This window comes from uncultured Veillonella sp. (assembly GCF_934230905.1).
Lineage (GTDB): Bacteria > Bacillota > Negativicutes > Veillonellales > Veillonellaceae > Veillonella.
Window position 1 is genome coordinate 1 of the sequence record NZ_CAKQFJ010000008.1, and the last position, 57,671, is coordinate 57,671.

Below are 57,671 nucleotides of genomic sequence, written 5' to 3' on the forward strand. Positions count from 1 at the left end.
AAAACATTAGATGAAATGTCATCGTTGAGAGATACATTAGAGGATTTACAATAAAATGTTAAAAGCTGAGGTGAGATCTCACCTCAGCTTTTTTGAATTCTTAAGGAAAATAGTGTATACTACAAATAAATAGATTGCATAAAATCAATAATAAAGAATATATTCTATTTTGTTTAAAATGGAGAATATTTTTGAGTAAAGCTTTATAAATACTATATATTGCAAAGGAATTCAATGATGATACGCTTTAAAATAGCCGCTGTAGTGGCATCTATTATGGTAACAACTTCTGTTATTGCCTACGCAGGTGATTTGACTGCCGTACGAGTAGCAAATTATGATGGTACGAGTCGAATTGTTTTGGATATGACTGAACTGCCATTATCTTGGACTAAATCATATAATGCGAGCCAAAATGCCTTAACGTTAAACTTGGCCAATACAACTAATAAAATTGCAAATACGACTGAATATACAACGAATAAAATCGGTACATTACAAGGTATATCTTTTCAACCTACGAATAATGGATTACAGGTTCAATTATTAGCAAAACAAGCTGTTAATTATCATGCTTTCACCTTATCGAATCCCAATCGAGTCGTTGTTGATTTATTTTCTGATTATAGGCAAAAGACAACTAAAAATGTTAGTTCATCGATTCAGACAGCCCATATAAAAACTGTTGTTAATGAAGGAATGATTAATGCTTTTACGATGATTATTAATGGTGATAAACCTATGGTGCTAGCTAATGTAGTTGGAGGGAAACCGTTAGCATCTATTTCTCAGTCACACATTGCTGCTATTGGTTTATCCATACCTGGAAAGAGCTTTAATAAACCATATTCTGTTAGTGCTTCTGGAGAAGTAGATTTAAATCGAATTCAATCTGTTGGCATACTACGTTACACACCGAGTCGAGGATATTTTATAGAAGAAAAACGGCCGTTATTACAGGCTAAGACTGATAAGTCTACCTTGATTATTACCGCTGTAAATGGACCTCGTAGAAGTAATGCTCTTACATTATATACAGCTAGCTATGGTGAAAGTACAAAAACTAATGAGTATGGATATGAAGTAACGGTAAGTAATGGTAAGGTCTCTAAGGTTGGAAAGGGGAATTCAGCATTAGGGGCGAATCAATTTGTGCTATCAGCTCATGGTGAGGCTATACCATCATTAAAGTCTTTAAAAATTGGAACTCCTATTTTATTACAGCCGCGACCAGAATTGGCGAAGGTGAATACAGAGGGTGGTGCTATGATTGAAGGTGGAACGCTTGTTTTACATAATGGTAGTTATGTAGGACCAGAAAATTCTACTAATCATAGCCGAAGTTTTATAGGTACAACAAAAGATGAAAAACTTATTGTTGCTACCGTAGATAAACATAATGCTGCTTCTGTTGGCGTTACTCTTGAAGAAGGTGCTGATTTGTTGACATCATTAGGTGCTATTAATGGTTTTGAATTATCTAATCAGGGCAGTGTTGATGTAGAAGTTGATGGTCATTATGTTCATAAAGGTAATGAAATGCCGACTGCTTATGAAAACATACTAATCATTAAATGATGAATTGTATGCAATTTTGTTTGAAAAAAATCTAGATATTTAGTATAATAATCTCATGTATTCTATTGTAAAAGGAGGGATCGTTATGAAAAAGACTTTTTTAGCCTTAGCTGCTTTAACGGCATCGGGTATTACTTCTGTAATGGCGGCCCCTGTATCATACCAAAGTGTATTAACAGGTAAAGTTGCTTCTACTGTTGCTGTAGGCTCTTCTGTTACAGAAGGACAAACATTGGTAACTGTAGAAACATTGGCAGGCCCTATGGCGGCAGCTAAATCCACGGTGAATGGCACTGTGACTGCAGTTAATGTTACAGTAGGTTCAGATATTTCTCGTGATCAAGTCGTTGTCACTGTAGAAAGCAAATAAAGGAGATTAGAATGAAGTTTTCTCATTCTTGGCGTCGGTATAGAAAAACGATACTGGCGCTTTTCTTCTGTAGTGCTCTATCATCAGCTCAGGCAGTTGATTTTATGCCTGTTCAAGATGTACAGACTGGTATGGAAGGTATAGCAAAAACAGTAATAGTAGGGGACACCATATCGAATTTTAATGTCAAGGTTTTAGGTGTTATGAAAGATAAAGGCCCATCTGGACATTTAATTTTAGCAAAATTCTCTGGTCCTGTTATGGAACAGACCGGTGGTATTGCACATGGTATGAGTGGTAGTCCTGTATATATAAATGGGAAACTTGTCGGTGCTGTAGCGTATGGTTGGGGCTTTGCGGATGGCACTATTGGTATGATTACACCGATTGAAGATATGGTGAAATTATGGAATATACCATATGAAAAGAATTTGACTAATACTTGGTCAGATAAACAATTAATACCAATGAAGACTCCTTTGATGGCTTATGGATTTGATAGTACATCTATGGAGTATTTTAAATCAAAATTACCACAATACAATTACGAGACTTATGATACTGCTAGCTCTAGTAGTGATGATATTGCTAAACCATTAGAGGCTGGTGGTTCAGTAGCAGCTTTACTTGTTGATGGTGATTTGAAACTGGGTGCCATAGGGACCGTTACTTATGTTGATGGTAAACAAATGGTAGCTTTTGGGCATCCATTTTTAAAACATGGTACTGCTAACTATTTCATGCATAATGCAAACATTTTTACCGTTGTTAAAAGTTATGAGTCTGCTTTTAAATTAGGTTCTATGGGACGTGAAATAGGTACTGTTACAGAAGATCGCGGTGCAGGTATTGCGGGTGTTTCAGGAACTATTTCTGGTGGAATTCCTGTACGATTTCATCTAAAAGACCTTGATATGGGGCGTGATAAACAGTCTAATGTAAAGGTGATTGAAGATAAAGATATGACACCTACGTTAGCAGCTACAGCTTTATATAATATGTTAAATAAAACGTTGGATCGTAGTGGGGCTGGTACTGCTAAAATTACGTATACCATTACGCCAAGAAACGGGGCGCAAAAACCTTTAACGCGGACCAATATGTTCTACAGCTCTGAGTCTATTAGTGAGAAAACAGTTGATGAATTTTATAATGTTATAGATGTATTGATGAATAATCGGTTTATCAACTATGAAATTACAGATATAAATGTAGAAACAGAGGTAACACAAGACAAGAAAACAGCGAAACTAGTGGATGCATCTGCATCATCAACTATAGTTTCTCCTGGAGATACTATAGTAGTTGATGTTACATTGGAACCCTATCGTGGAGAAAAAATTAATAAAGAGGTTTTCTTTACAGTACCAAAAGATCAACCGTTGGGAAAATACACGTTAGAAGTTCGTGGTGGTGGTGAAATACCATTGCCTTATGTATTGGAAAAACAAAAATATAATTTAACTGATGAGGTGTTACGTCGTTTAAAAGTCTATAAAGATTTTAATGATTTGTTTGATGAATTGCAAAAGACTGATACAAATAATCAAATCGTAGTAGAAATTTTAGAAGATGGTATTAGTCTTGTGAATGAAGAAGCGTCGACGAGCTCTGTGAAAAAGGCAAAACTTCAGGGGGTTGAAGATAAACCTACTCCAGGGGACGTTAAGAAGAAAAAAGGTAGTGAAGACCTTAGCGATGGCAAGGACGATGAAAAGAAAAATGAAAAAACTGCTATCGATACTGAGTATATCGTACAGGGAGATGGTCAATTTACCATTCAGGTCGTGAGTGCGAAAGAACGTGATAAGGCGTTAGCTAAACGAGCAAAAGAGCAAGTTAAGATGGAACATAAATTAGAATTAGAAGATCAAGGTCATAAGAAAGATTCCAAGTCCACTAATCGTAAGAAGGATACATCTGTTAATAAACCGTCTAAGAATAATCCATCCAATGATAAACCAGTAAGCGACACTCCATCTGATGATAAACACTAGAATAATTAAAATATCTTAATCTGTAAATCACTAATAAACATACAGTAAGGAGGGGTGTTGTGAATTGGCTAGAGTTGATCGGCCGTAATGTTATAGTAGGATTATCCAATGTGGGCGCTGCTATATTATTAGTATGGCAGACTATAAAACAATTAAAGATGCTCAACACATGGCATGTAATACAACAGATGGCTCATTTGGGGGTGGATTCGCTACCTATCATCAGCCTTACTTTATTATTTGCAGGTGGAGTAATGACACTACAAATAACCGATGTATTGATTACTTATGGTGCACAGGGAACGGTAGGTGGACTCATGGCAGTAGCGATGGGTCGCGAATTGGGACCAATTCTTGTTGGGGTTGTATTAGCAGGCCGAGTAGGGGCTGCTATTACTGCTGAGATTGGTACGATGAAGGTTACAGAGCAAATCGATGCGTTACGTGTTATGGCTGTAAATCCTATTGGTTATCTTGTAGTCCCTCGTGTAGTAGCCTGTATGATTATGGTACCAATACTCGCTTTTTATGGCGTTGTCATTGGTATTGCAGGTGGATATTTTGTAGCTACTATAATTAAAGGGTTAGCACCAGAGACTTATTTAGATTCGATTCAAATGTTTTCGACTATTTCTGATTTTACATTGGGACTAATAAAATCCAGTGTTTTTGGTGCTGTTATCGCATTGGTGGGTGCCTATAAAGGCATGCATACAAAGATGGGCGCAGAGGCAGTTGGTTTTTCTACAACTAGTTCTGTTGTAACTAGCATTATATTGGTATTTGTGTTGAATTATTTTTTATCGACTCTACTCTTTTAACCGATTATCTCGAAAGAGGGCTTTATGATTGAATTACGTGATGTAGTTGTAGCCTATGACACACGTGTGATTTTAGATTCTGTTAATCTAACCATTGCGGATGGAGAAACACTTGTTATTTTAGGTGGTAGTGGTAGTGGTAAAAGTACTTTATTACGTCTACTGATAGGTTTACAACGTCCAACATCAGGTCAAATTATTGTAGATAATGTAGACATTACTACATTATCTGAAGAAGAATTTAATAAGGTTCGTCAAAAGATGGGTATGGTATTTCAGTATTCTGCATTGTTTGACTCTATGTCAGTTGGTGAGAATGTTGCCTTTGGACTGAGAGAACACACTCATTTGAGTAATGATGAGATTATGCATATCGTTAGTGAACGACTTGGTTGGGTTGGATTAAGCGGTTATGAATCATATATGCCTAATGAGTTATCTGGTGGTATGAAGAAACGCGTGAGTCTTGCTCGCGCCATTGCATTAGATCCAACGCTTATCTTGTATGATGAACCTTCGTCAGGTTTAGATCCTATTACATCGGGCACAATTAGCATGCTTATTCGAGGTATGCAAAAGCGATTGGGGTGCACCTCTATCGTAGTTACTCATGATATGCAATCAGCTTTTTATGTGGCTGATCGGATAGCATTATTAGATAAGGGGAAATTCATAGAAGTATCAAAGACAGAGGATTTTAGAAATTCAACAAATCCTAAGGTGCAAGGATTTATTCATGGTGAGGCGGAGACCATCGATATCGTAACAAGGAGAGACAGATAATGAAGTGGACTACGGAGGCTAAAGTAGGGGCTTTCACAATTGTAGGTGTTGTGTTGTTTGTATTGGGCATTATATTTGTGGGGCGCATAGATGTATTTGCAAAGCCTCAAATGACGATTACTGGTGATTTTGCTCAAGTTAATGGGCTGAAAAATGGAAACCAAGTTAAATTTTCTGGTGTCGCTATTGGATCGGTTTCCAATATTGAAATTACACCATCAGGTGTTGTAGTAAAAATGAAAATTGATGAGAAAACACAAATACCTAGTGACTCAACATTTTCGCTAGGATCTGATGGTTTCTTGGGGGATAAGTATATTCAGATATCACCTGGAAAATCTACGATATATCTACATGATGGAGACTCCGTAAAAGGTGAAGGTATTGATGCCATGGATAAAGCGATGCAAAGTGCTCAAAAGTTAATGGCTGGTACAGATCAAATGTTACAATCTATTAACAATATTATTGGGGATCCTAAAACACAAGATGCATTAAAACATTCTTTACAGTCTACAGCTGTAATGGCTGATAATGCCGTGGTAGTTACTCAAAATATGGCAGATGTAACGGCTCAACTTAATCAAGCAGCGCAGCAATTTAATGCTGACGGTAATGCTGGTAGTGATATGAGAGCTATCTTGACAAATATTAAACAAACAACGGAACGTGTTGATCATATGGCACGCTCCATGGAGGGGACTGTAACGGACCCAAAAGCACAAGAAAATATTAAAGCAACTTTGCATAATACAGAGCAAATTTCTGCTCGTGTCAATAAAATATTGGGTGGAAAACCTTATGCATCAGAATCAACTAATGACTCTTTGGAGGCAAATGGTTCTGGAAAAAAGTTGCCTATTAAAGTAGAACCGTCTGTGGATTTGCTTTATAATACAAATGAAAATGAAATACGCATCAATGGTCGAGCTCGTGTTTATACAAACAATGGTATGGGTGAGATTGGGCTTTCCAACATTGGTGATGGTAATAATTTTGATTTAAATGGCGGTAAATTTATCGCTCCTAAATGGTTAGTACGTGGTGGTATTTTTGAAAGTAATCTTGGATTTGGTATCGACTATAATCCAAGGGGTGCTTTTGGCATTTCTGCAGCTTTGTATGATTTGAATCATCCTAAATATCGACTTCGTTCTGATATACGCTTACATAATGATACATATGGTGTTGTGCAAATGACACGTCCATTTGGTTCTTCAAATGGAGGCACCTACTTTGGTATTAAACAAGTCTTTTAAAACACATATCGTGTGGAGGTATACGTATGAATAAGAAGGCCTTTTCTTTAGCTATGATATTATCGATGGCTACAACAGGCGCATTCGCAAGTGACGTTGTTTCTACATCTGTCAATAATGGTGATAAACTCACTAAATTTCAAAAAGAAGCAATTCAATTAACGCAACAACAATTAGCACAAAAAGCAGCTCAAGATGCACAAAAGTATGAAGTATCACTTAATTTAAATGAAGATAGTACTGTATCTCTTGCATTGGCTAATAACCGTACTGCCAAACAATCGTTATGGGATTATGAAGCAGCAAAAGCGACTGTCAGTGCTACAGCTGCTGGAAAAAATCCGAATATATCCTATACATGGCAAGGCACTCGTAATCACGGGGCTAATGCTATGACAGGTAGAATGGTTACTAGTAAAACTGGTCAACATAGCTTTACTATTAAGGCCCCTGTATTTAGTCCTGAATTAGATGCTAATATTGATAAATCTCGTTTTGCACGGGAAGGCAGTGGTGCAGCTTATGAAGAAGCACTCCAACAAGCTAAATACGATGCTATTAATGAATATTATTCTTTGATTATGTATCGCAATAAGACAGCTGTAGCTAAACAAGCTGTTAAGGATTATCAAGGTCATGTGGATAATGTTAAAGCACAGTATAATGTGGGCTTAGTCGCTAATTCAGATGTATTGGGGGCAGATACAAGTTTGTCAGATGCTCAAACAAATCTTGTAAAAGCAATGAATGCTGCTGATTTAGCACAAGCTAAGTTGAATCAAGTTATTGCATACCCTGTACAAACAGCTATTACCACAGCAGAGGAAAATTTACAATATAAACCATATGATGTATCTTTAGAACAAGTAAAAGCTTATGCTATGCTTCATCGTGCTGCTCTTGTAAAATCTGCTATGGCTGTGAAACAAGCTGAAGAAGGATTGAAGGCTGAAAAATCAGGTTATTTACCTACTGTAGGTATTGAAGCTGGTCGTGGTTATGCTGATCCTGATGGTTACTTTGGTATTAGTAGTAAATCTTGGCATATTGGTGCCTCTGCTAGCTGGAGCTTGTGGGATGGTGGTCAAACTCAAAATAAAATTAAGGTTGCTCAAGATACATTAGAAAAGGCTAAAGAAGCTAATCTTGCCGCTGTAGATATGGTAAATCTTGAGGTTCAACAAGCATATCTAAACTTGCGTGCTGCAGAACAAACAATTCAAAGTACACAAACTGCTGTTAATGAAGGACAAGAAAATTTCCGTATCGCATTACTTCGTTATCGAGCTGGTGTAGGTACGAACTTAGATGTTCTTGATGCAGAATTAAAGTTAACTCAAGCTCGTAATAATTATGTAGATGCTTTATATAGTTATAATGTAAGTATTTCAGCACTTGAACAAGCTGCAGGTGTACCTTTAGACACACCTGTAGGACAAGGTGCGAGCATTATTGCTAATAGCGGTGCTGTAGAACAACTAGCGGCATTGGCTACAGCTACGCCTACTAAAAAATAATTATAGAATAGTGAATATATTATATGTATAATAAGATGACGATTGCTATGGCAATCGTCATTTTTGTATCTTATGTAAGCAATAAAAATTGTTTTGATTTCATAAAATTTATGCATCATATACTATTGAAATATTATAGAGTATGGTAATATTGATGTATAAATAATCGTAATTTTTTAGGTATGGGGTTTCCTATGACACGGAAAAAATGGTGCCTTATTGGTGCAGCAATCTTGGGATTTGGATTGACTGGTATAGTCAGTTCTATTAATCCTATTGCAGAGCGATATGTAGCACCTTTAGTACAGGAACAATTACATAATACGGTAAGAGGCACGATTCAGTACGACTCCATGCATATTACTTGGAATGGGGATGTAGTACTGCAAAATGTAATACTACGAGATGAGAATAAACATTTGGTAGCCGCGGTTCCAACTTTGAATGTATCAATGAAATGGTCTTCTATTCCATCTGTTCTGATGGGGCATTCTAGTGGTGCTGCTGTTATCTCCACTATCACTTTAGAAAAACCGGATGTTCATGTGTGGCAACTTGCGGATGGTTCTTGGAATGTAAATTCTTTGTTAGAACCATCTTCACAGGGAGATAAGAAATCATTTGATGGAGATATTGTAGTTAACGATGCTACAGGCGTTGTTCGATTTAAAGATGGTAATGTACATAAGTTAACAAATTTGGACGGTGATGTGGCATTAAATCTTGATGGCATGTCAAAAGGTGCTTTAAATGGTATGTTAGATAATCATTCTATTGCACTTAATGGTTCTATAGATATGAATAAGATGGATAATTTTGCTCTTTTTGTACAAGCAGAATCTATCGATGTGTCTGGAATTATGAATCTTGCTCCTACTAATAAAAATGTATCTATAACATCTGGTGCTTTACATGATGTAAAAGTGCAAATTACAGGTCGTGATGGAGCGTATTCCATGTCTGGTAATTTAGCCTTTGATGATCTAGGTGGAACCTATAAAAATGGAACTACTACGTATCAAATTGATCATGGAAATGGGAAAATATTTTTTCAAAATAACCATATCTTAATCAGCCATAGTGGATGGCATATAAATGACCAAGCTGTTAAGATTAATGGTTTAGTAACACTTGGTGATGAAGTGGAATTAAATCTCGATGCCGTTGCTGATTCTGTAGCTTTAGAGGCTTTCACTAAAAATCAAATGGCTGGCACTGTAGGTGGTCGCGTTCATATTAGTGGTACTAGTATAAATCCGTATATATCAGGTACTGTAAAGAGCAATGCGATTTCTTACGATCAGTATCAAATCGATAGTGGAGAAGCTAATTTTAGTTATTCAGATGGTGTCGTTGATATCCATGAAGCTGCCTTGTACATTGGTAATGGTAGCGTAAAAGCAAAGGGGCAATATGGTATTGATACTGGTGAGTTTTCCCTTGATGGTACTATTCATAATGCTGAAATGGCTAATTTCACTCAAAATTTATCTACACCAGTAGCTGGTATTGTAAATGGTGAATTTGCTGTAGAAGGCAAGAATAGTGATATTACTTCTCTTAAGGGAAATTTGCTAGGTACAAATATATCTGTTCGTGGCGTTTCTATTGATTCTGCTCAAGTTAGTTTTACAAATTCGGGTGCTTTAACTAATGTAGCTGTGATAGGTTCAATAGGAAATGGTAAATTAAGTGGTTACGGTACAATTAATCATAATCAATTGAATTTATCTTTATCAGCTGACAATATAGATGCCTCTAATTTCTCAAGTTTTATTGGTGATAACGTTTCTGGTAATGTTACGGGGTATGCAACTGTCACAGGTAGTTTTGATAGTCCATCTGTATTAGGTAGCATTGCTAGTCCTGAAATTATCTATGGTGGAGCACGTTTTAATTCTATTAATGCTAGTTTTACAATTAAAGATCATATATTAGAGTTAATAAATACATCTATAGGTGATGGAGATGGAACTATTACTGTAAATGGTACACTTGATTTAGATTCTAAAGCTCTTAATATGAAAACTCGTGCAAAGGCTGCTCGTATAGAAAATTTAATTAGACCATTTTCTGATATTCCGCTTACTGGTTGGTTTGAATCTGAAAATGAAATTCGCGGTAATTTAGATAATCCATATATTAAAGGCTATGCTCATTTATATGATGGTTCTTATAATGGAAAATTAATTAGTGATGCCATGGCTGAGTATACCTTGGAAAATAAAGTTCTTACGCTACCTAGCTTTACGATTAAAGGGTATGGTGCGGTAATTAAAGGTTCTGGTACTGTTGCAGAATCTGCTTTAAATATTGATCTGGAAGGTAAAGATATTGATATTGGTAGATTGTTAGTCAATACAAATTATGATGTGAAAGGTTATGTACAGGCGAAGGGGCATATTGGAGGTTCTTTGTATAACCCTAGCTTTAACGGGTCAGTAACATCTAATTTTTTAACAATTAATGGGGAAGGTATTACCAATATATCTGGTACTTTGTATGCTGATAAAACGGTTGTTAATTTAGAAAAGTTTGAATTTGACGAAGAACAGGGCGGTCATTATATGACCCGAGCTGGTATGTCTTTAGTTGGTGATAAGCGCCTATTTGGTACATTGCAGGTTACTAATGGACGTGTAAGTAATCTTCTATCCTTGCTTGGCAAGCCTGTAGATAAATTGGATGGTTCTTTAAGTGGTGCTGTTGATTTAGGTGGTACCTATGATAATCCGAGTATTAGTGTAGTTGGCTCTATAAAAGATGTATCCATTGACAACAATGTGGTAGGGGATGCAAAGATTGATGCTAGCTTAGAAAATCGTAAATTTAAAATCCGTACTTTAAAATTGCCTGTTGATGATGGCCTTATTGCAGCTGGTGGTACTGTTGATTTAGATGGCGACGCAGACTTACAAATTGCCGTTCGAGACGTTGACGTAGAACCATTTTTACCTCTTATTGGTAATAATATTAATGCAACCGGTTCCGTTACTGGTGTTATCAATATAACTGGTGCTACAAAAAATCCTAAGGTCGAATTATCTGCTAGTCTTGCAAATGGTTCTTATAATGGAATTGATATTGATAAAGGATTCGTATTAGCGACTATGGAAAATCATGTAATCAATGTTCAACGTATTCAAGGTGTTAAAGGTGATTATAAGTTAAGTGCTTATGGTAAAATTCCATTAGAAGCATTGTATACGACGGGGTATGTTGACTCTCATGACTCTAAAGCAATGGATGTAACTATCGATTTTAATGAAGCCGATATGGCTGTTATTCCGCTTATTACACCATCTGTGAAAGAGGCTACTGGTGCTTTAAAAGGTGTTGTTCACGTGATGGGGACTGTTGATCAGCCAGAAGCTTATGGGACAGTGTCTGTACGCAATGGGACTATAAAGATAAAGAATATAGGCAATGAGATAAAAGATGTTGATGGAGATTTAATTTTCTCTGGACAACAAGTCGATCTTCAATCTCGTATATCTGCTGGTAAAGGCACTGCTGGTTTGGCTGCTAAAGTTAATTGGTCAGGACATACAATGACTAACTATCGAATGGCTATTCAATTAGATGGCCTTGATGTAGCTAATGAATATATATCTGGTCCATTGCAAGGTGAGTTATATATAGCTGAAAAAAATGGTATCCCAACGCTTATTGGTGATTTGAATCTAGAGAATATGAAGTTTAAGATTCCACTTTCTCTAGAGACAAGTGAAAGTGCACGTAATCTTGGTATTGATGTTAATGTACATGCTGGTAAAAACGTACGCCTTTACGATCGGTCCTTATATAATATGCAAATTAGAGGAGATGTCCATTTTGGTGGATCTGTATTTGAGCCTACTTCTAGTGGGCAGTTTAATGTAGTCAGTGGTACTTTCAAATATTTAAGTCACACGTTTGATATTACAAAGGGCACTGCGACTTTTGCATCTGGATCGTATTTACCTATGCTTCAACTTGATGCGGAAACTAATGTAGGTACCTATAATATTTATCTTGGTGTAAAAGGTACTGTGGATCATATGGACTTAACACTTAAGTCTGAGCCAGTGCTATCACGTAATCAAATTATTTCTATGTTAACATTTGGTCGTGGTGAACCATCGAATAGTAGTACAATTACAAATGAGGATGCCAATGCTTTGGCCGTAGCAAGTGCACAAATGTTTGCTTTTGGTTATGTACAAGATGCGGTGCAAAATGCGTTGGGATTAGATCGTGTTAATATTACTACGGGGGCTATTGATCCTAATGAGCCTACAAGTAAGGAAACGGCAGGAAATTATAATATTGAAATTGGTAAGTATGTGTTACCAAGAACAATGATTACCTATACACAAGGCCTTAATAATAAGCAAAATAAATATGGTATTGAGTATTCGTTGAGACGAAATGTTAAGTTTAATGCTTGGCATACATCCCAAGGTAGTACGTACATTGGTGGTCGTTGGACACGAGAATTCTAATCATGATGACTATAATGAAGAAACCGAAGAAGGGCCTTCATTATAGTCATTTTAATTTCATAAAATTGAATTATAGTAGTACTAATTCCTAGTATTATATGATATAATAATAAAGATTTAATACTCTTTAAAGAGGGATAATTTTAGGAGGATTTTATGTTAACAAGCAAAGCCTATAAACGTATGCTAGCAGCATCCGTGTTGACTGCCGTTATGGGTACTGGCAGTGTTTTTGCTGCAGATGTACAAACAGGCTATACACCAGATATGAATGCAACTGCTGCTACAGATGCTGCAAATACTGATGATACGACAACAAAAGCTACTGTATACAATGCTAGTAAAGAAAAAGGTGCTAAAACGCAAGATGATACTGATGCGGCTATTTTAGCAGCACGTGGTGATACAACATTATCCAGCGATGGTACGGTAGTACAAGGCTCCGATGGAACTGTGACTGTAAATAATGGAGCATTAAAAACTGATGATAAACAAGTTAAAATGGTTTCCAAAACTACAGCAGGTACAGACTTGGATAAGGTCGCAGAAAATGGTCAAGCTCAAGCTGTAACTTCCATTGAAGCTCAATATGTTACCTCTGTTACTGCCGCGTCTGTGAATCCTTTTGTAGGTAAAACAATTACTGGTTTGTCTATTTCCGGTGTTTCTGCTGAACAAGCTAATCAATTAATGTCGGTATTGTCTGAAAAAGTTGGAGATGCTGTTTCTGTTGATGGCGTATTTAAAGATGTACAAAATATAGGGAATAGTGGCTATTTTACAGAAATCAATCCAATCTTTACATCTGTTCCAGAAGGGGTAAAAATTGATTTTGCTGTTGTAACTAATCCAGTAGTACGTGGTGTTGTATTTGAAGGTAATTCTGTATATACATCCGATGTATTAACTAAATATATGGCAATCCCTGAAGGTCAAATCATGAACTCCGTATATGTAGGACAAAAGGTACAAGGTATCAATGCTGCATATGCTCGTGATGGTTATATGTTAGCTCATGTAGATGGTATTGTTGTCGACGATAATGGTATGCTTCATATTCATATCGTAGAAGGTATTGTTGAGGATATTATACCTGCTGGTAATAAGAAAACTCGTAATAAAGTTATCACTCGTGAGTTTGTACAAAAAGTTGGCAAACCATTCAACAAATTTTTAGTACGTCGTTCTGTAGAACGGGTATATAACTTAGGCTTCTTTGATGATGTCAATGTACGTATGTTGCCAGGTGAAAAAGATCCTAACAATGTAATCATTGAAATTGATGTATTGGAACATAAAACAGGAACGATTACATTAGGTGCTGGCTATTCTAAATCTGATGGCTTGATGGGTATTGTTGAATTTGGTGAAGATAACCTTCGTGGTACAGGTGATAAATTCAAAGTTCACTGGGAAATCGGTGGTAAGAAAAAATATAAAAACTACCAAATTTCTTATTTGAAACCTTGGATTGACCACAGAGGTACTTCTCTTGGATTCTCCTTCTTCAACCGTGAAGATGAATATACTGACTATGATAGCGATGGTAGCGAAGTAGCACAATATAACAAAAAATCCAAAGGCTTTAACATCTCCTTTGGTCGTCAAACAGGCGAATATACACGCGACTACTTAACACTTGAATCTCGTTCCGATAAATACAAATGGGATTCTGATGATAGTTCCGGATTCCGCTATGACAAAGGTGCTGGTCAATCTCCTGCAGGAACATCTGGTAATGGTTGGGATAATAAAACATATGATTTTGCCGGCATGGATTATGTAGGTAAAAACTTTGGTCGCATCAATTCCATTACATGGCAAAAGGTATATGATTCCCGCGATAACATTTATGAACCAACTCGTGGTCGTCGTATTTCCTATACTGCACAATGGGCTGGTCATGGCTTAGGCGGTGACTTTGATTTCTATAAATTCACAGCTGAAATGCGTGCATACAAAAAAATTGGCGCTAAAAATGTATTAGCATTCCGTGCACGTGGTGGCTTCATCCAAGGTGATGCACCTTATAGCCAATTATTCACATTAGGTGGTGCAGATACTTTACGTGGTTATGAAGATGATCAATTCCGTGGTAAAAATATGTACAATGCGACATTGGAATTCCGTTTCCCTATCGTGAAAAAGGTAAGTGGTGTATTGTTTACTGATATTGGTGATGCTTGGGATGCCCCTAACGTACCTTGGTATAAGAATACTAAGAGCTTTAATTATGGCGTTGGTGCTGGTATTCGTATTACAACTCCAATTGGGCCGGTTAAACTCGACTATGGTATTGGTAAAGACAAGAAGAAATTCCACTTTAGTTTTGGTACACAATTCTAATATTGAGCTTTATTATGGTGAAAGCACCTTCTTGAGAGGGGGCTTTCACCAATATCTCTATTATGGCACTCATAGTGCGTAGATTAACAGAAATGAGGAATGTTAATTATGATGAGAATGATGAATAACAAGAAGAATGTGAAGATATTCTCTATTGTTATTGCGGCAATTTTTATTATTGGTATTGGTGCATTAGCATATACACAGATGGCTACACCTGGTACGAGTGCTGCTAGTAATGTAGGCGTTATTGATATGAGTCGTTTGGATAATCCTGAAAACCCTGTATATGTAAAAGCCGCTAAGGAGTTTACTGATTATCGTAGCCAAGTAGCTGCAGATATGCAAGCAAAAGTTGATGCCGCTCAAGATGATGCGACTAAAGCAAAAATAAAACAAGAAGCACAAGCTAATGTAGAAAAGAAAATGGAAGACATGAATAAACAAATGGCTGATCAAACAATGGAAGCGGCTAAAGCTGTTGGTAACGCTAAAGGTTTATCTGTAGTTCTTCCTAAAGACGCAGTTCTTTATGGTGGTGTAGATATTACCGACCAAGTACTTAAAAAACTTGCATCAGATGCAAAATAAGAACGATACGATGGGAATCGGATAAGGGTGAGCAGTATGAAGCTAAATAAGCGGTATATAGGATTATTTCTGTTTTTAGCAGCTGCACTGATTGCTATGTACGTAGGTTATGGATTTGTTACTAATCGCCAATCTTCAGAGGGACCTTCTATTGGGGTAGTACAGATAGATGATGTACTAGAATTTAATCCGTCTTACGAAGATTATAAGTCAGCAAAAACAGAGTTAGAACAATTAAAAGCCCAATATGCTTTAGAACAAGAGGCATTAAACTCTAAGTCTGAATTGCAAGATGAACAACTTAAATCATTGGCTTTAGATACAACTTTGTCGGATGCATTGAATGTTGAACTACAAACGCGTATTGCTACAAAGCAAAATCAGCTTAATGCACAACTAGATGCTAAAAGATCTGAATTGGTAAAAAAGTACATGGATGAACTCAAAGTTTCTAACAAAGGATATGATTTGGAAATTGTAAATTTACAATTACAATTATATGCATTTGATAGTCGTGTTTATATTGATGAGGCGCAAAAGGAAGCTGCTCAAACTCAAAAAGCTGAAATAGAAAGTAGGCTTCAAAGTTTATTAGCTAAACGTAAACCTTCTAATTTTGACTTGGATTCTATACGTGCTAAAGTAGATGCAGAATTAAAACCTATCCGTGATGCAGGGGAACAAGAGCTTAAACATTATGCTGAATCTGTACAAGCTGAACTTGCAAAAAAACGTGATACAATGATGCAAAATCAAGCAAAAGCTATTGTATCAACAAATAATTTGCCAGTTCCTCAAGAGTGGAATGATAGTTGGGCAAAGAAAATATCAGATAAAGAAGCAGAGGTAAGTGCACTTCATGAAGCGATTTTAGAGGATGTGCGAATGCGCGTTGCTGTTATTGCACAGGAACGTCATCTAGACCTTGTTTTAATTGATCATGGTGGAAATATAAAAGGGCTTGATATTACAGATGCCGTTAAAGCATCATATCGAGTTCAGTAAGGAGTTTATGATGAATAAGAAAATGAAATCTTTAGTATTAGGTGCAACGATGATTATGGCATTGCCAATTATTGGTGGTTGTGGTAGTAATACGATTGGTTATGTAGATGCTCAAAAGATTATGACACAAACTTCAAAATCTATTGAAATTAATAAAGAAATTAATGCAAAAGATAAAGAACTTCAAGAAAAAGTTAATGCTGCAGATGAAGCAACTAAAGCTCAAGTGATTAGCGATGCAAAACAAGATTTTAATGCTTTTACAACTGCTAAGAATCAAGAGTTAAAACAATATATTGATCAACAAGTTAATGAATTAGCTAAAGAGAAAAAGTTAGATGTAGTATTGCTTAAAGGTGCTGTTGTTGGTGGTGGCGTAGATGTTACAGATGATTTAATCAACAAAATGGGTAAAGCATCTGATGAAGATATTAAGGCTGCAGAAAATGAAGCAAAACAACAAGAAGCGCAACAAGCCCAACAAGGTGAAGCTCAACAAGGTGATGCACAACAAGCGCAACCTACGGATGCAGGAACCGCACAATAGTTTAGTTAACACTTGGAGGGGACTTAATAGTGGAAAAGACTGTACTGGAGCTATCACAATTAATCGGTGGTAAGGTGATTGGTGATGAATCCTTGGTTATTACAGAAACACGTGGATTTGAACAAGCGGCACCACAATCGATTACATTTGCTATTGGTGAATATGTAGAACATATTAGTTTATGTAAAGCAGGAGCCATTATTTTAGAACATGAAGTGTCTAATGCACCAATGACGCAAATTATTGTAGAAAATGCAAAGGCTGCCTTTGCACAAGTATTGCAACTATTTCATCCGCCTGTTGTTGTACCTCGTGAAATTCATTCTACTGCCATCATTGGTGAAAATGTCACAATTGGTAATAATGTTGCTATTGGAGCATATTGTGTTATTAATGATAATGCAGTAATTGGCGATAATGTTACAATTCGCCCTTATGTTTACGTTGGTCATAATACTCGTATTGGTAATGATTGTGATATCTATGCAGGTGCTATTATTCATGAAAACTGTATACTAGGAAATCGAGTTGTATTACGTGCTAAAGCAGTCATTGGTGGAGAAGGTTTTGGCTTTGCTACGGAAAATGGCGTACACACGCATATTCCTCAAGTGGGTAATGTTATTCTAGAGGATGATGTGGAAATTGGATCTTGCACAACGATTGATAATGCTACCATGGGTTCTACATTAGTTCGAAAAGGAACAAAAATTGATAATCTTGTTCACTTGGGACATAATGTTGAAATTGGTGAAAATTGCTTCCTTATTGCACAAGTTGGTATTGCCGGTAGTACAAAATGCGGCAATAATGTAATTTTTGCAGGACAAACTGGATGTACAGGTCACATTACAATAGGGGATAATGCAAAATTTGCAGGCAAAACTGGCATTACTGGTAACGTACCGGAAAATGCTGTGATGGCAGGATACCCAATGCGTCCTCATAAAGAATGGTTAAAATTATCTGCTTATGAACATCGCTTGCCTGAAATGGTTAAAACAGTGAAACAATTACAGAAGGAAATTGATTCTTTAAAAGCGCAGCTTAAGGAGAGCTAATACGTTTATGTATAGGTTTATGAAGTTGTTTAGTGCATGTATTTGTATGTTGCCGCATAGTTGGCAGTATGCGATAGGTACATTGCTTGGTGAAATCGCATGGATAGCAGTTCCTCCTAAGAGAAAACGACTGGCTATTGGTCAGATTTTATTTTGCAAAATTACTGATGACCCTGTTGAAGCGAAGCGAATTGCTAAGGCTAGTACTACTCGATTTGGCCGTATGATTATCGATGTCTTGCGGTACCCTGAAATTAAAGATGGTGATTATCGAGATATGGTTACCATTACAAATCGAGAGATACTGGATGAAGCTTTAGCTGATGGTAAGGGTGCTATATTAGCAGCCGTTCATAGTGGAAACTGGGAATTGCTTGGCGGTGTGCTTGCTTCAGAAGGCTATCCTCTAATTTCTGTAGCGATGAAGCAAAATGGAGATGCCGATCGGTTTATTAATGAGTATCGTGAGCTAATGCATCAACATGTTATGTATAAAACAAGTGTACGTGATATGGTTAAAGCTTTAAAAAATGGTGCCTTCTTAGGCTTGATTATGGACCAAGACCCTGGTGAAGATGGTGTGTTAGTTCCATTCTTTGGCTATGAAACACTTACGGCTGATGGCCCTGCTGTTTTAGGTCGTATGCAAGAGGTGCCTATTATTTTTGTGACTATACATTATAGTCCTTATAGTGGGAAATATGAAATTGAAGTACACCCACCATTATATGTAGAAAAAACGAATGATAAGAAACGAGATGTAGCTGTAACTACGATTATGCTTAACGAGTGGATTGAAGATTATATTCGTCGCTATCCAGAAGATTGGTTCTGGTTACATAATCGATGGAAATGGACTCGTCGTTATTATAGTGGAAAAATAGATACACCTCCAGATGTATTTCATTAAAATCACATAAATTTATAATCGGTGTTGCAGCTATTTATATAGTTTTGCAATACCGATTTTCTTTATAGAAAGCTGTAAATAGCCTTATATTCTTGTAACAGCTATATAAATAAGGTATAATACAGTATGGTGTATAGTAGACATGGAATTAGATTATGAAAGGACATTCTTATGAGTAAGCCCCAACAAACAATTAAGCAGGCTGTTTCATATAAAGGAATTGGCCTTCATAGCGGAGAACCTGTGACCATGGTTTTTAAGCCGGCACCTGAAAATACAGGAATTATATTTGTGCGCTCAGATCTAGAAGGTAGACCTTCTGTTAAGGCACACATTGATAATGTGACGAACACCATGCGTGCTACTACTTTAGAACAAGGTGAGGCAAAGGTTTTCACTGTTGAGCATGTATTAGCTGCGTTCAGTGCTATGAATATTGATAACTGTTTTATTGAAATGGATTCTCCTGAACCACCTGTTGGTGATGGGAGTAGTGCAGTGTTTGTCGATTTAATACTTCAAGCTGAGATTGTGGAGCAACAAGCAGAGCGGCAAGTATATAAAGTTAAACACAGTCATACGATTTATGATGGCGATAGATTTATACTTATTGTACCTTATGATGGCTATCGTGTTACATTTACATCTATTAATCCGCATCCGTTGCTTGGAACGCAACAATGTGATTTTGATGTAACACCAGAATACTTTGAAGAATACATTGCTTCGGCTAGAACTATTGGTTTTGTGAAAGAAATAGAACAATTGAAATCGATGGGACTAGCAAAGGGGGGGAGTACAGATAATGCACTTGTATATGATGATACAACATGTTTATCTATTCCTCGATTTGATGATGAGTTAGTTCGTCATAAAGCTCTTGATGTAATAGGAGATATGTATTTGCTAGGTCCTATTGAAGGACATATAATTGCACTTAAATCGAGCCATGAACTTAACTCTCGATTGGCTCATAGTATAATGGATGAAATAAGGGAGACACATCAATGATTCTTAATCACGAAGATATTTTAGAAATTTTACCACATCGCTATCCAATGTTATTGGTAGATCGCATTATTGAATTAGAGCCGATGAAACGTGCTGTAGGCATTAAAAATGCTACATTTAATGAATTGTTTTTCCAAGGCCATTTCCCTGGAAATCCTGTTATGCCAGGTGTACTCTTAACAGAAGCAATTGCTCAAGTTGGTGGAATTGCATTGCTATATCCTGAAGAAAATCGTGGATTAACACCAATGTTTACAGGTATTGATAAAGTACGTTTTCGTCATCCTGTTAAACCTGGTGATGTTGTACGCATGGAAGTTGATATTGTAAAAATTAAAGGCCGTATGGGCAAAGTGGAAGGTCGCGCTTATGTAGGTGATAAGCTTTGTGCTAGCGGTGAATACATGTTTGCCCTTGTATAATAGAATTAAGGAGTGATTGTAGTGATAGTTGTAGGCATGGAAAATGCGGAATCCAACATCCATAACACGGCCATAGTGCATCCGAATGCTAAACTGGGTAAAGATGTTGTCATTGGACCTGGTGCCGTCATTGGGGAAAATGTAGAAATAGGGGAGGGCACTCAGATTGGTGCCAATGTTATTATTGGTGGTTGGACAACCATTGGTAAGCGTTGTGAAATCTATCCTGGTGCATCTGTTGGTTTGGAACCGCAGGATTTAAAATTTAAAGGTGAAAAAAGTTATTGCTATATTGGTGACGAAACTGTTATTCGTGAATGCGTTACCATTAGTCGTGCAACTGGAGAAGGTGAAGAAACGCGAATAGGTAATAACTGTTTATTACAAGCTTGTACTCATGTCGCTCATAACTGTATTGTTGGAAATAATGTAATTATGAGTAACTGTGCTGGCTTAGCTGGTCATGCTATTGTTGAGGATCGAGTTGTTATAGGTGGACTTGCTGGAGTTCATCAATTTGTAAAAATTGGTCGAAATGCGATGGTTGGCGGTATGGCTAAAGTGGTTCAAGATATTCCACCATATGTTATTGCTGATGGTCAACCGGCCCGTGTTATTGGATTGAATTCGGTAGGGCTGTCTCGAGCTGGTATTTCGGAAGAGGTTCGTCGTAGCTTAAAACAAGCTTTCCGTATTATTTATCGTTCTGGTTTTAGTTTATCTAGAGCTATTGAAGAAATGGAAATGCAATTAGATTCTTCCGTTGAAATCGAAAACTTATTACGATTTTTGCGTAATGCTGATCGAGGTATTATGCGTACGCGTCGTGATTAATAAGAAACTCTACATTATGTTTATATAATGTAGAGTTTTTTTTGTAATTTTAAACTCTTTTTAGAGCTTTTTAACGATAGGGAAAATATAGATAAAGACTGGATTTTTTATGGTTAGAAAAGCATTGAAATAATAGTAAAAATAGGTGAATTATAGTACAATATAATGTATATGAGTATGTCTTGAAAGGTGTACTCACAATACATAATTTAGAAAAATTATTGTGGACCGTTTTCGGCTTCACATAGGAGGTATAGTCGTGGCAAAGGTAGGTTTAATTGCAGGTATTGGCGTTTTACCTGTTGAGTTCATGCGTGCTGCTCATATGTTGGGGCATCAAGTGGTAGTCATCGGTGTTGTGCCTGATACAGATCCAATATTAGAGAAAGAGGCAGATGCTTTTTATTCTATTGGCGTAGCCAAATTAGGTAAAATCTTTAAAACCTTAAAAAAAGAAGGTGTTACGGAATTAACAATGCTTGGTAAGGTGACTAAAGAGCTATTGTATAAAGGGTTATCTTTTCCAGATTTAAAAACACTAGGTGTACTTAAACGTTTAAAGAACCGTAAAGATGATACAATTATGCTCGCTATTGTTAATGAAATTGAAAATGAGGGATTTTCTGTTTTAGATCAAACTGTATATTTAAAGCCTTTTATGCCTAAGGTAGGGGTATTGACAAAACAACAACCTACAGACGAACAGTGGCAAGATATATGCTTTGGTTTTGAATTGGCTAAACAAATGGGCAAGCTTGATATTGGTCAAACTGTAGTAGTAAAGCATAAAGCAGCAATGGCGATTGAAGCTATTGAAGGAACTGATAAATGCATATTGCGCGGTGGTGAACTGGGTAGAGGTGAGGCTGTAGTTGTTAAGACTGAAAAACCAAATCAAGATGTTCGCTTTGATGTGCCTGCTGTAGGTATTAAGACATTAATGTCCATGATTGATAGTGGTTGTGATGTTTTGGCTGTAGAGGCTGAAAAGACAATATTTGTACAACAAGAAGATGTACTAGAAATGGCTAATCGCCATAATATTATTATTTGTGCTGTAGATCAAGCATTTGTAGATGCTAGAAAGGAACTATGATGAAAATTATGTTTTCTGCTGGCGAAGCGTCTGGAGATACACATGGCGCTAGCGTGGCCAAAGCGCTTTTACAAATAGATTCCAATATAGAAATGTTCGGTATGGGTGGCACCTTGATGGAACAAGCTGGCGTTCGTATCGTATATGATATCAAAAATCTCGGCGTTATTGGCATCGTAGAAATCATAAAATCATTGCCAAAGTTCTTTAAATTACGATCTTATTTAAAAGAGATTATGGTGAAAGAAAAACCAGATGTATTGGTATGCATTGATTATCCTGGTTTTAATATGAAATTAGCTGAGGTAGCGCATCAGTTGGGAATCCCTGTATTATATTACATTGCCCCTACCATCTGGGCCTGGCATAGTAGTCGTGGTAAGACCATTAAGAAGTTTGTTACAAAGGTTGCTTCTATTTTTCCGTTTGAAGCGGAAGCCTATCGCAAATTTAACTGTGATGTAGAATTTGTAGGTCATCCATTAGTGGATATTGTTCATCCATCGATGACAAAGGATGAAGCGATGGAGTATTTTGGAGCTCGACGAGATGCAAAGCGTATTTTATTGATGCCAGGTAGCCGAAAGCAAGAAGTGTTATCACTTTTGGATGTAATGCTTGAAAGTGGAGAACGTTTATTACAATCTCACGAAGATATACAGTTCTTTTTACCGCGAGCTCATACGATTGACCGCAGTGAATTAGAAAGTTTTATAAAGGAACGTAAGATTCCTGTAACAATTACAGAGGACCACACCTATGATTTGATGCAAATCTGTGATGTATGTTTAGCAGCATCGGGAACTGCTACATTAGAAACGGCAATAATGGAGTTACCGACTGTATTACTGTATAAGGTTTCACCTATTACGTATGGAATAGGTAAAATGGTAGTCAATCTTACTCATGTTGGATTACCTAATATTGTGGCCAATAAGGAGGTTATTCCCGAGTTGCTTCAAGATGATGTTTCTGTAGATGCTATAGTGAATACTGTATTACCGCTATTAGATGATTTACAAGTTAATCAACGTATGCGCGCTGAATTGCGTGACGTTAAAGACAAACTAGGTGAGCCTGGCGCTGTTAATCGTGTGGCTCAATTGATTTATGACCTAGGTAAGGAGAATTTTAATGAATAGTTACTCACGCTTGTTATATTTTGTGAGACCCTATTATAAACGGATGATTTTTGCTGTATTTTGCATGATTGTAGCAGCTGCAGCATATCTAGTAGTGCCATGGCTTATCAAAAATGTCGTAGACCAAGTCTTACAAGATAAAAATATGTTTATGCTCAATCTCATCGTTGGGGCCATCATTTTGATCTTTTTAATTCGTGGATTTGCAACATATGGGCAAACATATAATATGTCTTATATTGGACAACGAGTTATTATTGATGTACGAGAAGCAATTTTTAAGCATTTACAACGATTATCTTTGTCATATTTTGACCGTCGTAAAACGGGCGTTATTATGAGTAATCTTACTAATGATGTGGCTGCTTTACAATCTGCTGTAGTTGATAATCTAATCTCCTTTATTACTGAGTCTGTTACTTTAATTGGTTCCTTAGTATCGATGCTATTAATCGACTGGAAATTAACACTTGTTACGTTTATTACGGTACCTATGGTACTGATTATCATTAATGTATTTGGCAAAAAATTACGATTAGCGGGTCATGATGTACAAGGTCGTATTGCAGATATTACAGCTCTTTTACAAGAAGTAATTTCTGCTATTCGCGTAGTAAAATCATTCGCTCGTGAAGGATTTGAGATTAAGCGCTTTGAGGTAGAGAATCAAAATAACTTTAAGGCAGTGATTAAAGCTACTAAATTGACGAGTTTGTTAAGCCCTATGGTTGAGTTTTCTGCAGCCATTGCAGTAGCCGTTATCCTCTGGTATGGTGGTTACTCTGTAGTTACCGGGACGATTACAGCGGGCTCGTTAATTGCATTCTTGATTTATGCGATTAACTTATCAAATCCTGTTAAGCGTTTGAGTCAAGTATATGGTAATATTCAAAAAGCGTTGGCTGCAGCTGATCGAGTATTTGAGATTTTAGATACTAAAGCAGATGTTGTGGAAAAAGAATCTGCTATAGAATTACCGGCTATTAAAGGTGATGTGAATTTCAATCATGTTAGTTTCTCTTATGATAGTGAAAAAATGGCTTTATGTGATTTTAACTTATCGGTTAAAGCTGGTGAAAGTGTAGCATTGGTAGGTCCATCTGGTGCTGGTAAGACTACATTGGCTAATTTATTACCTCGGTTTTATGATGTTACGAGTGGATCTATCACTATTGATGGCACAGACATTAAAGATGTAACTTTTAAGTCCTTACGAAATCAGATTGGTTTAGTGCCTCAGGAAACTGTTCTATTTAATGCTTCCATAAAAGAAAATATTCTATATGGTCGTTTAGATGCTAGTGATGAAGAAATTTACGAAGCTGCTAAAGCTGCTAATGTACTGGAATTTGTTGATAAGATGCCTGATGGTCTTAATACTATTGTAGGTGAACGGGGTAGTTCTCTATCAGGTGGACAACGTCAACGCGTTGCTATTGCACGAGCTATTTTAAAAAATCCTAAAATTTTAATTCTTGATGAAGCTACATCTGCTCTTGATACAGAAAGTGAAAAGCTTGTACAAGAAGCATTAGATCGTTTAATGGAAGGCCGTACAGCATTTGTAATTGCTCATCGGTTGAGCACTGTACAAAATGCACATCAAATTGTCGTCTTAAATCAAGGTAAATTGGTTGAGAAGGGAACTCACCAAGAACTACTAGCATTGGAAAATGGTTTGTACAATCATCTTTATTCCGTTCAATTCTCTAAAAAAGGATAAACATGTATTGGATATATAATGTATTGCTCATATTTTATTGGATTGGCCTTATACCGGTTATCCTGTATCGTCTTGCTTTTGAAGATGGTTTTTATGAGCGTATAAAACAAAGTGCAGGATATATGCCTGCTACGTTATTAAAAAAAATAGAAGGTCGTCGAGCTATATGGATTCATGCTGCATCTGTAGGGGAGATTGTTGCAACGAGTCCTCTTGTCAAAGAGATTAAACGAGAGTTTCCAGAAGCGGTTGTTGTTGTTTCTGTTGTTACTGCAACAGGTCATGCGATGGCGCATCGTATCATTCCGGAAGCAGAAGGTATTATTTTCTTCCCATTAGATTTACCATATCTTACTCGAAAGATTTTGCAGGTTATAAAACCAATTTCGATTTTACTTGTAGAGACTGAAATTTGGCCTAATTTTTTGCGCATAGCAGAATCTGAAAAAATTCCTGTTATGATGGTAAATGGTCGGATTTCAGATCGTAGTATGAAGCGCTATCGTTATATTAGTGCTTTCACGCGAGAAATGCTGAGCTCTATTGAGCGATTCTGCATGCAATCTAGTTTCGATGCAGAATATATTGCACGTCTTGGCGCAGATTCTAATGATATAACTGTTACGGGAAATATGAAGTATGATCAAACGTATGCCACTGTATCTGATGAAGAGAAACAAGAATTGTTAGATGAATTTGGCTTTGGATATAATCATCCTATTATTGTTGCAGGCAGTACGCATAAAGGTGAGGAAGAAGCTGTTTTTGAGTCATTTAAACAAGTCTTATTAAAGTATCCTAATGCAAGATTACTTATTGCTCCTCGAGAAATATATAGAGGTCATGATGTACAAGCATTAGCAAAGCGTTACGGGTTAGAAGCAATTTGCCGTAGTGATATGACTGAACCAGTTCATAAAGAGATTCCTGTTGTAGTTCTTGATACTATTGGTGAACTTGGTCGTTTATATAGTTTAGGAGATATTATTTTTGTTGGTGGCTCTCTTGTAAAAACTGGTGGCCATAATATTCTTGAGCCTGCTGCTCATGGTAAACCGATTATTGTGGGGCCTTATATGTTTAATTTTAAAGAGATTTTTAGTCTTTTATATTCAAGAAATGCTTGCGAGCAAATTAAAAATCAAAAAGGATTAAGCGAGATGATTTTACATCTATGTAAACATCCTGAATTAGCAGATAAAATGGGACAAAATTGTTTAGATATTATCAGTGAAAATCGCGGTGCAACAAGACGTAATACACAAGAATTACGACAATTATTTGAATCGCATCATATTGTTCCTTAGGAAACGTTATATTGTCGATATGGAGGGCGATACCTACTATGAATGGTGAAGATATTTTTAAGCACATTGTCAGTGGTGAAGATCAGTCTATTCTTGGTGATGCTGTACGATCTGGGTTATCGCTACTGAGTAAGGGCTATAAAAAAGTAGTTACAATGCGTAATTCAAAGTTTGATACTAACAAAGGCGTTGTGAGGGTATCAGTTCCTGTCATTAGTGTAGGGAATATAGCGGCCGGTGGAACGGGAAAAACTCCAATGGTTAGATTTATATGCGATATTTTAGGGCAAAAAGGGTTTCATCCAACCGTACTGAGTCGTGGATATAGAGCTAAAGATAATAGTCATAATACAATAATCTCTCAAAATGGATCTATTTTGGTCGAACCCGAGGAGAGTGGCGATGAGGCTTGGTTGCTAGCTAAGGTGTTGCCAAAGTCTAGTGTAATTATTGGTCGTAATCGTATAGAATCTGCACATATAGCTATTGATGAGTTACGTGCTGATTATCTTGTTATGGATGATGGATTTCAACATCGAGCGTTATATCGTGATAAAGATATAGTATTAATTGATGCTTCTAACCCTTTTGGGTATGAATATGTATTGCCTAGGGGATTATTGCGTGAGCCTATTGAAGGTCTTGAGAGAGCACATATAATTGTGCTTACAAAAGTGGATCAAGTTGATCCAGGAGTTGTCGCTGCACTTAGAAAACGGCTAGCACGTATGCTGCCACAAAAACCTGTATATGAAACCATTCATAAACCTCGTGCGGTGTACACTCTTGAGGAATGGGCAGATGGTGCTGAAGGAAATGCTGTAGGACTTGATAGTGATTTGCCTATGATGGCTGTCAGTGGTATTGGCAATCCGCAATCATTTACAAAAACGTTAGAAGGTTGTGGTTACAATATAGTACATACAATGGGATTTGGTGATCATCATGATTTTTCTGATGATGATGTAGTAGAAATTTGGAAACAAGCTTTTGCTCATCAAGCTAAAGCGATTATAATTACTGAAAAAGATGCTGTTAAATTGAGTCAGTTGCATACAATAGAAGACTTGAGAATACCGATTCTAGTGCTATCCATAGGTATTGAATTTATTTCTGGGAAACAGGAATTCATAGAAAATTTAGAGATTTAGTGTATAATAATAAGATACGCAAATAAAAGAAATGGGGTTTTATTGTGAATATTGGTTGTGTGATTCCAGCTCGATTTGGTTCTACGAGATTGCCTGGAAAACCATTGGCGGACATCGCTGGTAAGCCTATGATTCAACGCGTATACGAACGTGTAACACATGCAAAAAAACCACAAATATGTATTGTGGCTACTGATGATCAACGAGTGTATGAGGCAGTACAGTCTTTTGGTGGTACTGTTGTTATGACTAATGCTAATCATCCGACTGGAACGGATCGTTTGGCCGAAGTAGCACAACAGTATACTAATTTAGAGGTTATCATCAATGTACAAGGTGATGAACCCATGATTGATGCTAATTTAATTGACCAATTAGCTGAACTTTTTGAAGATGACAATCATCTACAAATGGCTACTGTAGCAACACCTTTATTAGAAGAAGAATACGATGATTCTTCTGCAGTAAAGGTCATTCTTAATAAACGAAATGATGCGATGTATTTTTCTCGCTCTTTAATTCCGTATCCTCGTCATGATTTTGTAAATGCTCCTTTAAAGCATATTGGAATTTATGCATATCGTCGTCAATTTCTCTTAGACTATGCAAAAATGGTACCTACTGCAGCAGAGCAAACTGAATCATTGGAACAATTGAGAGCTTTGGAAAATGGGTTTTCTATTCGTGTCATTACTACAAATAAACGATTTATTGGTGTTGATACACCAGAAGACTTAGCTCGAGTAAATGCAATATTCGAGCAAGAGGAGAAATAAATGAAAACAGTGAATGTTGGTAATATGACAATTGGTGGTGGCAAGGGCCTGTTTGTATTAGCTGGCCCGTGTGTCATTGAAGACTATGATCGCACATTAGCTATTGGTAAAGAAGCAAAAGCAATATGTGAGCGTCTTGGTGTGCCCTATGTATTTAAAGCATCTTTTGATAAAGCTAATCGCTCTAGTTTTAATTCATTTCGTGGCCCTGGTCTTGAAGAAGGGTTGAAGATGTTAGCATCTATAAAAAAAGAATTAAATGTACCTGTAGTCAGTGATATTCATTCTATTGAACAAATAGAACCTGCAGCTGAAGTTTTAGATATTCTTCAAATACCTGCATTTTTGTGTCGCCAAACAGATCTAGTTTATGGAGCCGCAAAAACAGGGAAATGTGTGAATGTAAAAAAAGGTCAATTCATGGCACCTAAAGATATGGAAAACGTTCTTAATAAAATGAAGGAATCTGGCAATGAAAACCTTATGCTCACAGAACGAGGCTTTAGTTTTGGTTACAATAATCTTGTTGTTGATATGAGATCGTTTCCTATTATGAGGTCTTTTGATTATCCAGTTATTTTTGATGCTACGCATAGTGTTCAATTACCGGGTGGGGCTGGTACAAAATCTAGTGGCAATCGTGAGTTTGTACCAAATTTGGCACGTGCTGCTGTTGCTAGTGGTGTAGATGGCTTATTCTTTGAAGTACATGATAATCCTGAAGAAGCACTTTCGGACGGTCCAAATATGGTATATTTAAGTCAATTCGAAGATTTATTAAGAGATTTGGTAGCTATTGATAAAATCGTAAAACGATAAGGGGCGATAGTATTGGATATTTTAGAACAGGCAGCTCAAGTGCTTCATGAAGAAGCACAAGCAATAGAACAGTTAATAACGACATTAGATCAAAATTTTGTAAATGCTGTTAACATGATTCTTGCATGTAAAGGACGTGTGGTATGTACTGGCATGGGGAAGTCTGGTCATATTGGCCGTAAGATTGCTGCTACATTAGCAAGTACGGGGACACCGGCATTGTTTATGCACCCAGGGGAAGGGGTACATGGTGACCTAGGTATGATTACTGAAGATGATGTGGTACTTGCCTTTTCTAATAGTGGGGAAACTGGAGAAATTATTAGTATTTTGCCTTCCTTGCGACGTATTGGTGCTAAATTAATATGTGTCGTAGGCAAGCCTGAGTCTACATTAGCTAAAAACTCTGATGTCGTATTGTTGGCACAAGTTGCACGAGAAGCATGTCCTCTCGGTTTGGCACCAACTACAAGTACGACTGTTGCATTGGCGTTAGGTGATGCATTAGCCGTATGTTTGTTAGAACGCCATCACTTTACACCAGAAAATTTTGCTGTATTTCATCCAGGTGGATCGCTTGGTAGACGTTTATTGTTAACTGTTGAAAATATTATGCATGGTGGTGATGATAATCCGATTGTATACAAAGGAGCCACTGTTCGTGATGCACTTTTTGTAATGACAGAAAAAGGATTAGGAGCTACTAGTGTTATTGATGAAGAAGGTCACTTGATTGGTCTTGTAACAGATGGTGATGTCCGTAGAGGTCTTGATTCTGGTAGTAATTTTTTAGAGTGGCCCGTTGAAGATATGATGACTAGCATGCCAAGAACTATTACAAAAGATAAATTGGCTGCTGAGGCATTACATGTGATGGAAAAAAATCAACCACGCCCTATTACTGTTTTACCTGTAGTAGATGAAGAAGGCCATGCAATGGGTATTGTTCATATTACAGATTTGCTTCGTCGAGGCATCGTATAATGAATATTAAGTGGATTATTCTTGATGTAGATGGCGTATTAACCGATGGAAAATTAATCTATACTTCAGCTGGTGAAGAAATTAAAGAGTTTTCTGCTAGAGATGGGTTAGGGTTAGCCGCAGCTCATAAAGCTGGGATTTCACTTGGCATTATAACAGCTCGTACATCACCTATGGTAGAGCGGCGTGCTAAAGAGTTGAAATTCGATGCCTTATTGATGGGACATGCTAATAAAACAGAGGCTTTGCATTCTTTATGTAAACGTCATAGTATTACGTTAGAACATATTGCTTATATGGGCGATGATTTAAATGATTTAGGGGCTTTATCTCTTGTGGGGTTACCTATGGCTCCTCATAATGCCGTACCTGAGGTTAAAAATTTAGCTCAATTTGTGTCAAAGCATGATGGCGGTTCTGGTGCAGTACGCGATGCTGTTGAATATATTTTAAAAACTCAAAATATGTGGAATTCAATTGTAAAAGACTATGCTGTGGAGGCTCATAACCATGGTCAATAAAGGAGGTGAGCAAAATGAATAATGAATGGCAATACCATGTAGTTAAAGGTATTAGTTGGCTTGTATGTCGACTGCCGTATAAGCTCATTTTGCTCATAGGTGCTAGCCTAGGACCGCTGTATGGGGTCATTGCAAAAAAGCAAAAGCTGAGAGGTATTAAAAATATAAAAATTGGGATGAATATGAATGACAAACAGGCAGAGGAATTGATTGAAAAACTTTTTAAAAATCTCGGCCGTAGCGTCATGGAAATATTGTATATGCCTAATTTGACAAAGGAATTCATCAATAAGCATATTGAAATGCGTGGCATTGAGCATTTGGATAATGCTATTAAAGAAGATAAAGGTGTCATAGTTCTTACTGGTCATATAGGAAATTGGGAATGGATGGGGGCTGCTTTGGCTTCTCATGGCTATCCATCTACAACAATCGTCAAAAAGCAACCTAATGCACAGTTTACACGCTTCATGAATGAGTATCGTGAGATGGTTGGTCTCGATGTATTTGCTAGTGGTGGTAATGAAATAGTTTCTGCTGCTAAAGCTTTAAAGAAGAAAAAATTATTGGGATTCTTAGCCGACCAAGATGGTTATATTCATGGATTACCTGTGCCGTTTTTAGGCCAGCCATCTTCTGCTGTTGTGGGACCTGCTACATTTGCAAAGAAATTTGGCGCTCCTGTAGTTCCAATTTTTGCATCTAGAAAGCCTGAAGGGGGACATATTGTTCATATATTGCCACCATTACATTATAAACATAGTGGTGATGATGATGTAGATATGTATATGCTTACAGAAGAGTGTGTTCGCGTAACAGAAGATTTTATTCGTGAGCATCCAGATGAGTGGATTTGGTTTCAACATCGTTGGATGACAAAGATGAGCGAAATCGTTGATTATGATGTAAAACTAGAGATTCGGGAGAGAGCACATGAAAAACAATAAAAAATTAATCGCTATTGTCGTGGCTGTCGTCATTGCTCTAGTTGGATTAATCGCATTTATACTACATGATTCTGGAGACTCATCTTCTAAAGGTTCTGGATCTGGTCAGTTGGTTAATTTCCAAGGTGCTGAGCTTCAAGAAGAGAAGGATGGTAAATTAGTATGGGCCTTATCAGCAGAGAAAATAGAGTATGATCCACGTTCAAAATCAATTGTACTGACTAACTTAAAAGGTCTTTTCTATCAAGATGATGTGACTACTACGATTATGGCACCACATGCCGTATTATCCGGTGATCATAGTTCACTTGATATTGATGGTGGTGTTACCGCTACCAATACAGAGGGGGCTAACTTTAAAACGGATGCGTTGCATTTTGATAATAAGACTAAGATATTTACATCAAAAACAGCTTTTACCTATGATTCAAAAGATATTACGCTAGTTGGTGACAAGTTAGAAGGTAATATGTCTTTGAAGCAAATTAAAGCAATTGGTCATGCTAAATTGACGAAAAAGTAAAGTTGAGGAATTGCAATGAATAAGAAAAAATATATGGGATTAGCTGTAATCTCAGCAATGATGATGTTATCTGTTACAGCTTGGGCTGCTAATGAAGGTCCATTGACAATTAGTGCAGATACACTATCTTATGATGGTAATACAGGCCGTGCAGAAGCCTCTGGCAATGTTGTTATTACACAACAAGATAAGACCATGACTGGTGCAAATGGTTGGTATAATACTAAAACTCGTGAAGCTGCCTTAGAGGGTGGTGTTTCCATGATTGGTAATAATATGGCTATGTCTGCGCAATCTGTACATAGTGTAAATGACAATCAGTTTAGCGCTGAAGGTGATGTTCATTTACAACGTGATGATCGTCAAATCTTTGGTGATTCTGTTGAGTATAATTCTGATACAGAATATGGTAAAGTATCGGGAAATGCAAAATTAATTGCTCAAGGTACTACATTGACTGGCAATCAAGTAGAGGGCTGGTTGAAAGAAATTCGTGCTGTAGCACAAGGTGATGTAACATTTAATAATCCAGAAAAAAATGTGTCTGGTTCGGCAGATCGTGCAACTTATACACAAACACCAAATCAAAATGATGGAATTGTATTGCTTACTGGATCAGCCCATGCTGTTCAGAATGGTAATGTATTGAATGCTCCTGAGTTAAAATTGTACTTAAAGGATAACTCTGCGGAAACATTAGGCGGACGCAGTACATTAATTATCACACCAAACTAATAAGGATTTATGTATGTATATAGAAACTAAGAACCTAGTCAAAACATTTAATGGTAGGAATGTAGTAGATGGTGTTAGTCTTCACGTTGAAAAAGGGCAAGTCGTTGGTTTATTGGGACCTAATGGGGCCGGTAAGACTACATCATTCTATATGATTGTAGGCATTGAAAAACCGACGACAGGGATTATCACAGTTGATGGTAAGGATATCACAATGCTTCCAATGTATAAGCGGGCTGCTGAGGGGATTGGATATTTACCGCAAGAGGCATCGATTTTTAGATCTATGACTGTTGAGGAAAATATTCGGGCCATGTTGGAAACAACAAATAAAAGCAGTGATGAAATAGATCAGATTGTGAACTCTTTGATTGAGGAGTTTAATATTGGCCATGTTCGGGAACGCAAAGGAATGCAATTATCAGGTGGTGAACGTCGTCGTGTTGAAATTGCACGTTGTTTAGCATTAGAACCTAATTTTATTTTGCTTGATGAACCGTTTGCTGGGGTTGATCCTATTGCAGTAGCTGATATTCAACAAATTATTCTACAAGTTAAAAACAGAGGCATCGGTATTCTTATAACCGACCACAATGTACGAGAAACATTGGGGATTGTTGATAAGGCATATATATTAAGTACAGGTAAAATACTATTAGAAGGTACACCGGAGGAAATTGCCAATAATCCAATCGCTCGTGAACATTATTTAGGAAATAATTTTAAACTATAGGAGGGACGATGCGCTTATTAGATAAATATATTTTAAAAGCTTTTGTAGGTCCGTTCCTATTTGGGGTGTTTGCTTTTACTAGCATTTTTGTTGGTACAGGTACCCTATTTCGTATTGCTCAATATATAACAGAATATGGAGCCCCATTATTGCTCGTTATGAAAGCTTTCTTTTTAGCGATGCCAAGTATTATTTTATTGACATTTCCTATGTCTGTATTGCTTGGTTCTTTGATGGCTTTTAGTAGACTTAGTAGTACTAGTGAAATTGTAGTTATGCGAGCTGGTGGTCTTAATTTCTTACGCTTAGCAATGCCTGTATATATCTTAGCATTACTTATATCTATTGGTGCTGTGGCATTTAATGAATTTGTTGTACCTCGTACAAATAATATGTATCAAACCATTGTGCGCGAAGAGATTATGAAGAATGCAACGCCACAAACTCAAAACCATATCGTATTAAAATCTATGAATGGTGATAATCTTAGCACATTGATGTATGCAAAACACTATGATAGTGAAAGCAAACAATTAAGTATGATTACAGTCCAACAGTTTAACGATAAGGGGGAGTTACAGCAAGTAGAAAATGCTGAGTCTGCCGAGTGGAATGGTCAAGTATGGGTAATGCATAGCGGTATTATTTATGATGTCTCTGCTGGTGAAGGTGTAGAACGGACAATGCGTTTTAAAGAACAAGTATTGCCAATTAAATCTACGCCTAATGAAGTACAACAAGATCAACGTAAGCCAGAGGAATTAACGATTAAGGAATTACGTCATCAAATTAAGGCTTATAAAGCTGCATATACCAATTCTAATAAATTAGAAATGGAAATGTATCAACGTTTTACTATTCCTTTAGCCAGTTTTGTGTTTGCCTTGGTTGGAGCGCCATTAGGATTGCAAAAACAACGCTCTAGTTCGTCTATTGGCTTTGGTATCAGTATTTTGATTATTTTTATTTACTATGGAGTCATGACCTTTGCTGGTGCACTCGGTAAGGGTGGTGCATTACCAACATGGATGGCTGCAATGATTCCGGATACATTAGGAATTATTGCCGGTTTATATTTAAATTGGCGTGTATCACGATAATGGATATATGTTAGTAGGTTAGAATATATTATGAAAGGAGGGACATCATGCTTGTAGGGTTAAAGATTCTTGTTATTATCGCTATTATGGGCGGGCTTATTGCCTATATGGGGGATAAATTAGGAACAAAAGTTGGTAAGCGTAGAATGTCCCTTTTTGGCTTGCGTCCTAAACATACATCTATTATCGTAACGATTGTAACAGGTTTACTTGTTGCGGCTGCAACGGTTGGTGTTCTTACTATTACGTCGCAAAGTGTACGCACTGCATTATTTGGAATGGATCAGTTACGGTCTGATATGAATCGTTTAACTGCAGAAGTATCAGCTAAAAATGCCGAATTAGAACGAGGAAAAGTTTTGTTAGAAGCTAATAAAAAAGAACTAGCTGATCGGATGGCAGAAATAGAAGCTATTCGTAAAGAAGTTGAGCAAAGTCGTCAAGAATTAGCTGATGCGGAGGCTGCAAAAGTTGCTACAGAGGCAGAATTAACTGCATTACAAGCTTCATATGATAAGGCTTCTAAAAAATTAGCCGATTTAGAAGCTACACGTGCTAGTATGGAAAAACATATAGCTGCTTTACAAAAAACACAAGAGGAATTGAAAAGTGGTATTATTCATCTTAGAGAAGGTACGATTTTATTCCAAGTAGATCAACTTTTAGCTCAAGCAGTAGTGCGTAATGGTTTATCCCATAATGAGGCACGTGATGCAGTACATAATATTGTAGATGACACGAATAAGCTTGTTCTTCGACGATTAGGCGTAGAAGATCATGGTGAATCTGTTGTCTACGTAGATCGTCAAAATATAGAAGTCGCTATTTCTAAAATTGAAGAATCCAAAACACCTATGGTTATCCAAGTAGTAGCGGCTGGTAATATAATTTCCGGTGAACCTGCTGTTGCAACTATTCAGGTATATCCACAGCAATTTGTTTATAAGTCCGGTGATGTTATTTCGACTGCTGTTATAGATGGTGGTAGTGATGCACAGGTAAACATGATTCGTTTCTTAAAACAAGTTAACGAACAAGCAAAATCAAAAGGTGTTATACCAGATTCTTTGTCTGGCGATGTTGGGACCATACCTGGTGATGAATTATTTTCAGCAATTCGTCGTATTAGTATGTTACATGGTAAGGTATATGTAGAGGCTTATGCAGATGAGGATACCTATTCATCTGGTCCTGTACATATTAAATTGCGGATTACACAGATCACTGATGCAGGTAAACTTATAAAATTAAATTAGTTTCTATATGAATGGCCTATGTATTAAGATTTAATACATAGGTCTTTTATTTTGTGATAAAATATAACTATTGTATTGAGGAATGAGGAATATAGTATGAATGATATAATCTATATAGCTGCTGTCGATCCAGGGAATGAAAAGACAGGCCTTGCTATTCTTTCACAAGTAGGTGAGTTAATATATCGCACTATTGTAGAAACTAAGACATTTAATAGTTCGTTTGAAAATGTATTAAGCACATATCGTGGCATTGAACATATTGTATGTGGCAATGGCACTAATCATAGGCATTTATATCCATCTATTCAACAAATTGGTCGTAATCACAAGATTACAACAAGTCTAATTGATGAATCTCATAGTACTGAAGAGGCCAGAAAATTATATTGGGAATATAATCCACCTACAGGTTGGCGTAAATTTGTACCAAAAGGCATGCAGTTTCCGCCAGAGCCAGTAGATGATTTAACAGCTTATATTATTGGTAGGCGATATACTCAACAATTGGAAGTCAATTCTACTACTATTCAAAATGAAGTTGGTGAAGAATCATTAGAAGCTAAACGTTTAGCGGCTATAAAAAAACTATATAATGAAGGAGATACGCATGAGTGATGTTGAAAAAAGAATACATTGGTCTAGTATATTGATACGATGTATTTGGATGATTGTAGGTGCCTTGATTTATACAGTAGGGTTAGACCTGTTTCTAGTGCCTAATAATATTATCGATGGTGGTGTAGTTGGTATTTCCTTAATGGCTGCAGAACTCTCAGGTGTATCCTTTAGTTTGTTTGTCGTTTTAATTAACATTCCTTTTTTGTATATAGGATATCGTATTAACGGCAAGGTATTTACTATATCTACATTATTCTCGATTATTTGGATGGCTATTTTTTCATCTTTTGCGCACGATTTTGCACCAGTTACAACGAATCCTTTTTTAGGTGCTATTTTTGGAGGCATTATACTTGGAATTGGCGTTGGTCTTATTATACGTAATGGAGGATGCCTAGATGGCTCTGAAATTGTAGCCATTATTTTTGATAAGCGAACAACTTTTTCTGTAGGTGAAATTGTAATGGCTATGAATTTAGTTATTCTAGGGGCTGCTGGATTTGTGTACAGTTGGGATAGTGCTATGTATTCACTAGTAGCTTATTTTATAGCTTATAAAATGATTGATATTACAATTACAGGCCTTGAAGAATCTAAGGGGGTAATGATTATTACTGATGCAGATAATTCTGAAAAAATTGCTGATGCTTTAAATGCAAATCTAAATAGAGGTGTTACTATATTATATGGTGAAGGTGGTTATTTAAAAACACCGAAACATGCTTTATATTCAGTCGTAACGCGTTTGGAAATTACGCGTTTGAAGGACACTGTTTATGATGTCGATCCATCAGCGTTTATAACAATTCAAGATGTACACGATGTATTTGGTGGACGTTTTACTAAGAGTGGACATTAAGGGGGCTCTAATGAATAATAAATTTGTAAAAGAAATATTGGATTGGATCTATGCAATTGTTTTGGCACTAGTTATTGCCATGGTAATTCATATTTTTATTGTACAACCAACACGTGTATCGGGTGAATCTATGGAAGATACATTACATAATGGACAATATTTAATTGTTACAAAGTGGCAACATATTATGCGTGATATGCCTGACTATGGTCAGATTGTCATTATCGATAGTCGTGTGAATCGTGAACGCACATGGACAGATGATGTGAAAGAGCCTTTGATGAATTATGTGAGTGTAGTTGATAAATCTGCTCAAACAAATGATGTATGGGTAAAACGAGTGATTGGTAGACCTGGCGATACGTTGGAATTTAAAGATGGTCATGTATGGCGTAATGGTCAAGAACTACAAGAACCTTATACCAAAGATCCTACAATGAACTATAGTCGTTCTACACCTGTTGTAGTACCTGAAGGTCATGTATTTGTAATGGGGGATAATCGAAATCATTCTAGCGATAGTCGATTCATTGGACCTGTACCTGTAGATCATGTACTAGGTTTTGTAGAGTATGCCCTATAATAGATAATAGAATATATAAAAATCTAAGGACTTAAGTGTTACAGCTCAATACTATAATGCTTTATATGAGAACGTATATTACTAAATTGTAATGTACGTTCTTTTTTATATATCTGATGAAGTATTATATTGCTTGCAATCTATCTCTTTCATACATATAAATATAAATGATTTATATAATCAATATCATTTACAATGATATTGAAAACTGATATCATATCTGTGTTATGTGAATTTTTTTTAGAGAGGTTTAGATGATGAATAAGAAAAATCTATCTTTAGCAGTTGCCGCATTATCTGTTGTAGGTGTAACGACAGCTTTTGCAGCCAATCCTTTTTCTGATGTAACACCTGATAGCTGGGCCTATCAATCTGTATCACAATTGGCTAGTGCCGGTATCATTAACGGATATCCAGATGGTACTTTCAAAGGCCAAAAGGATATTACTCGCTTTGAGATGGCTCAAATGGTTGCTAAGGCGATGGCAAATCAAGATCGTGCTAATGCAGAGCAACAAGCGATGATTAATCGTTTGGCCGATGAATTTTCTAATGAATTGTCAAATTTTGGTGTTCGTGTATCTGCCTTAGAGGACCGCGTAGGAAATGTTAAGTTCTCCGGTGATACTCGTATTAACTATGTTGAAAAAGAAGGCATAGATAATCTAGATTCCGAAGGTAAATTTACCGCTCGTGTGCGTTTAAATATGGATGCTAAAGTTAATAAGAATACATCTGTAAAAGCGCGATTAACTTCAGGGTCTATTGAACTTGGTGATGCAGCTAAAGATCATACTATGTCCTTTGATTTAGCCTATGTAGAACACAAATTTGGCAAAAATCATATGGTAGATATTGGTCGCTATACACAAAGCTTTGGTGATGGTTTAATCTATTCTAGTAACTTTGATGGTATTGGGTATAGAACACAAGTAGGAAAGGTAAATGTTAATGCTGCTTACGGTTACCCAACACTAGGTCGCTTTAGTAAGGCCTCTAAAGAAAATAATACCGAAATGGCGCTTATTAACCTTAGTGCACCAGTAAATAAACACTTAAATGTAGGTGGTATGTTTGCTCATGTAGGTACTACTAACGTCAAAATGGGCAATGGTAAGACTACTAATGATTTTAATAATGTATATGGTTTTAATGCACAATATAATATTGGTAAATTTGCCACTAATGCTGAATGGGTAACCGCAACAGGTCTTAGCAATAGTGATGTTTGGAATGTGGGCGTAAAATGGGGCGACTACAAAATCACTAAGAAAAACTCCTGGCGTGTAGCGCTTGATTACTACAACCAAGAAAAGAATGCTCCTGTATTCAAAACACAAAAATATGAAGGTAATGACTTATATGGTAAGTCTCGCTATGAAGGCTATAAAGCATGGCAGCTTAGTGCGTCCTATGCACCAGAGAAAAATGTAGGCATTACAACATATTATGGCTTCCATGCTAAAACACAAGAAGGCCATAAGGTAAATGATTACTATCGTGCAGACTTGTTATTTAAATTCTAATTAATATCTATGAAATAAGATCTATCAGAGATGATAGATCTTATTTTTGTTATAACTAATTAATTGTAATTACATTTATTAGTTATACATATTAATTGAGATGGTAAAAGATGTTAAAATACATTGTTTTATACGTAAATAAAATGAAATTTTATAAAATTTAATTTTGATAAATGCAGATAGATACTGCTTTTATTGTATAAAATTATTTCATGAAAGAAATTTCATAATATTTAATTGTGTAAGATGCTTTACAAATTTGTTGACCAGATGTATATTGACATCACAGAAAGACAACACACCAAGTTGTGGTAATAAATAAGAATAGAAGAAGAGGAAACGTGGATACTCTACACGATGTTCTTATATAAAGCATAACTAGATGTATAGTCTTCTGATAATATAAATTTTTTTCTAAATTTGTTAGTCAAAAAAGACTATGTCAGAAAGAAGGAATCTATTATGAAAAAACAATTCGCAGCAGTATTTGCAGCAACAGCACTTTTAGGTGTAACTAGCGCATTCGCAGCTAACCCATTTTCCGATGTAACTCCTGATTCTTGGGCATACCAAGCTGTATCTCAATTAGCACAAGCTGGCATCGTTAATGGTTACCCAGATGGTACTTTCAAAGGCCAAAACGATATCACTCGTTACGAAATGGCTCAAATGGTAGCTAAAGCAATGGCTAACCAAGATAAAGCTAATGCAGAACAACAAGCAATGATTAATCGTTTGGCTGATGAATTCTCCAACGAATTGAACAACTTGGGCGTACGCGTTTCCAAATTGGAAGACCGTGTAGGTAATGTAAAAGTAACTGGTGATGCTCGTATCCGTTACCAAGGTTCTGAAGATAAAGGTGTTTATAAAGATGGCAGTAAATCTTTAACTGATGGCCGTGCTCGCGTTCAATTCAATGCAAAAGTAAATGATAAAACTGATGCAGTAGTTCGTGTTAAAGGTGGTTATGAATTTGGTGATGCCTCCAATGGTACAACTGCTAAAATTGACCGTGCATATGTAGACCACAGATTTGGTCATAACGTATCCGCAAAAGCTGGTCGTTTTAATCAAACAATTGGTGGCGGTTTAATGTATGATGATACATTTGATGGTGCTCAATTAAACGTTGGTAATGATAAAGTTCAAGTACAAGGTGCTTATGGTTATATGATGGAAGGTGCTGCAGAAGGTCAAGCAAAATCTGATAATCCATCTGTATCCTATGTAGGTTTGAAAGGTAAAGTTGGTAAAGAATCCTCTGTAGGTGGTTTCTACTCCAGATTGTCTAGTGGCAATTTAAAACATAATGGTGTAGCAACTCCTAATGACCATCAAAACGTATACGGCTTCAATGCAGATCTTCATAAAGATAAAGTATGGGTTGGCGGTGAATGGTTAAAATCTGCTGATGTAGCTAATTCTCAAGCTTGGACAGCAGGCGTAGGCTATGGTAACTACGACATTGCTAAAAAAGGTACTTGGGATGTGAAAGGTCAATACTTCAACCAAAAAGCTAATGCACCAATCGTAAGCTCTACTTGGGATCAAGCATATGACTTAACTAATACAAATAATGGTTATAAAGGTTATGTAGCAACAGTTGATTACGCTGTTCAAGATAACGTAGGCTTAAGTGCTGGTTATGGTTTTAATTCCAAAGACCAAAGCGGTAAAGATTTATCCGATTTCTATCGTGCAGAACTTAACTACAAATTCTAATTAGTAGTTGATAATTACACTATTATAAAAACCATCTCTTAATAACATATAATAGTATATATAAAGGAGTCCTTTTTAAAGGGCTCCTTTTTGTATGCAAAAATTATAAAATGCAATATATAGTATGAGTATAAAATGACACAATTATTTAGTTTTATAAATTGTTTTTAATAAAATAAATCATATTAATAAGTATATATTTATAATATTTATGAGAATAAATATCGTTAACAAGAAAAACAAATAAATTTGTATAAATTTTTGAATTTTTTTAGTTCAAAAAAAAGCAGATAAAATCTAGTTTGACACAAAATTAAAAAAATAAAATTTTTAAAATGAGAATGTAACTGAGAAAAAAGGGTTTACACCAAAAATACTTCGTGCTAATATCATGGCAACAAGAAGCGGTGAGCAAAACATACTGAAATCTTGATGAAGAATTATGGCGAGGAAACGTGGATACTCCCAAGAGAATTCTAAATCTTGAAATTAGAATGAATTGTGAATCGTAACTTGAACAACAATTTTATTCTTATTTTTCAGAAAGAAGGAATTCAACTATGAAAAAACAATTCGCAGCAATCTTTGCAGCAACAGCAGTTTTGGGTGTAACTACTGCATTTGCAGCTAACCCATTCTCCGATGTAACTCCTGATTCTTGGGCATACCAAGCAGTTTCTCAATTAGCAGCTGCTGGTATCGTTAACGGTTATCCAGATGGTACTTTCAAAGGCCAAAACGATATCACTCGTTACGAAATGGCTCAAATGGTAGCTAAAGCTATGGCTAACCAAGACCGCGCTAACGCTGAACAACAAGCTATGATTAACCGTTTGGCTGATGAATTCTCCAACGAATTGAACAACTTGGGCGTTCGTGTAGCTCGCTTGGAAGACCGCGTTGGTAACGTAAAAGTTACTGGTGATGTTCGTCTTCGTTACCAAGATGGTTCTGATAAAGGTGCTAACAGAAGCTTTACAAATACTAATAGCAATAAACCAGGCGCATCTCAATTTGATGCTCGTGCACGTGTACAATTCAATGCAAAAGTTAACGACCGCACTGATGCTGTAGTTCGTTTGACTTCTGGTAGCTTTGAACTTGGTAATGCTACTGATGGTGGCAATACAACGGCAAAAATCGATCGTGCTTATGTAAACCACAAATTTGGCGAACGCGTATCTGCTAAAGCAGGTCGTTTTGGTCAAACAATCGGTGCTGGTTTAGCATTTGATGGTACTTTTGATGGTGCTCAATTTAACGCTGGTAACGATAAAGTTAACTTCCAAGCAGCTTATGGTTATGCAGTATCTGGTCTTGTTAAAGGTAATGCTAAAGCAGTAAACCCTGAACTTGCTATTGTAAACTTGAATGGTAAAGTTGGCAAACATGCTAATGTAGGCGGTTTCTATACTCGTGTAAACGGTGAAGACTTTAAAACTTCTGCTACAGCGACTCCAGCTAGTAAAGCTTACAAAAATATCTATGGTTTCAACACAGACATTAACTTCGACAAAGTTTGGGTTGGTGGCGAATGGTTGAAAGCTTCCAACGTTGACAAATCTCAAGCTTGGACTGCAGGCGTTGGTTATGGTAACTACAACCAAGCTAAACAAGGTACTTGGGACGTAAAAGCTCAATATTTCAATCAAAAAGAAAATGCTCCTATCGTTGATTCCACTTGGAACCAATACTACGGTGCAAACTCCAAAGGTTGGTTGGCATCTGTTGACTATGCATTGCAAAATAATGTTGGCTTATCCGCTTACTACGGTTTCGACTGGAAACAAACTCAAAACAACGGTAAAGATCTTGGTGACTTCTACCGTGCAGACCTTAACTACAAATTCTAATTTGATAGTTACAAATATAAAAGGGACTCCTTCGGGAGTCTCTTTTTTTGTACCCCTTATAAATGGTATAATAAATAAATACAGTAATTATACAAGGAGGTCTATTCATGAATCCTTCTTTTTCACATATTCAGATGGTGGCTATTGATTGTGATGAAACATTGTTGCGTAGTGATAATACGGTGTCAAAGTATACTAAGGATGTATTGCATCGATTACAAGATAAAGGCGTTCGTATCACTATTGCAACGGGGCGTATGTACCAAACGGCGAAGCCTGTTGGTATGTCATTGCAGCTTGGTAATGTGCCGATGATATTATTTTCCGGAGGTCTCATCCAAGAATTAGAATCAGGTCGTAAGCTATTTGAACGGACTGTGCCATTAGATACAGTACAACGGATTTGGAAAATAGCAAGTCAATATGGTTGGCATATTCAATCTTATGTAGATGATCATCTATTGTGTCATCATCAGGATTGGCAATCGAATTTATATGAACGTCAAACGGGGGCTAAAGCTGAATTTTTAAGCGATTCGTTGTATGAACTTTCACAAGAGCCGAATAAATTAATTGCTATAGATACTGTTAAAAACATAGATTCTATCATTGATACATTGGCGCCCATTGTAGGCGATACGGCTACGTTAGTGCGGAGCCAACAGGATTTTTTAGAAATCATTGCACCTCATGTATCCAAGGGCGATGCGTTATATCAGTTAGCACAGCAATATGGAATTGGCCTAGAGCATATCGTATCCTTTGGTAATGCAGAAAATGATATTTCTATGTTGTCTAAAACTGGTTATGCAGTAGCTGTTGAAAATGCTGTAGATCATGTTAAGTCTGTAGCTCATGAAGTATGTGCTCACCACAATGATGATGGTGTAGCTCAGTGGATTGAAAAACATTTATTATAATGGAGTAAGGTATGGAAGCATTTCGTTTATTAATTGTTACTGGTATGTCTGGGGCGGGAAAAACTCAGGTCTTACAAGCATTAGAGGATATGGGATACCTTTGTGTTGATAATATTCCACCTGTATTAATTCCTAAGTTAAGTGAAATTTGTCGACAAGGTGGCGACCGCACTAATCGGGTAGCTCTTGTTGTAGATATTCGTGGTGGTGAATTTTTTGAGGCTCTATCTGCATCCTTGGAGAATTTAAAAGAGATGAAGGTAGACTATGAAATCGTATTTATGGATGCGAGTGATGAAACATTGATTCGTCGTTATAAAGAATCTCGACGTAGTCATCCATTGGCTCCAAGCGGGCGCATTACAACAGGTCTAAAAAAAGAACGTCAAATTTTAGATTCTGTACGGCATAAAGCAGATTACATTATTGATACAACAGATATGAAAACAGCATCTCTTAAGGACTACTTGAAAAAACGATTTACTCAAGTGGCTGATAAACATGGTATGTCTGTAACTGTTGTGAGTTTTGGATTTAAATATGGGTTACCTTTAGATGCTGATATGATATGGGATGTTCGTTTTTTGCCTAATCCATTCTATATTCCAGAATACCGTCATAAAACAGGGCGTGTACAGGTGGTTAATGACTATATTCACTCTTTTGATGTAACGGATGAATTTAAAAAACACTATTTTAATACTATGGATTTTCTTGTACCAAATTATGAGAAAGAAGGCAAGGCCCAATTTATTGTAGCTGTTGGTTGTACGGGTGGTATGCATCGTTCTGTTGCAATGGCAGAGGCTTTGTATGCTCATTTATTAGAAAAAGGTTATCGAGCAACTGTTGAACATCGTGATATGATGAAAAATACTGTTGAAGAAGATTTTAATCCACATCAAGCAGGTCTAGGGAACTAAAGGGGTTTATATGTTACGAAAACGTTGGTTTCGGTGGTTGATTCCGGGCCTTAATATTAAACGTTGGCTTGCTCTCTATAGTTTAGGGATAGGCTTATTAATTATAGGTATTTCACTATTATTTAATTATCAATGGTTATCGTATATAGAAGATATTGTTCTTGCGTATTCATATTTTCTAACAGGCTATTATAATTATAATGTATTAATCTTAGTAGGTGCTGTGTTAATAGGTATAGCGGCCATATTGATTTTACTTGGCACGAGCAAGGTAATTAAAACAATTATTCGTGCAGTATTGCCTGATCCATCTAGCAAAGTATCGGATATTATTTTTCAAAATATTCGACTTGATAAAGGTCCTAAAATTGTTGTTATAGGTGGTGGGACTGGTTTATCCAATCTGTTGCGCGGCTTGAAAGCTCATACCTCTAATTTGTCAGCTATCGTAACTGTAGCTGATGATGGCGGTTCTTCTGGTCGCCTGCGTGAAGATTTTAAAATGATAGCACCTGGTGATTTACGTAACTGTCTTGTAGCACTGGCTGAGCAAGAAGGGGTCATGGAAAACTTATTCCGGTATCGTTTTGAAGGGAATAATGAGCTTTCTGGGCATAGTTTTGGGAATCTTTTTATTACTGCTTTAGCTCAGGTATATAATGGTGATGTAGAAGAAGCTCTTGAAGCAGCTAGTAAATTGTTGCGTGTTCGAGGTCGTGTTATTCCATCATCTACTGAATTTATTCAGCTTAGTGCCGAATTGGTAGATGGTACTATTGTTGATGGTGAAAGTAACATACCACACTCAGGGCAAAGAGTTAAACGAGTATTTAGTACACCAGAACATCCAAAACCTGAAGGTGCCGCATTACAAGCTATTGATGAAGCAGATGTTATTATTTTAGGACCAGGTAGTCTTTATACAAGTATTATTCCTAATTTATTGACGGATAAAATTGCTGATCATGTTCGTGCTAGTAAGGCGAATAAAATTTATATAGCTAATGTAATGACGCAACCAGGTGAAACATCAGGCTACACATTGGCCGATCATGTACAGGCTATTATCGATCATAGTGGGATAGGTATCATCGATACTGTTCTTGCTAATGATGGTCCTTTACCAATTCAGATGGTAGAACAGTATAGTGCCGTTGGTTCAGAGCCGATGGTAATTGATTCAAAACGATTGCAAGATATGGGGATTCGTACGGTTAGAGCAACATTGATTAGTCAAGACAAACCGGCTATTCATGACCCAGAACGCTTAGGTAAGGTTCTTATGGATATTATTTATGCTATGAAATCAGATATGGAACCACGCGTATTAGAGTATTATCTGCGTCGTGCGGATCATTAGAAAGGAAAATCTATGTCTTTTGCAGAAGATGTGAAAAATGAATTATGTGCCTATGAGCCTGAAACGGATACCGATGTGGCCATGAAGATTGAAGCATCCTGCTTATTGCGCATGGGTGGTTCCTTGCTACTCGGTATGAATGGAGCTATCGGTATACGACTAGCCACTGCTAATAATGCGGTGGCTAGACGTTTGCTAGGCATACTAAAAAAACAATATGAATTGCCGACACATGTTATGGTACGGCAAGGTTTGAATTTGCGGAAAAAGAATATGTATACACTGACGGTTGATCCATCTCAAGAAGGGCGTCAAGCCTTAGAGGATTTAGCGTTGTGGCCTGTTACCGAGCAATTGCCGAGGAAGTGGTTACACTCGATGGAGGCGCGACGTGCCTTTTTGCGTGGTGCTTTTTTAGGAGGCGGATCCGTTAATAAACCGCAAAGTGATTATCATCTTGAGTTTATGACGGGCAATGAAGCTTTCGCACGAGAGATTGTATATGTATTAAAATTATTTCACATTCATGCAGGTCTGACAGAGCGTAAAGAGGAATACGTGGTGTACCTCAAAGAAGGCGATGCGGTAACCAATTGTTTACAGGTTATGGGTGCCCAATCGGCGTTGATGGAATTTGAAAATGTACGTATTATGAAAACAGTTCGTAATCAGATCAATCGACAGGTAAATTGTGAGACTGCAAATTTACAAAAGACCGTAGATGCCGCAGTGCGTCAAGTAAAGGCTATCCGCATATTAGATGAATATGTTGGGATTGATTCGTTACCTGATAAGTTGAAAATTGTAGCTAGATTGCGTTGGGATAACCCTGAGGCGAGTTTAAAAGAATTAGAAGAAATGATGAATGGTACCTTAACAAAATCTGGTATTGGACATCGTTTGAAAAAGTTAGAAACATTAGCCCTTACGTATGATCCTATGGGGCTAGAAGAGGTTTAATATTATGTTATTTAAGAAAACATATAAGCTAGCAACTATGTTAGCAGTTATGGGGGCATTGACAGGTCATGCAGCAAGCGATATAGATTTGAACTCCATAGGATATTTTTCGTTTACTCCATTACCAACGGAATTACAAGCACAGAAAGATACATTGATTTTATCCGATAGTCCTGAATATGTGGGACCTGTAGGTGGTGTTTTAAGTGCAGGTAGCATTAATGGAAAAGGGCGTATTTACTTTTATCATGTAAATGAAATGTCAGAACCACACAAGATTGCTATTATATTGGAGAATACTGGCAATGAACCGAATGGAATTGCTGTATTTCGAGAGTTGAAATCAGTTGCAACATCTGATTATTTTGCAGCTGGACGTGATTTGTCGAGAAAAGAATTAGAACAACCGTTATCTGATAAACCATTATATTCCTTTGTAATGCCACCAAAGAGTCGGCAATTAGTATTTACTGATTTGGAACATTCACCTATTCCAAAAGATGCTCTTTTTACTGGTATTGTGGATTTACAATCTAGTGCACCGGTATTTGCACGGGTTATGATGATTCCTATGAATCTGAACTCGATTGAGTCTTCGTATTGGGTAAATAATTTGCCTATCGACCATGTGCGATTGCGCGGCACATTTACTGGTGCTGAGCGTGAAATGGCAGTAACAAAAGAATATAACACTACATTAGGTGGCGCTTATGTAGAACTTGGGAATGATCGAGAAGATCGTTTTGTGGAAGGTGTGGATGAGCTTGATAATAAAGCGTATGTAAAAGACGCAGGAAATTATGGTATTTCCTATACCGTTAAAATTCCTACAAGCGGTGAAGACCCTTTCCGTCTCTATTTCAATCCTTTAGGCGGTGGCTATTCTGGTTCCTTTACTGTAAAAGCGCAACGTCGTTGGCAAAAAGCACCTAGTGAAAGTATGACATATCATATCGGTGGTGATGATGGACTGATGGCATTGGGGCATAACACCGTATTAGATTCTCGCTATATGGGGAATTATTATGGTGGTGATACATTGACCATTGAGTTTATGCCAGCTGGTGCTTCGAATTTACCAGTTCGTTTTTTATTGATTCCAGAAGCATTAGCCAATCCACAATATGCTCGCGTATTGGCTACTAATGAAGCTGGTCAGCGAGCGTTGGAAGCAGAAGCGCAGAAAGAGGCAGCAGAAGCAGCTAAAAAAGTTGCAATTGAAGAAAAAACAGTTGCTGTGAAAACCCAAAAAGAAGAACAAGCTCATCAATTAGCAGAGCAAGCTAAATTAGCGGCCGAAAAAGCGGCAGCAATTCATAAGGCCGCACAAGCTCGACAAGCTGAACTTGATAAACGTGATGCAGAAGAACAAGCTAAACTTAAAGCAAAAGCTGATGCAGCTGCTGAACGAGTGCGTGCTAAAGCGGAAACTGATCGTCAATTAGCAGAGCAAAAAGCTAAAGTTGAGGCTCAAAAAACAGAAGCGGCGCGCATTGCAGCAGAGCAAAAAGCTAAAGATGATGCAGCTAAAGCAGAAGCAGCACGCATGGCAGCAGAACAAAAGGCCAAGAATGATGCAGCAAGAGCAGAAGCAGCACGCATTGCGGCAGAACAAAAGGCTAAGGAAGATGCAGCAAGAGCGGAAGCAGCTCGTATTGCAGCAGCCGAAAAAGCTAAAGAAGAGGCCCGCATAGCAGCGGCTAAAGCTGAACAACAACGTATAGCTGCAGAACAAGCGGCTCGTGAAAAGGCTGAACGTGAGCAAGCTGCTCGAGAAGCAGCAGAGCAAAAAGCTCGTGAATATGCAGCGAAATTAGAGGCACAACGTTTAGAAGCGCAGCGTAAGGCTGAAGAAGAACGCATTTTGGCTGAACAACGTGCAGAAGCAGCTCGTATTGAGGCAGAGCGTAAAGTGGCAGAACAAGCGGCTAAAAATGAAGCAGAACGACAAGAAGCTGCTCGTAAAGCTGAAGTGGCTCGACAAGAAGCCGCCCGTCAGGCTGAAGAAAAACGTAAAGCTGCAGAAGCTAAAGCAGAAGCAGAGCGTATTGCAGCAGAAGCTAAACGTGCTGAAGAGGCTAGAAAAGCGGAAGCAGCCCGACAAGAGGCTATGCGTAAGGCTGAAATTGCTCGTCAAGAAGCGGCCCGTAAAGCCGAAGAAGAGCGCTTAGCAGCGATTGCTAAAGCTCAAGAAGAGGCACGCAAAGCAGAGGAAGCACGCCAACGGGAAGAAGCACGTAGGGCAGAAGCAGCACGTCAAGCTGAGGCAAATAGATTGGCAGAGATTGCTAAAGCTGAAGAAGCCGCTCGAAAGGCCGAAGAACAACGTGTTGCAGAGGAAGCAAAACGTGTAGAAGAAGCGCGTAAAGCAGAAGAGGCACGCCGTGCAGAAGCGGCTCGTAAGGCTGAGGCTGCAAGAATTGCGGAAGAAGAACGTATTGCTGCAGCTGCACGACAAGCCGAGGAGGCTCGTATCCGTGAAGAAAATCGTGCAGCAGAGGCTGCTCGTAAAGCTGAGCGTGAACGGATTGTGAAGGAACAAGCGGAAGCGGCTAGAAAAGCTGAAGAAGCTCGTCAATTGGCAGAAAAACGGTACCGTGAATATGAAATTGCTCAAGAACAAGCCAAAGAAGCGCGCCGTCGTGCTGATATTCAACGGGAAGCTCAGAAAAAGGCAGCTCAACGGGCTGAAGAAATCCGTTTAGCTGCACAACGACAAATTATTGCTAAGCGAAATGCAGAAATTGCACGTCAAAAATTGGCAGAAGAACGTGAAGCAGCACGTATTGCCGCACAAGGTGGCAAACGTCGTAGCTTTGCTGAGTTAGATGATGTTAATACATCTGTTGATCAAGATGAAGATAGTACACAAAATGCAGTATCTATTGATCAGTTGACAAGAAAACAACAGTAAAAGAATCGATGGATTCCCATAATAAATCGGGTGCCTCTTGGGGTATCCGATTTGTGTTTCTTCATGGGAATTACATTGACTTTCACAAGTAATTTCAGTACAATGAATAGAGATAAGTGCAATATACAGTACGAGATGCTGTAGCATTACAAAATCCCTTTTAAATTGGTCCAGAGAGGCTAAAAAAGGACATATAGTTGAAGTGCCCTCAAGGGCTTCTTTGTGTAGACTATCCGACCTTTTGCCTTGGGCAGAAGGTCTTTTTTGTTATATAAGATAGGAGGCAATCATGGGACAAGTGAGTTTGCATGGCAAACATTTGTTAGGGTTACAACATGCTACACCAGAAGAGATTAAATTGATTCTTGATGTAGCTAAAAAGATGAAGAAGGTTGTTTTGTCTGATGACAAAAAAATCCCTTACTTGAAAGGTAAGGCGATTATCAATCTATTCATGGAACCTAGTACACGTACGCGTAGTTCCTTTGAACTAGCAGGTAAATATTTAGGGGCAGATGTAATCAATATTACACCAAGTGGTTCCTCTATGGGGAAGGGTGAAAGCTTCCGTGATACATTATTGACATTGTCCTATATGGGAACGGATGCTATCGTAATGCGCAGTAGTGCAGAAGGGGCTCCTTTATATGCGACAAAAGCTGTTGATCCTATCATTATTAATGCTGGCGATGGTGCCCATGAACATCCAACACAAGCATTGCTCGATATGTTCTCCATCATTGAACGTAAAGGTTCACTAGAAGGCAAAAAGGTTGTTATCGTAGGTGATATTATGCATAGCCGTGTAGCTCGCTCTGATGTCTACGGCCTTACTAAAATGGGGGCTGACGTTCATTTAGCAGGTCCTCGTACCATGCTGTATCCTGAACTTGAAAAAATGGGTGTTACCATTCATCACGATGTGCGTGAAGCTGTAAAAGATGCAGATGTTGTCAATGTACTTCGCATTCAATTAGAACGCATTCACTCTGCTCTATATCCAACAAATCGCGAATATGCGCGTATTTTTGGTATCAATAAAGATGTATTAAGCCTAGCAAAAGATGATGTTATGGTCATGCATCCAGGCCCAATGAACCGTGGCCTTGAAATTTCCCCAGATGTAGCCTACTGGGATCAATCCGTAATTCAAGAACAAGTACGCAATGGTGTATCCGTTCGTATGGCTGTATTGTACTTAACAATTCATGGAGGTGACGGTAGTGAGCTTGCTTATTAAAAATGGTACGGTAGTCAATCCGGCAAAACAACAACATGAAGTAGCAGACGTTCTCGTGAAAGATGGTAAAATTGCAGCCATCGGTCAAAATTTAAGTGCAGACGGTGCTGAAGTATATGATGCAACAGGACTTATTGTAGCACCGGGTCTTATCGATATTCATACACATTTGCGCGAACCAGGCCAAGAAGCAAAAGAAGACTTTTATTCTGGTACACAAGCGGCAGCTGCTGGTGGTTTTACACGTGTTGTGACTATGGCGAATACAACACCAGTAGTAGATAATGCAGCTCTTGTAAGAGGTTTGAAAAAACAAGCGGAACTTACTGGCGTAGTAAAAGTAGAATTCATCGGTGCTGTATCTAAGAACCTTGAAGGAAAAGAACTTGCTGAATTAGGTGATATGGCTGAAGCAGGCGTTGTAGCTTACTCAGATGATGGCCATTATGTTGAAAGTGCTGCTTTTATGCGTCGTGCGTTAGAATATTCTTCCATGTTCAATAAAATGGTTATCGACCATGCAGAAGATATTAGTTTGACTAAAAATGGTCACATGCATGAAGGCTTTGTATCTTATGAAATGGGTGTTATCGGTCGTCCCGCTGTAGCTGAAGACTTGGCTGTAGCCCGTGATATTTTATTAGCGGAAATGACAGGTGGTCATATCCATATTGCTCACGTAAGTAGTAAAAATACAGTTGATATGGTACGCCGTGCAAAGGCTAAAGGGGTTAATGTGACTTGTGAAGTAACAAGCCAACATCTATCCTTTACTGACGAATATTTGCGCGAATATAATCCGGCTTTTAAAATGGCACCACCAATTCGTTCTGAGGATCATCGTCAAGCATTGCTAGAAGGTTTAAAAGATGGCACCATTGATGCTATCATTACCGACCATGCACCACATGCATTCGAAGAAAAAGACCACGAATTTTGCTGTGCTCCAAATGGTTTTAGCGGTCTTGAAACATCCTTGGCTGGCGTTATTACAAATGCCTATGGTTCAGATAAACTTAGTATTGACCAAGTGGTGTATTACATGAGTACTCGCCCAGCTGAGTTGTTGCATTTAGATGCAGGTGTTTTAGAAGTTGGTAAAACAGCGGATATTACAGTATTCTCTACTACAGAACAATGGACTGTAGATAGAAATAAATTTTATACAAAAGGTAAAGTTAGCCCATTTGATGGCATGACTGTTACTGGCAAAGCAAAGCTTACCGTTGTAGACGGTAACATCGTTATGAAGGAGGGCGTGGTCCTATAATGAAAGGCAAATTAGTTCTGGAAGATGGTTCCGTATTTGAAGGTTCCCTATTAGGCGGCGCTCCTACTGTGGGCGAGGTTGTGTTTAATACAGGCATGACTGGCTATCAAGAAATTTTAACTGACCCATCCTATGCGGATCAAATTATTACATTAACATATCCATTGGTTGGTAACTATGGCACATTAAATGCTATTACACAAGGGCCTAAACCATACTGTAAAGGCTTTATCGTGGGTGAACTATGTGATTTTCCATCCAATTGGCAAAACGAAGGTTTGTTCAGCGAATACTTACGTTTGCACGGCATTCCTTGCCTCTATGATGTAGATACGCGTGCTATTACCCGTACTATTCGTAACCATGGTGTTATGAAAGGTGTACTTGTGCGCGCTGATTATCCGATGGAGGATATTCAAAAATTATTTAAACAAGAATTGCCAACAGACCAAGTTATGCGCGTCACTACAAAATGGCAAGGCATGCGTGGCGATAAAAATGCAGAATTCCATGTGGCTGTAATGGATTATGGTGTAAAAGAAAATATTCTTCGATCCTTAGAGGTTGCTGGTTGCCGTTTAACTGTATTCCCAGCAGATTCTAAAGCAGAAGATGTACTTGCTGTTAATCCTGATGGTATTTTCTTGTCCAATGGCCCTGGAGACCCTCAAGATTTAGGTTATGCAGTAGAAGAAGTGAAGAAAATGTTTGGTAAGAAACCAATCTTTGGTATCTGCATGGGTCACCAAGTATTGGCACAAGCTTATGGTGGTACTACATTTAAATTAAAATTTGGTCATCGTGGTTCTAACCATCCTGTACAAGACCTTCGTACCGGCCGTGTATATATTACATCTCAAAACCATGGTTTTGCTGTAGATGATACATCTTTACCTGATTGTATTGAAATCACACATCGCAGTGTGAACGATGGTACTGTAGAAGGTATGCGCCATAAAGAATTACCAATCTTCTCCGTACAATACCACCCAGAAGCGTCTCCTGGACCTACTGATAACCTATATTTGTTTGATGAATTTGAAGATATGATGAGAAAGGGAAAATAATATGACCACAGAAGCAAAAAAAGTACTCGTAATTGGTTCTGGTCCAATTATTATCGGCCAAGCAGCAGAATTTGACTATGCTGGTACACAAGCGTGCCGTTCCCTTCGTGAAGAAGGCTATAAGGTAGTATTGGTTAACTCTAACCCTGCTACAATCATGACAGATACAGATATTGCAGACCGTGTATATGTAGAACCTATTAGCCTTGAATTCGTAACGGAAGTTATAAAAAAAGAACGCCCTTGGGGCTTATTGGCAACATTGGGTGGCCAAGTAGGTCTTAATATGGCCGTTCAATTATCCGAAGCGGGCGTACTGGAAGAGTATGGCGTTAAGTTGCTTGGTACGACATTAGAAGCTATTAAACATGCAGAAGATCGCGAACTATTCAAGGAAGCGATGAAGGACATCAATCAACCAGTTCCTGAGTCTGACATTTTTAATGATCTTGAAGAAGCGGTGGCGTTTGCTAATCGTATTGGTTATCCTGTTATCATTCGACCTGCGTATACCTTGGGTGGTACTGGTGGTGGTATTGCAAATAATGAAGACGAAATGTATGAAATTACTCGTCGAGGTTTGAAACTTTCACCAATTCACCAAATCTTGGCGGAACGCTCCGTTGCAGGTTGGAAAGAAATTGAATATGAAGTCATGCGTGATAGTGCAGATAACTGTATCATCGTATGTAACATGGAAAATATTGACCCTGTAGGCGTACATACGGGTGACTCCATTGTTGTGGCACCAAGCCAAACATTGAACGATATTCAATACCAAATGCTTCGTACTGCATCTGTAGATATTATTCGCTACTTGAAAATTGAAGGTGGTTGTAACGTACAATATGCATTGAATCCGGATAGCAACGAATATATCGTTATCGAAGTAAACCCTCGTGTATCTCGTTCCTCTGCATTGGCATCTAAAGCAACAGGCTATCCAATCGCAAAGGTAGCTGCAAAAATTGCAGTTGGCATGACATTGGATCAAATTACAAATGCTGTAACAGGCGAAACAAAAGCTTGCTTTGAACCAACACTTGACTATGTGGTAACTAAATTCCCACGTTGGCCATTTGAAAAATTTAATTTGGCAGACCGCACATTGGGTACCCAAATGAAGGCGACTGGCGAAGTTATGGCTATCGACCGTACATTGGAAGGTTCTTTATTGAAAGCTATTCGCTCCTTGGAAATCGGTTTAGATCATATTGAGCTTAAGAAAATTGCTCATGAATCCATGGAACAATTGATTGAGCGTTTACATTTAGTTGATGATGAACGTATCTATGTGGTAGCTGAAGCACTTCGCAAAGGTATTAGCGTAGAAAAAATTCATTACATTACAAAAATTGATACATTTTTTATTGAAAAGATTAAAAATATTGTTAATGTAGAAAAAGCGTTAACTGAAAATGGTTTGACTCAAGACGTATTGCGTCTAGCTAAACGTTATTCATTCCCTGATACTGTTATTGCACGTTATGCAAATACTACAGCAGACGAAGTAAAAGCAAAACGTAATGAATGGAATATTCTTCCAACTTATAAATATGTAGATACATGTGCTGCTGAATTTGAGTCTAAAACACCATACTATTACAGTGCATATGCTCAAGAAGACGAAGTTAAACCATTAGGTGGAAAATCTGTTGTCGTACTTGGTTCTGGCCCTATCCGTATTGGTCAAGGCGTAGAATTTGATTATTGTTCGGTACATTCTTCTTGGGCTCTTCGTAAAGCGGGTTATCAATCTATTATGATTAACAATAACCCTGAAACTGTATCTACGGATTTTGATATTTCCGATTCTCTATACTTCGAACCATTAACAGTGGACGATGTTATGGAAATCATTGATAAAGAACAACCAGCTGGCGTCATTGCTCAATTCGGTGGTCAAACTGCTATCAACTTGGCAGGTCCTTTGGCTAAACGGGGTGTAAAAATTCTAGGTACATCTGTAGATAGCATTGATATGGCGGAAGATCGTGAACGTTTTGATGAATTATTAGCTAAACTTGGTATTCCTCGTCCGGTAGGGGCTCTTGTTACCTCTGATGAAGAGGCACAAGAAGCGGCTAAGAAATTGAAATATCCATTGATTGTACGTCCTTCATATGTACTAGGTGGTCGTGCGATGGAAATTGTATATAACGATAAAGAACTTGACGTATATATGAAGGAAGCCGTAGTAGCATCTAAGGAACATCCAGTCCTTATCGACCGTTATATGGTTGGTATGGAGGTAGAGGTTGACGCTATTTCCGATGGTACTGATGTATGTATCCCTGGCATTATGGAACAAATCGAACGCGCCGGTGTTCATTCTGGCGATTCCATGGCGGTTTACCCAGCACAACATTTAAGCCAAGAAATTATTGATCAAATCGTAGACTATACACGTCGTATTGCCATTGGCCTTAATGTTAAGGGGGTTCTTAATATTCAATATATCGTGGCTGATGGCGAACTTAATGTAATCGAAGTTAACCCTCGTTCTAGTCGTACTGTACCATTTATTTCCAAAGTTACAGGTATCAATATGGTAGAATGTGCAACGCGTATTGCTCTTGGTGAAAGCTTAAAAGGCTTAGGCTTACCATTAGGACTTGTACCTAATAAACCATATGTAGCTGTCAAAGCACCGGTATTCTCCTTCTCCAAAATGGGCCTTGTAGAAATTGCTCTTGGACCTGAAATGAAATCTACTGGTGAAGTAATGGGGATTGGTCGAACTTATTCTGAAGCATTGTTTAAAGCTATTAATGGTGCAAACATGCGTATCCCTGAAGATGGTACGATTCTCATGACTGTAGCAGATCGTGATAAAGCAGAAGCTTGTGAACTTGCAAAAGGTTTCATCGACCTTGGCTATCATATTGAAGCTACTGGTGGTACTGGTAAGTATTTTATTGAACATGGTGTTAACTGTAAGGTGGTTAATAAAATTCACGAAGGTGAAGATAACTGTGCCGACCATATTCGTCAAGATAAGGTGGACCTTGTACTTAATACATTGACAGCTGGTAAACGTCCTGAACGTGAAGGTTTCCAATTGCGTCGTCTTGCTGTAGAAATGGGGACACCATGCTTAACAAGTCTTGATACAGCTCGTGAAGTATTGCGTGTTGTAGCAAACCGTAAAGACGATGCTAATTATCATGTAGAAGCATTACAAGATTTTGAATTGGAGTAGTACCATGAGTGGCTATGTAGAACAGGGCGAAGTCGTTCGCAATGAGCAAATAGGTTCTGATGTGTGGATTATGGATGTTCACGCACCAAAACAAGCAGCAGAAGCAAAGGTAGGGCAGTTTTGTAATGTTCGCGTAGCGGACTCTACGGCGCCATTATTGCGTCGTCCTATTAGTTATGCTGGATTTGATGCACAAAAGGGTATTATTACCCTTTTGTATCGTGTCGTAGGTAAGGGGACGGATCTTATGACTCATCTCGTACCTGGTGACACATTAGATTGTTTAGGCCCTTTGGGCG

At 37.6% G+C, this 57,671-nt stretch carries 48 protein-coding genes (1 of these 48 running past the window's edge); all 48 read left to right on the plus strand.

The window, feature by feature from the left end:
• Positions 1-237: 237 nt before the first annotated feature.
• A complete protein-coding gene (locus tag Q0E20_RS03075; RefSeq protein ID WP_366509616.1) occupies positions 238-1,578 on the plus strand; it encodes a phosphodiester glycosidase family protein in 1,341 nt (446 codons plus the stop codon).
• An 85-nt stretch (positions 1,579-1,663) separates the two neighbouring features.
• The gene (locus Q0E20_RS03080; protein ID WP_295996139.1) at positions 1,664-1,948 is read left to right on the plus strand and encodes a biotin/lipoyl-containing protein; all 285 of its coding nucleotides are present in this window, start codon (positions 1,664-1,666) and stop codon (positions 1,946-1,948) included.
• A gap of 11 nt (positions 1,949-1,959) precedes the next feature.
• On the plus strand, positions 1,960-3,945 hold the full coding sequence (locus Q0E20_RS03085) for a SpoIVB peptidase S55 domain-containing protein (protein WP_295996142.1): 1,986 nt from the start codon (positions 1,960-1,962) through the stop codon (positions 3,943-3,945).
• 59 nt (positions 3,946-4,004) lie between these two features.
• The gene (locus Q0E20_RS03090) at positions 4,005-4,766 is read left to right on the plus strand and encodes an ABC transporter permease (protein WP_295996144.1); all 762 of its coding nucleotides are present in this window, start codon (positions 4,005-4,007) and stop codon (positions 4,764-4,766) included.
• A gap of 24 nt (positions 4,767-4,790) precedes the next feature.
• The gene (locus Q0E20_RS03095; protein ID WP_295996148.1) at positions 4,791-5,549 is read left to right on the plus strand and encodes an ABC transporter ATP-binding protein; all 759 of its coding nucleotides are present in this window, start codon (positions 4,791-4,793) and stop codon (positions 5,547-5,549) included.
• Positions 5,549-6,808 (plus strand): MlaD family protein, encoded by a 1,260-nt coding sequence (locus Q0E20_RS03100; RefSeq protein ID WP_295996152.1) that lies wholly within the window; start codon positions 5,549-5,551, stop codon positions 6,806-6,808. Before Q0E20_RS03095 ends, Q0E20_RS03100 begins: the two co-directional genes overlap by 1 nt.
• Before the next feature lie 26 nt (positions 6,809-6,834).
• Positions 6,835-8,325 (plus strand): TolC family protein, encoded by a 1,491-nt coding sequence (locus Q0E20_RS03105; RefSeq protein WP_295996155.1) that lies wholly within the window; start codon positions 6,835-6,837, stop codon positions 8,323-8,325.
• 194 nt (positions 8,326-8,519) lie between these two features.
• Positions 8,520-12,809, plus strand: a complete 4,290-nt coding sequence (locus Q0E20_RS03110) for a translocation/assembly module TamB domain-containing protein (RefSeq protein ID WP_295996158.1) — start codon at positions 8,520-8,522, stop codon at positions 12,807-12,809.
• 156 nt (positions 12,810-12,965) lie between these two features.
• Positions 12,966-15,155: an outer membrane protein assembly factor gene (locus tag Q0E20_RS03115; RefSeq protein WP_295996162.1), complete on the plus strand. Its 2,190-nt coding sequence runs from the start codon at positions 12,966-12,968 to the stop codon at positions 15,153-15,155.
• Between the two features lie 108 nt (positions 15,156-15,263).
• On the plus strand, positions 15,264-15,746 hold the full coding sequence (locus tag Q0E20_RS03120; protein ID WP_295996165.1) for an OmpH family outer membrane protein: 483 nt from the start codon (positions 15,264-15,266) through the stop codon (positions 15,744-15,746).
• A gap of 36 nt (positions 15,747-15,782) precedes the next feature.
• Entirely contained in the window at positions 15,783-16,751 is a 969-nt protein-coding gene (locus Q0E20_RS03125) for a hypothetical protein (protein WP_295996174.1), read from the plus strand.
• A 10-nt stretch (positions 16,752-16,761) separates the two neighbouring features.
• Entirely contained in the window at positions 16,762-17,298 is a 537-nt protein-coding gene (locus tag Q0E20_RS03130; protein ID WP_295996350.1) for a hypothetical protein, read from the plus strand.
• A gap of 29 nt (positions 17,299-17,327) precedes the next feature.
• Positions 17,328-18,359 (plus strand): UDP-3-O-(3-hydroxymyristoyl)glucosamine N-acyltransferase, encoded by a 1,032-nt coding sequence (gene lpxD / locus Q0E20_RS03135; protein WP_295996177.1) that lies wholly within the window; start codon positions 17,328-17,330, stop codon positions 18,357-18,359.
• Positions 18,360-18,366: 7 nt separating this feature from the next.
• On the plus strand, positions 18,367-19,269 hold the full coding sequence (locus Q0E20_RS03140) for a lysophospholipid acyltransferase family protein (protein ID WP_295996181.1): 903 nt from the start codon (positions 18,367-18,369) through the stop codon (positions 19,267-19,269).
• Between the two features lie 171 nt (positions 19,270-19,440).
• Positions 19,441-20,280, plus strand: a complete 840-nt coding sequence (gene lpxC, locus Q0E20_RS03145) for a UDP-3-O-acyl-N-acetylglucosamine deacetylase (RefSeq protein ID WP_295996184.1) — start codon at positions 19,441-19,443, stop codon at positions 20,278-20,280.
• On the plus strand, positions 20,277-20,702 hold the full coding sequence (fabZ, locus tag Q0E20_RS03150; protein WP_005376579.1) for a 3-hydroxyacyl-ACP dehydratase FabZ: 426 nt from the start codon (positions 20,277-20,279) through the stop codon (positions 20,700-20,702). Before lpxC ends, fabZ begins: the two co-directional genes overlap by 4 nt.
• 21 nt (positions 20,703-20,723) lie before the next feature.
• Positions 20,724-21,536 (plus strand): acyl-ACP--UDP-N-acetylglucosamine O-acyltransferase, encoded by an 813-nt coding sequence (gene lpxA, locus Q0E20_RS03155; protein ID WP_295996187.1) that lies wholly within the window; start codon positions 20,724-20,726, stop codon positions 21,534-21,536.
• 259 nt (positions 21,537-21,795) lie between these two features.
• The gene (locus Q0E20_RS03160; protein ID WP_295996190.1) at positions 21,796-22,632 is read left to right on the plus strand and encodes an LpxI family protein; all 837 of its coding nucleotides are present in this window, start codon (positions 21,796-21,798) and stop codon (positions 22,630-22,632) included.
• On the plus strand, positions 22,632-23,774 hold the full coding sequence (gene lpxB, locus Q0E20_RS03165) for a lipid-A-disaccharide synthase (RefSeq protein WP_295996353.1): 1,143 nt from the start codon (positions 22,632-22,634) through the stop codon (positions 23,772-23,774). The genes Q0E20_RS03160 and lpxB overlap by 1 nt, the downstream gene beginning before the upstream one ends.
• The gene (locus Q0E20_RS03170; RefSeq protein ID WP_295996192.1) at positions 23,767-25,497 is read left to right on the plus strand and encodes an ABC transporter ATP-binding protein; all 1,731 of its coding nucleotides are present in this window, start codon (positions 23,767-23,769) and stop codon (positions 25,495-25,497) included. The genes lpxB and Q0E20_RS03170 overlap by 8 nt, the downstream gene beginning before the upstream one ends.
• 2 nt (positions 25,498-25,499) lie before the next feature.
• Positions 25,500-26,804, plus strand: a complete 1,305-nt coding sequence (locus tag Q0E20_RS03175) for a 3-deoxy-D-manno-octulosonic acid transferase (protein ID WP_295996197.1) — start codon at positions 25,500-25,502, stop codon at positions 26,802-26,804.
• Between the two features lie 38 nt (positions 26,805-26,842).
• Positions 26,843-27,955: a tetraacyldisaccharide 4'-kinase gene (lpxK, locus tag Q0E20_RS03180; RefSeq protein WP_295996202.1), complete on the plus strand. Its 1,113-nt coding sequence runs from the start codon at positions 26,843-26,845 to the stop codon at positions 27,953-27,955.
• A gap of 44 nt (positions 27,956-27,999) precedes the next feature.
• The gene (gene kdsB, locus Q0E20_RS03185; RefSeq protein ID WP_295996205.1) at positions 28,000-28,731 is read left to right on the plus strand and encodes a 3-deoxy-manno-octulosonate cytidylyltransferase; all 732 of its coding nucleotides are present in this window, start codon (positions 28,000-28,002) and stop codon (positions 28,729-28,731) included.
• Positions 28,732-29,550 carry a 3-deoxy-8-phosphooctulonate synthase gene (gene kdsA, locus Q0E20_RS03190; RefSeq protein ID WP_295996208.1) on the plus strand — a complete coding sequence of 273 codons (819 nt, stop codon included), beginning with the start codon at positions 28,732-28,734 and terminating at the stop codon, positions 29,548-29,550.
• 12 nt (positions 29,551-29,562) lie between these two features.
• Entirely contained in the window at positions 29,563-30,534 is a 972-nt protein-coding gene (locus Q0E20_RS03195; protein ID WP_295996210.1) for an SIS domain-containing protein, read from the plus strand.
• Complete coding sequence (locus tag Q0E20_RS03200) at positions 30,534-31,055, plus strand: HAD family hydrolase (protein WP_295996213.1); 522 nt, start codon at positions 30,534-30,536, stop codon at positions 31,053-31,055. Before Q0E20_RS03195 ends, Q0E20_RS03200 begins: the two co-directional genes overlap by 1 nt.
• Positions 31,056-31,069: 14 nt before the next feature.
• Positions 31,070-32,002 (plus strand): lysophospholipid acyltransferase family protein, encoded by a 933-nt coding sequence (locus Q0E20_RS03205; protein ID WP_295996217.1) that lies wholly within the window; start codon positions 31,070-31,072, stop codon positions 32,000-32,002.
• Entirely contained in the window at positions 31,989-32,525 is a 537-nt protein-coding gene (lptC, locus tag Q0E20_RS03210; protein ID WP_295996220.1) for an LPS export ABC transporter periplasmic protein LptC, read from the plus strand. Before Q0E20_RS03205 ends, lptC begins: the two co-directional genes overlap by 14 nt.
• A 15-nt stretch (positions 32,526-32,540) precedes the next feature.
• Positions 32,541-33,260, plus strand: coding sequence for an LptA/OstA family protein (locus tag Q0E20_RS03215; RefSeq protein ID WP_295996223.1), 720 nt, complete (start codon positions 32,541-32,543; stop codon positions 33,258-33,260).
• A 13-nt stretch (positions 33,261-33,273) separates the two neighbouring features.
• Positions 33,274-33,993, plus strand: a complete 720-nt coding sequence (lptB, locus tag Q0E20_RS03220) for an LPS export ABC transporter ATP-binding protein (RefSeq protein WP_295996225.1) — start codon at positions 33,274-33,276, stop codon at positions 33,991-33,993.
• Positions 33,994-34,001: 8 nt separating this feature from the next.
• Entirely contained in the window at positions 34,002-35,093 is a 1,092-nt protein-coding gene (locus tag Q0E20_RS03225) for an LptF/LptG family permease (protein WP_295996228.1), read from the plus strand.
• Between the two features lie 47 nt (positions 35,094-35,140).
• Positions 35,141-36,349: a DUF3084 domain-containing protein gene (locus Q0E20_RS03230; RefSeq protein WP_295996231.1), complete on the plus strand. Its 1,209-nt coding sequence runs from the start codon at positions 35,141-35,143 to the stop codon at positions 36,347-36,349.
• A 96-nt stretch (positions 36,350-36,445) separates the two neighbouring features.
• Positions 36,446-36,967 carry a hypothetical protein gene (locus Q0E20_RS03235; protein WP_295996233.1) on the plus strand — a complete coding sequence of 174 codons (522 nt, stop codon included), beginning with the start codon at positions 36,446-36,448 and terminating at the stop codon, positions 36,965-36,967.
• Positions 36,960-37,829 carry a YitT family protein gene (locus tag Q0E20_RS03240; RefSeq protein ID WP_295996237.1) on the plus strand — a complete coding sequence of 290 codons (870 nt, stop codon included), beginning with the start codon at positions 36,960-36,962 and terminating at the stop codon, positions 37,827-37,829. The genes Q0E20_RS03235 and Q0E20_RS03240 overlap by 8 nt, the downstream gene beginning before the upstream one ends.
• Positions 37,830-37,839: 10 nt before the next feature.
• A complete protein-coding gene (gene lepB, locus Q0E20_RS03245) occupies positions 37,840-38,412 on the plus strand; it encodes a signal peptidase I (RefSeq protein ID WP_295996241.1) in 573 nt (190 codons plus the stop codon).
• Positions 38,413-38,666: 254 nt separating this feature from the next.
• Positions 38,667-39,938, plus strand: coding sequence for an S-layer homology domain-containing protein (locus Q0E20_RS03250; RefSeq protein ID WP_295996244.1), 1,272 nt, complete (start codon positions 38,667-38,669; stop codon positions 39,936-39,938).
• 462 nt (positions 39,939-40,400) lie between these two features.
• Positions 40,401-41,663, plus strand: a complete 1,263-nt coding sequence (locus Q0E20_RS03255) for an S-layer homology domain-containing protein (RefSeq protein WP_295996246.1) — start codon at positions 40,401-40,403, stop codon at positions 41,661-41,663.
• 560 nt (positions 41,664-42,223) lie between these two features.
• Positions 42,224-43,516: an S-layer homology domain-containing protein gene (locus Q0E20_RS03260; protein ID WP_295996249.1), complete on the plus strand. Its 1,293-nt coding sequence runs from the start codon at positions 42,224-42,226 to the stop codon at positions 43,514-43,516.
• A gap of 107 nt (positions 43,517-43,623) precedes the next feature.
• Entirely contained in the window at positions 43,624-44,436 is an 813-nt protein-coding gene (locus Q0E20_RS03265; RefSeq protein ID WP_295996252.1) for a Cof-type HAD-IIB family hydrolase, read from the plus strand.
• Positions 44,437-44,447: 11 nt separating this feature from the next.
• The gene (gene rapZ / locus Q0E20_RS03270) at positions 44,448-45,359 is read left to right on the plus strand and encodes an RNase adapter RapZ (protein WP_295996253.1); all 912 of its coding nucleotides are present in this window, start codon (positions 44,448-44,450) and stop codon (positions 45,357-45,359) included.
• A 10-nt stretch (positions 45,360-45,369) separates the two neighbouring features.
• Complete coding sequence (gene yvcK / locus Q0E20_RS03275) at positions 45,370-46,719, plus strand: gluconeogenesis factor YvcK family protein (protein ID WP_295996256.1); 1,350 nt, start codon at positions 45,370-45,372, stop codon at positions 46,717-46,719.
• A gap of 12 nt (positions 46,720-46,731) precedes the next feature.
• Positions 46,732-47,679 (plus strand): DNA-binding protein WhiA, encoded by a 948-nt coding sequence (whiA, locus tag Q0E20_RS03280; RefSeq protein WP_295996259.1) that lies wholly within the window; start codon positions 46,732-46,734, stop codon positions 47,677-47,679.
• A gap of 4 nt (positions 47,680-47,683) precedes the next feature.
• Positions 47,684-50,593, plus strand: coding sequence for an ATPase (locus tag Q0E20_RS03285; RefSeq protein WP_295996261.1), 2,910 nt, complete (start codon positions 47,684-47,686; stop codon positions 50,591-50,593).
• Positions 50,594-50,882: 289 nt separating this feature from the next.
• Positions 50,883-51,833, plus strand: a complete 951-nt coding sequence (locus Q0E20_RS03290; RefSeq protein ID WP_005377928.1) for an aspartate carbamoyltransferase catalytic subunit — start codon at positions 50,883-50,885, stop codon at positions 51,831-51,833.
• Positions 51,817-53,103: a dihydroorotase gene (locus Q0E20_RS03295; protein ID WP_295996264.1), complete on the plus strand. Its 1,287-nt coding sequence runs from the start codon at positions 51,817-51,819 to the stop codon at positions 53,101-53,103. Before Q0E20_RS03290 ends, Q0E20_RS03295 begins: the two co-directional genes overlap by 17 nt.
• Entirely contained in the window at positions 53,103-54,170 is a 1,068-nt protein-coding gene (carA, locus tag Q0E20_RS03300; protein WP_295996268.1) for a glutamine-hydrolyzing carbamoyl-phosphate synthase small subunit, read from the plus strand. Before Q0E20_RS03295 ends, carA begins: the two co-directional genes overlap by 1 nt.
• 1 nt (position 54,171) lies before the next feature.
• A complete protein-coding gene (gene carB, locus Q0E20_RS03305) occupies positions 54,172-57,372 on the plus strand; it encodes a carbamoyl-phosphate synthase large subunit (protein WP_295996271.1) in 3,201 nt (1,066 codons plus the stop codon).
• 4 nt (positions 57,373-57,376) lie between these two features.
• A protein-coding gene (locus tag Q0E20_RS03310) for a dihydroorotate dehydrogenase electron transfer subunit (RefSeq protein WP_295996356.1) crosses the window boundary here: on the plus strand, positions 57,377-57,671 show its beginning. 473 nt of this gene lie beyond the right edge of the window; 295 of the gene's 768 nt are visible here — the first part of the coding sequence; its start codon is at positions 57,377-57,379; its stop codon lies off the right edge, out of view.

Coding starts and splice junctions, on each gene's coding strand:
- Q0E20_RS03125 (WP_295996174.1), top strand. CDS start 15,783: ATGAAGCTAAATAAGCGGTATATAGGATTATTTCTGTTTTTAGCAGCT.
- Q0E20_RS03120 (WP_295996165.1), top strand. CDS start 15,264: ATGATGAGAATGATGAATAACAAGAAGAATGTGAAGATATTCTCTATT.
- Q0E20_RS03240 (WP_295996237.1), top strand. CDS start 36,960: ATGAGTGATGTTGAAAAAAGAATACATTGGTCTAGTATATTGATACGA.
- lepB (WP_295996241.1), top strand. CDS start 37,840: ATGAATAATAAATTTGTAAAAGAAATATTGGATTGGATCTATGCAATT.
- Q0E20_RS03290 (WP_005377928.1), top strand. CDS start 50,883: ATGGGACAAGTGAGTTTGCATGGCAAACATTTGTTAGGGTTACAACAT.
- Q0E20_RS03250 (WP_295996244.1), top strand. CDS start 38,667: ATGATGAATAAGAAAAATCTATCTTTAGCAGTTGCCGCATTATCTGTT.
- lpxB (WP_295996353.1), top strand. CDS start 22,632: ATGAAAATTATGTTTTCTGCTGGCGAAGCGTCTGGAGATACACATGGC.
- Q0E20_RS03225 (WP_295996228.1), top strand. CDS start 34,002: ATGCGCTTATTAGATAAATATATTTTAAAAGCTTTTGTAGGTCCGTTC.
- Q0E20_RS03230 (WP_295996231.1), top strand. CDS start 35,141: ATGCTTGTAGGGTTAAAGATTCTTGTTATTATCGCTATTATGGGCGGG.
- Q0E20_RS03105 (WP_295996155.1), top strand. CDS start 6,835: ATGAATAAGAAGGCCTTTTCTTTAGCTATGATATTATCGATGGCTACA.
- lpxK (WP_295996202.1), top strand. CDS start 26,843: ATGAATGGTGAAGATATTTTTAAGCACATTGTCAGTGGTGAAGATCAG.
- Q0E20_RS03255 (WP_295996246.1), top strand. CDS start 40,401: ATGAAAAAACAATTCGCAGCAGTATTTGCAGCAACAGCACTTTTAGGT.
- Q0E20_RS03260 (WP_295996249.1), top strand. CDS start 42,224: ATGAAAAAACAATTCGCAGCAATCTTTGCAGCAACAGCAGTTTTGGGT.
- carB (WP_295996271.1), top strand. CDS start 54,172: ATGACCACAGAAGCAAAAAAAGTACTCGTAATTGGTTCTGGTCCAATT.
- Q0E20_RS03130 (WP_295996350.1), top strand. CDS start 16,762: ATGAATAAGAAAATGAAATCTTTAGTATTAGGTGCAACGATGATTATG.
- kdsA (WP_295996208.1), top strand. CDS start 28,732: ATGAAAACAGTGAATGTTGGTAATATGACAATTGGTGGTGGCAAGGGC.
- Q0E20_RS03095 (WP_295996148.1), top strand. CDS start 4,791: ATGATTGAATTACGTGATGTAGTTGTAGCCTATGACACACGTGTGATT.
- lpxC (WP_295996184.1), top strand. CDS start 19,441: ATGAGTAAGCCCCAACAAACAATTAAGCAGGCTGTTTCATATAAAGGA.
- Q0E20_RS03170 (WP_295996192.1), top strand. CDS start 23,767: ATGAATAGTTACTCACGCTTGTTATATTTTGTGAGACCCTATTATAAA.
- Q0E20_RS03110 (WP_295996158.1), top strand. CDS start 8,520: ATGACACGGAAAAAATGGTGCCTTATTGGTGCAGCAATCTTGGGATTT.
- Q0E20_RS03115 (WP_295996162.1), top strand. CDS start 12,966: ATGTTAACAAGCAAAGCCTATAAACGTATGCTAGCAGCATCCGTGTTG.
- Q0E20_RS03205 (WP_295996217.1), top strand. CDS start 31,070: ATGAATAATGAATGGCAATACCATGTAGTTAAAGGTATTAGTTGGCTT.
- Q0E20_RS03140 (WP_295996181.1), top strand. CDS start 18,367: ATGTATAGGTTTATGAAGTTGTTTAGTGCATGTATTTGTATGTTGCCG.
- fabZ (WP_005376579.1), top strand. CDS start 20,277: ATGATTCTTAATCACGAAGATATTTTAGAAATTTTACCACATCGCTAT.
- rapZ (WP_295996253.1), top strand. CDS start 44,448: ATGGAAGCATTTCGTTTATTAATTGTTACTGGTATGTCTGGGGCGGGA.
- carA (WP_295996268.1), top strand. CDS start 53,103: ATGAAAGGCAAATTAGTTCTGGAAGATGGTTCCGTATTTGAAGGTTCC.
- Q0E20_RS03265 (WP_295996252.1), top strand. CDS start 43,624: ATGAATCCTTCTTTTTCACATATTCAGATGGTGGCTATTGATTGTGAT.
- Q0E20_RS03235 (WP_295996233.1), top strand. CDS start 36,446: ATGAATGATATAATCTATATAGCTGCTGTCGATCCAGGGAATGAAAAG.
- Q0E20_RS03200 (WP_295996213.1), top strand. CDS start 30,534: ATGAATATTAAGTGGATTATTCTTGATGTAGATGGCGTATTAACCGAT.
- Q0E20_RS03215 (WP_295996223.1), top strand. CDS start 32,541: ATGAATAAGAAAAAATATATGGGATTAGCTGTAATCTCAGCAATGATG.
- Q0E20_RS03175 (WP_295996197.1), top strand. CDS start 25,500: ATGTATTGGATATATAATGTATTGCTCATATTTTATTGGATTGGCCTT.
- yvcK (WP_295996256.1), top strand. CDS start 45,370: ATGTTACGAAAACGTTGGTTTCGGTGGTTGATTCCGGGCCTTAATATT.
- whiA (WP_295996259.1), top strand. CDS start 46,732: ATGTCTTTTGCAGAAGATGTGAAAAATGAATTATGTGCCTATGAGCCT.
- lptB (WP_295996225.1), top strand. CDS start 33,274: ATGTATATAGAAACTAAGAACCTAGTCAAAACATTTAATGGTAGGAAT.
- Q0E20_RS03100 (WP_295996152.1), top strand. CDS start 5,549: ATGAAGTGGACTACGGAGGCTAAAGTAGGGGCTTTCACAATTGTAGGT.
- Q0E20_RS03080 (WP_295996139.1), top strand. CDS start 1,664: ATGAAAAAGACTTTTTTAGCCTTAGCTGCTTTAACGGCATCGGGTATT.
- Q0E20_RS03075 (WP_366509616.1), top strand. CDS start 238: ATGATACGCTTTAAAATAGCCGCTGTAGTGGCATCTATTATGGTAACA.
- Q0E20_RS03285 (WP_295996261.1), top strand. CDS start 47,684: ATGTTATTTAAGAAAACATATAAGCTAGCAACTATGTTAGCAGTTATG.
- lptC (WP_295996220.1), top strand. CDS start 31,989: ATGAAAAACAATAAAAAATTAATCGCTATTGTCGTGGCTGTCGTCATT.
- Q0E20_RS03085 (WP_295996142.1), top strand. CDS start 1,960: ATGAAGTTTTCTCATTCTTGGCGTCGGTATAGAAAAACGATACTGGCG.